The sequence below is a fragment of the Aquabacterium sp. genome (assembly GCF_049274795.1).
In the GTDB taxonomy this organism is placed as follows: Bacteria; Pseudomonadota; Gammaproteobacteria; order Burkholderiales; family Burkholderiaceae_C; genus Aquabacterium.
Genome location: NZ_JBASTH010000120.1, coordinates 56,726 through 113,882 on the forward strand (window position 1 = coordinate 56,726; position 57,157 = coordinate 113,882).

51 protein-coding genes (2 of these 51 cut by a window edge) are annotated in these 57,157 nt (G+C 66.2%); 26 read left to right on the forward strand and 25 right to left on the reverse strand.

From position 1 onward, the window contains the following. Nucleotides 1-369, forward strand: the 3' portion of a protein-coding gene (tadA, locus tag WAQ08_RS19715; RefSeq protein WP_422194300.1) for a tRNA adenosine(34) deaminase TadA. 186 nt of this gene lie to the left of the window's left edge; only the last 369 of its 555 coding nucleotides appear in the window; its start codon lies beyond the left edge, outside the window; the stop codon is at nt 367-369. A 21-nt stretch (nt 370-390) separates the two neighbouring features. Here tadA and WAQ08_RS19720 read toward each other — a convergent pair whose 3' ends face one another. Further along, nucleotides 391-534 carry a hypothetical protein gene (locus tag WAQ08_RS19720; protein WP_422194045.1) on the reverse strand — a complete coding sequence of 48 codons (144 nt, stop codon included), beginning with the start codon at nt 532-534 and terminating at the stop codon, nt 391-393. Next, nucleotides 531-659: a hypothetical protein gene (locus tag WAQ08_RS19725; RefSeq protein WP_422194047.1), complete on the reverse strand. Its 129-nt coding sequence runs from the start codon at nt 657-659 to the stop codon at nt 531-533. The genes WAQ08_RS19720 and WAQ08_RS19725 overlap by 4 nt, the downstream gene beginning before the upstream one ends. On the opposite strand from WAQ08_RS19725, the gene WAQ08_RS19730 reads away from it, so the two are divergent. The 3 genes from WAQ08_RS19730 to WAQ08_RS19740 all read left to right on the forward strand — a co-directional run bounded on the left by WAQ08_RS19730 (nt 660) and on the right by WAQ08_RS19740 (nt 2,577). Then, nucleotides 660-1,469: a hypothetical protein gene (locus WAQ08_RS19730; protein WP_422194049.1), complete on the forward strand. Its 810-nt coding sequence runs from the start codon at nt 660-662 to the stop codon at nt 1,467-1,469. A gap of 165 nt (nt 1,470-1,634) precedes the next feature. Continuing rightward, complete coding sequence (locus tag WAQ08_RS19735) at nt 1,635-1,949, forward strand: hypothetical protein (protein WP_422194051.1); 315 nt, start codon at nt 1,635-1,637, stop codon at nt 1,947-1,949. Nucleotides 1,950-2,214: 265 nt separating this feature from the next. Next, on the forward strand, nt 2,215-2,577 hold the full coding sequence (locus WAQ08_RS19740) for a hypothetical protein (protein ID WP_422194052.1): 363 nt from the start codon (nt 2,215-2,217) through the stop codon (nt 2,575-2,577). A 76-nt stretch (nt 2,578-2,653) separates the two neighbouring features. Here the strand turns inward: WAQ08_RS19740 and WAQ08_RS19745 are convergent, their stop codons facing one another. Then, a complete protein-coding gene (locus tag WAQ08_RS19745) occupies nt 2,654-4,342 on the reverse strand; it encodes an electron transfer flavoprotein-ubiquinone oxidoreductase (RefSeq protein WP_422194054.1) in 1,689 nt (562 codons plus the stop codon). Between the two features lie 323 nt (nt 4,343-4,665). On the opposite strand from WAQ08_RS19745, the gene WAQ08_RS19750 reads away from it, so the two are divergent. The 12 genes from WAQ08_RS19750 to WAQ08_RS19805 all read left to right on the forward strand — a co-directional run bounded on the left by WAQ08_RS19750 (nt 4,666) and on the right by WAQ08_RS19805 (nt 13,647). Continuing rightward, a complete protein-coding gene (locus WAQ08_RS19750; RefSeq protein WP_422194055.1) occupies nt 4,666-5,451 on the forward strand; it encodes an SDR family oxidoreductase in 786 nt (261 codons plus the stop codon). Nucleotides 5,452-5,596: 145 nt separating this feature from the next. Then, complete coding sequence (locus WAQ08_RS19755; protein ID WP_422194057.1) at nt 5,597-6,067, forward strand: acyl-CoA thioesterase; 471 nt, start codon at nt 5,597-5,599, stop codon at nt 6,065-6,067. 177 nt (nt 6,068-6,244) lie between these two features. Next, nucleotides 6,245-6,952: a CoA transferase subunit A gene (locus tag WAQ08_RS19760; RefSeq protein ID WP_422194058.1), complete on the forward strand. Its 708-nt coding sequence runs from the start codon at nt 6,245-6,247 to the stop codon at nt 6,950-6,952. A gap of 2 nt (nt 6,953-6,954) precedes the next feature. Then, nucleotides 6,955-7,593, forward strand: coding sequence for a CoA transferase subunit B (locus WAQ08_RS19765; protein ID WP_422194059.1), 639 nt, complete (start codon nt 6,955-6,957; stop codon nt 7,591-7,593). Between the two features lie 353 nt (nt 7,594-7,946). Beyond that, complete coding sequence (locus WAQ08_RS19770; protein WP_422194301.1) at nt 7,947-9,257, forward strand: DNA recombination protein RmuC; 1,311 nt, start codon at nt 7,947-7,949, stop codon at nt 9,255-9,257. Nucleotides 9,258-9,443: 186 nt separating this feature from the next. Further along, the gene (locus WAQ08_RS19775) at nt 9,444-10,796 is read left to right on the forward strand and encodes a hypothetical protein (RefSeq protein WP_422194061.1); all 1,353 of its coding nucleotides are present in this window, start codon (nt 9,444-9,446) and stop codon (nt 10,794-10,796) included. Nucleotides 10,797-10,845: 49 nt separating this feature from the next. Continuing rightward, nucleotides 10,846-11,241: a hypothetical protein gene (locus WAQ08_RS19780; protein WP_422194063.1), complete on the forward strand. Its 396-nt coding sequence runs from the start codon at nt 10,846-10,848 to the stop codon at nt 11,239-11,241. Between the two features lie 77 nt (nt 11,242-11,318). Further along, nucleotides 11,319-11,615: a DUF305 domain-containing protein gene (locus WAQ08_RS19785; RefSeq protein WP_422194065.1), complete on the forward strand. Its 297-nt coding sequence runs from the start codon at nt 11,319-11,321 to the stop codon at nt 11,613-11,615. 83 nt (nt 11,616-11,698) lie between these two features. After that, nucleotides 11,699-12,556: a hypothetical protein gene (locus WAQ08_RS19790; RefSeq protein ID WP_422194067.1), complete on the forward strand. Its 858-nt coding sequence runs from the start codon at nt 11,699-11,701 to the stop codon at nt 12,554-12,556. Further along, a complete protein-coding gene (locus tag WAQ08_RS19795; protein ID WP_422194069.1) occupies nt 12,507-12,929 on the forward strand; it encodes a hypothetical protein in 423 nt (140 codons plus the stop codon). Before WAQ08_RS19790 ends, WAQ08_RS19795 begins: the two co-directional genes overlap by 50 nt. A 25-nt stretch (nt 12,930-12,954) precedes the next feature. Further along, nucleotides 12,955-13,230 carry a CpXC domain-containing protein gene (locus WAQ08_RS19800; RefSeq protein ID WP_422194070.1) on the forward strand — a complete coding sequence of 92 codons (276 nt, stop codon included), beginning with the start codon at nt 12,955-12,957 and terminating at the stop codon, nt 13,228-13,230. Nucleotides 13,231-13,290: 60 nt separating this feature from the next. Further along, nucleotides 13,291-13,647: a hypothetical protein gene (locus WAQ08_RS19805; protein WP_422194072.1), complete on the forward strand. Its 357-nt coding sequence runs from the start codon at nt 13,291-13,293 to the stop codon at nt 13,645-13,647. A 13-nt stretch (nt 13,648-13,660) separates the two neighbouring features. On the opposite strand, the gene hemH is transcribed toward WAQ08_RS19805, so the two are convergent. From hemH to WAQ08_RS19855, 10 genes are all read right to left on the reverse strand, one after another. Beyond that, the gene (hemH, locus tag WAQ08_RS19810; protein WP_422194074.1) at nt 13,661-14,758 is read right to left on the reverse strand and encodes a ferrochelatase; all 1,098 of its coding nucleotides are present in this window, start codon (nt 14,756-14,758) and stop codon (nt 13,661-13,663) included. Then, a complete protein-coding gene (locus tag WAQ08_RS19815; RefSeq protein ID WP_422194075.1) occupies nt 14,755-17,616 on the reverse strand; it encodes an ATP-binding protein in 2,862 nt (953 codons plus the stop codon). The genes hemH and WAQ08_RS19815 overlap by 4 nt, the downstream gene beginning before the upstream one ends. Nucleotides 17,617-17,682: 66 nt before the next feature. Further along, nucleotides 17,683-18,618: an FHA domain-containing protein gene (locus tag WAQ08_RS19820; protein ID WP_422194077.1), complete on the reverse strand. Its 936-nt coding sequence runs from the start codon at nt 18,616-18,618 to the stop codon at nt 17,683-17,685. Nucleotides 18,619-18,712: 94 nt separating this feature from the next. Further along, on the reverse strand, nt 18,713-19,558 hold the full coding sequence (locus WAQ08_RS19825; protein ID WP_422194079.1) for an IclR family transcriptional regulator: 846 nt from the start codon (nt 19,556-19,558) through the stop codon (nt 18,713-18,715). Between the two features lie 73 nt (nt 19,559-19,631). Beyond that, nucleotides 19,632-20,378: an ABC transporter ATP-binding protein gene (locus tag WAQ08_RS19830; protein WP_422194081.1), complete on the reverse strand. Its 747-nt coding sequence runs from the start codon at nt 20,376-20,378 to the stop codon at nt 19,632-19,634. Further along, a complete protein-coding gene (locus WAQ08_RS19835) occupies nt 20,371-21,087 on the reverse strand; it encodes an ABC transporter ATP-binding protein (RefSeq protein WP_422194083.1) in 717 nt (238 codons plus the stop codon). Before WAQ08_RS19835 ends, WAQ08_RS19830 begins: the two co-directional genes overlap by 8 nt. Further along, nucleotides 21,074-22,042 (reverse strand): branched-chain amino acid ABC transporter permease, encoded by a 969-nt coding sequence (locus WAQ08_RS19840; RefSeq protein ID WP_422194085.1) that lies wholly within the window; start codon nt 22,040-22,042, stop codon nt 21,074-21,076. Before WAQ08_RS19840 ends, WAQ08_RS19835 begins: the two co-directional genes overlap by 14 nt. A 4-nt stretch (nt 22,043-22,046) precedes the next feature. Beyond that, nucleotides 22,047-22,919: a branched-chain amino acid ABC transporter permease gene (locus tag WAQ08_RS19845; protein ID WP_422194087.1), complete on the reverse strand. Its 873-nt coding sequence runs from the start codon at nt 22,917-22,919 to the stop codon at nt 22,047-22,049. Nucleotides 22,920-22,949: 30 nt separating this feature from the next. Next, the gene (locus tag WAQ08_RS19850; protein WP_422194088.1) at nt 22,950-24,116 is read right to left on the reverse strand and encodes an ABC transporter substrate-binding protein; all 1,167 of its coding nucleotides are present in this window, start codon (nt 24,114-24,116) and stop codon (nt 22,950-22,952) included. Between the two features lie 35 nt (nt 24,117-24,151). Next, entirely contained in the window at nt 24,152-25,690 is a 1,539-nt protein-coding gene (locus tag WAQ08_RS19855; protein WP_422194089.1) for a class I adenylate-forming enzyme family protein, read from the reverse strand. A gap of 369 nt (nt 25,691-26,059) precedes the next feature. Here WAQ08_RS19855 and WAQ08_RS19860 point away from each other — a divergent pair, with 369 nt between their 5' ends. Further along, a complete protein-coding gene (locus WAQ08_RS19860; RefSeq protein ID WP_422194302.1) occupies nt 26,060-27,562 on the forward strand; it encodes a 3-hydroxyacyl-CoA dehydrogenase in 1,503 nt (500 codons plus the stop codon). A gap of 92 nt (nt 27,563-27,654) precedes the next feature. On the opposite strand, the gene rpoD is transcribed toward WAQ08_RS19860, so the two are convergent. From rpoD to WAQ08_RS19900, 8 genes are all read right to left on the reverse strand, one after another. Continuing rightward, nucleotides 27,655-29,868: an RNA polymerase sigma factor RpoD gene (rpoD, locus tag WAQ08_RS19865; protein WP_422194090.1), complete on the reverse strand. Its 2,214-nt coding sequence runs from the start codon at nt 29,866-29,868 to the stop codon at nt 27,655-27,657. A 98-nt stretch (nt 29,869-29,966) separates the two neighbouring features. Then, nucleotides 29,967-32,078, reverse strand: a complete 2,112-nt coding sequence (dnaG, locus tag WAQ08_RS19870; protein ID WP_422194092.1) for a DNA primase — start codon at nt 32,076-32,078, stop codon at nt 29,967-29,969. A gap of 82 nt (nt 32,079-32,160) precedes the next feature. Then, a complete protein-coding gene (adk, locus tag WAQ08_RS19875) occupies nt 32,161-32,817 on the reverse strand; it encodes an adenylate kinase (protein WP_422194094.1) in 657 nt (218 codons plus the stop codon). Between the two features lie 215 nt (nt 32,818-33,032). Further along, a complete protein-coding gene (kdsB, locus tag WAQ08_RS19880) occupies nt 33,033-33,788 on the reverse strand; it encodes a 3-deoxy-manno-octulosonate cytidylyltransferase (protein ID WP_422194096.1) in 756 nt (251 codons plus the stop codon). A 19-nt stretch (nt 33,789-33,807) separates the two neighbouring features. After that, nucleotides 33,808-34,032 carry a Trm112 family protein gene (locus tag WAQ08_RS19885; RefSeq protein WP_422194097.1) on the reverse strand — a complete coding sequence of 75 codons (225 nt, stop codon included), beginning with the start codon at nt 34,030-34,032 and terminating at the stop codon, nt 33,808-33,810. 91 nt (nt 34,033-34,123) lie between these two features. Next, complete coding sequence (gene lpxK, locus WAQ08_RS19890) at nt 34,124-35,239, reverse strand: tetraacyldisaccharide 4'-kinase (protein WP_422194099.1); 1,116 nt, start codon at nt 35,237-35,239, stop codon at nt 34,124-34,126. Nucleotides 35,240-35,268: 29 nt separating this feature from the next. Then, on the reverse strand, nt 35,269-35,730 hold the full coding sequence (locus tag WAQ08_RS19895; protein ID WP_422194303.1) for an ExbD/TolR family protein: 462 nt from the start codon (nt 35,728-35,730) through the stop codon (nt 35,269-35,271). Nucleotides 35,731-35,781: 51 nt separating this feature from the next. Continuing rightward, the gene (locus tag WAQ08_RS19900) at nt 35,782-36,417 is read right to left on the reverse strand and encodes a MotA/TolQ/ExbB proton channel family protein (RefSeq protein ID WP_422194100.1); all 636 of its coding nucleotides are present in this window, start codon (nt 36,415-36,417) and stop codon (nt 35,782-35,784) included. A gap of 450 nt (nt 36,418-36,867) precedes the next feature. On the opposite strand from WAQ08_RS19900, the gene xseA reads away from it, so the two are divergent. The 7 genes from xseA to zapE all read left to right on the forward strand — a co-directional run bounded on the left by xseA (nt 36,868) and on the right by zapE (nt 46,620). After that, nucleotides 36,868-38,217 (forward strand): exodeoxyribonuclease VII large subunit, encoded by a 1,350-nt coding sequence (gene xseA, locus WAQ08_RS19905; protein WP_422194305.1) that lies wholly within the window; start codon nt 36,868-36,870, stop codon nt 38,215-38,217. Between the two features lie 106 nt (nt 38,218-38,323). Then, on the forward strand, nt 38,324-38,908 hold the full coding sequence (gene sodB / locus WAQ08_RS19910) for a superoxide dismutase [Fe] (protein WP_422194101.1): 585 nt from the start codon (nt 38,324-38,326) through the stop codon (nt 38,906-38,908). Between the two features lie 288 nt (nt 38,909-39,196). Then, entirely contained in the window at nt 39,197-42,055 is a 2,859-nt protein-coding gene (locus WAQ08_RS19915) for a 2-oxoglutarate dehydrogenase E1 component (protein ID WP_422194307.1), read from the forward strand. A 115-nt stretch (nt 42,056-42,170) separates the two neighbouring features. Then, complete coding sequence (odhB, locus tag WAQ08_RS19920; RefSeq protein WP_422194102.1) at nt 42,171-43,451, forward strand: 2-oxoglutarate dehydrogenase complex dihydrolipoyllysine-residue succinyltransferase; 1,281 nt, start codon at nt 42,171-42,173, stop codon at nt 43,449-43,451. Nucleotides 43,452-43,565: 114 nt separating this feature from the next. Then, entirely contained in the window at nt 43,566-43,913 is a 348-nt protein-coding gene (locus WAQ08_RS19925) for a PspC domain-containing protein (protein ID WP_422194103.1), read from the forward strand. A gap of 57 nt (nt 43,914-43,970) precedes the next feature. Further along, nucleotides 43,971-45,401, forward strand: coding sequence for a dihydrolipoyl dehydrogenase (gene lpdA, locus WAQ08_RS19930; protein WP_422194105.1), 1,431 nt, complete (start codon nt 43,971-43,973; stop codon nt 45,399-45,401). Between the two features lie 106 nt (nt 45,402-45,507). Continuing rightward, on the forward strand, nt 45,508-46,620 hold the full coding sequence (gene zapE, locus WAQ08_RS19935) for a cell division protein ZapE (protein ID WP_422194107.1): 1,113 nt from the start codon (nt 45,508-45,510) through the stop codon (nt 46,618-46,620). A gap of 32 nt (nt 46,621-46,652) precedes the next feature. Here zapE and WAQ08_RS19940 read toward each other — a convergent pair whose 3' ends face one another. Next, on the reverse strand, nt 46,653-47,420 hold the full coding sequence (locus tag WAQ08_RS19940) for a PP2C family protein-serine/threonine phosphatase (RefSeq protein WP_422194108.1): 768 nt from the start codon (nt 47,418-47,420) through the stop codon (nt 46,653-46,655). 119 nt (nt 47,421-47,539) lie between these two features. Here WAQ08_RS19940 and WAQ08_RS19945 point away from each other — a divergent pair, with 119 nt between their 5' ends. Then, nucleotides 47,540-47,743 carry a YdcH family protein gene (locus WAQ08_RS19945; RefSeq protein WP_422194109.1) on the forward strand — a complete coding sequence of 68 codons (204 nt, stop codon included), beginning with the start codon at nt 47,540-47,542 and terminating at the stop codon, nt 47,741-47,743. 129 nt (nt 47,744-47,872) lie between these two features. Here WAQ08_RS19945 and WAQ08_RS19950 read toward each other — a convergent pair whose 3' ends face one another. Continuing rightward, on the reverse strand, nt 47,873-50,464 hold the full coding sequence (locus WAQ08_RS19950; protein ID WP_422194110.1) for a [protein-PII] uridylyltransferase: 2,592 nt from the start codon (nt 50,462-50,464) through the stop codon (nt 47,873-47,875). A gap of 82 nt (nt 50,465-50,546) precedes the next feature. Then, on the reverse strand, nt 50,547-51,359 hold the full coding sequence (gene map / locus WAQ08_RS19955) for a type I methionyl aminopeptidase (protein ID WP_422194111.1): 813 nt from the start codon (nt 51,357-51,359) through the stop codon (nt 50,547-50,549). A gap of 253 nt (nt 51,360-51,612) precedes the next feature. On the opposite strand from map, the gene purL reads away from it, so the two are divergent. Further along, on the forward strand, nt 51,613-55,671 hold the full coding sequence (gene purL, locus WAQ08_RS19960; protein ID WP_422194113.1) for a phosphoribosylformylglycinamidine synthase: 4,059 nt from the start codon (nt 51,613-51,615) through the stop codon (nt 55,669-55,671). Nucleotides 55,672-55,717: 46 nt separating this feature from the next. Here the strand turns inward: purL and WAQ08_RS19965 are convergent, their stop codons facing one another. Then, a protein-coding gene (locus tag WAQ08_RS19965) for a hypothetical protein (RefSeq protein ID WP_422194115.1) crosses the window boundary here: on the reverse strand, nt 55,718-57,157 show its 3' portion. Its footprint extends 72 nt past the window's final position; 1,440 of the gene's 1,512 nt are visible here — the last part of the coding sequence; its start codon lies beyond the right edge, outside the window; the stop codon is at nt 55,718-55,720.

The following is a 57,157-nucleotide window of genomic DNA, read 5'->3' on the forward strand; positions in this document are numbered from 1 at the left end:
CGCCTGCCCGATTGCGAGCTCTACGTCACGCTGGAGCCCTGCGCCATGTGCGCCATGGCGTTGATGCATGCGCGCTTCAAGCGGGTGGTGTTCGCGGCTCACGATCCCAAGACCGGCGTGGCCGGCTCCGTCATCGACCTGTTCGGTCATGCCCAACTGAACCACCATACGCAGATCGTGGGCGGTGTGCTGGCTGAGGCCAGCAGCCAGTTGCTCAAGCAGTTCTTCGCGGAGCGCAGGGCGCAGATCCGTGCCGAGCGCGATGCCGCGCGTGCGGCTTCTGCGGGGCAGGCAGAACCTGCCTTGCCGAGCATGGATGCAGAACCTATTCCAGTCGGCCTGGTGATCGAAGATCCGGACCAGCGCTGAGGCCTTTGCCCGTGAGAGGCGTCAGGCGCGAGCCGGGTCGTCACTCTCGATCAGGTCACCGCACAGCACCTGCACCCGTTCGCGCCCATCCACCTTGCGCCTGAACGCCAGGGACACGGTCACGCAGATGTGGTTGCCGTGGATGGTCCGATAGGGGCGCGTCACTTGTACCTGCCGATGGTCTGCATGGCACGACGGAAATAGGGCCGGCGGGCCCAGGTGGCGCCGGTACAGTCGTTCAGCGGCTCATAGCCCAGCACATCAGGGCTGCTGTACTGCGGCGGCAGCACGTGCGTGCCGACCTGGAAGCCCTTGCCGTCCAGCAGGCAGCCCACCTCGGCCTGGGGCAGGCTCAGGAAGCTGCGGCAGGCTTCTTCCAGCGTGTGCCCCTGCGCGAGTTCGAACGCACCGTGGCCGATGGCGTTGTAGTACGCGGCGATGCGGCCTTTTGCTCCTGGCGTTGCCGCAAGGCGGGGCTGCCCACCAAGGTGGCATCTGTCAGCCCGCGCATGCTCTACAACTTCGCGCGCCGCTATGACGAGTACGACGGCGAGGACGACGATGGCTCCAGTTGCCGAGGCGCGCTCAAGGGCTGGTTCAACCACGGTGTCTGCCTGGAGGCCGACTGGCCCTACAGCGATGCCTCGCCCACGCCCAAGTACGGCTACGCCAAACGGGCGGCCGCCCACACGCTGGGTGTGTACTTTCGGGTGGATCTGGGCTTCATCACCGACCTGCAGGCGGCCATCCAGGAAGTCGGCGCCGTCTACGTGTCCGCCTTCACCCATGATGGCTGGAGCGAGATCCCCCACCAGGCCAAGTCGCCGGCCAACCACGCCGCGCTGCCTGTCATCCCCTTCGATGGGCGTCCCTCGGAAACCGATGGCCATGCCTTCGCGCTGTGGGGCTTCAATGCCCAGGGCTTCGCAATCCAGAACCCCTGGGGCACCGGCTGGGGTGTGGGGGGCTTCGCCATCCTGACCTATGGCGACTGGCTGGCCAATGCCATGGACGCCTGGGTGGTGGCCATGGGCGTGCCGGGCGTCGTGGTGGGCCGTGTGACGGCGCAAGGGCAGAGCGGCACACGGGCGCGCCGGTGACGCCAACAAGAGCCTATGGTGGAGCGAAGACCAAGCTTACCGGCACAAGCGTGGTGCTGGGCAACGATGGGCGCGTCAAGCGCTACCTCACGGAAGACGAACTCAGCCGCACATTGCTGCACCAAGTGGCCGGCCTGCCGGACCAAAGGCACGCGCAAGCGCCTGGTGCTGTATGCGCACGGCGACCTCAACCGGGAGGGTGCCGCCATCGGCCGGGCCCGCGCCATGGGGCGGCACTTCCTGGGCAATGATTGCTACCCGCTTTTCCTGGTCTGGAAGACGGGGCTGTTCGAGTCCATCGGCAACATGCTGAGCGACACCTTCCGCCCCAAGGCTGCAGGCATTGGCGAATGGTTCACCGAACGCAGCGACCTGCTGCTGGAGAAGAGCATTGGCCGCCCGGCAGCGCGCCCCATCTGGAGCGAGATGAAGGAAAACGCCGAGCTGGCATTCGGCCAGGCCGGGGCGGCGATGTGCTGATCACCGCGCTGCAGAAGCTGTCGGACACCTGGGGTGATGACTTTGAACTGCACCTGGTGGGGCATTCGGCCGGCGCCATCATCCTGGGCCATCTGATCACGGCGATGGCGGCACGCGGCCTGGCCGGGCGCATCACCTCGGCGCATCTGCATGCGCCTGCCTGCACGGTGGCTTTTGCCAACCGCCACTACGCACCGCAGACCGAGCTGATGAAGCGCCTGTACGTGCAGTTGCCGCCCGAGACCGCGCCGAGCGTGACAACCACGTGGCGGGCATCTACCGCAAGTCGCTGCTGTACTTCGTCTCCAACGCGCTGGAGGTGGATCTGCGCACGCCGATCCTGGGCATGGAAAACGTCTTCAAGGAGGACCGCGCCGGCTGGGATGGCACCTCCGCCACGGGCGATGCGCTCAAGAGCTGGCGCCAAGCTGCAGCGTCTGCCGGCTTGCTGAGCAGTGGGCGGCTCACGGTGGTTGATCGTCAGAAGATCCTGATCGCCTTGCCAGACCGCCGCGAGCGCACCTCGCACGGCGGTTTCGACAACGACATCGACGTGATGGCCCAGACCCTGTCGGCCATCCTCGGTGCTTCGTTGCTCAAGCCGGTGGACGATCTGCGCGGCTTCTAACGAGGCCGCGCCGGGCAACAAAAAAGGCAGCTTGCGCTGCCTATTTTGATGTGTCTTGTGACTCGGACAAGGCCGATCACATGCCCGAGTAGTTCGGGCCGCCGCCGCCTTCGGGCGTGACCCATACGATGTTCTGCGTCGGGTCCTTGATGTCGCAGGTCTTGCAGTGCACGCAGTTCTGCGCGTTGATCTGCAGGCGGTCGCTGTTGTCCTCGTTCTTCACGAACTCGTACACACCGGCCGGGCAGTAGCGGCTTTCAGGGCCGGCGTATTTCGACAGGTTGATGTTCACGGGCACCGACGCGTCTTTGAGCGTCAGGTGGGCCGGCTGGTGCTCTTCGTGGTTGGTGTTCGAGATGAACACCGAGCTCAGGCGGTCGAAGGTGAACTTGCCGTCTGGCTTCGGGTAGTCGATCTTGGCGCACTCGGAAGCGGGCTTCAGGCGCGTGTGGTCGGCCACCGGGTTCGGGATCTTCCAGGGCGGCGACTTGACGCCCAGGCGGGGCAGCAGCCACTGCTCGATGCCGGTCATCAGCATGCCCACGTACATGCCCTTCTTGAACCAGGGCTTGAAGTTGCCGGCGGCTTCCAGCTCGTCATACAGCCAGCTCTTCTTGAAGGCTTCGGGGTAGGCGCCCAGCTCGTCGAACTGGCGCCCAGCCGTCACTGCTTCGAAAGCGGCTTCGGCGCACAGCATGCCCGACTTGATGGCGGCGTGGCTGCCCTTGATGCGCGAGGCGTTCAGGAAGCCGGCGTCACAGCCGATCAGCGCGCCACCCGGGAACACCGTCTTGGGCATGCTGGGGATCATGCCGTTGTTGATGGCGCGGGCGCCATAGCTCAGGCGCTTGCCGCCTTCCAGGTACTGCTTGATGGAGGGGTGCAGCTTCCAGCGCTGCATTTCCTCGAACGGGCTCATCCAGGGGTTCTGGTAGTCCAGGCCGACCACGAAGCCCAAGGTGACCTTGTTGTCTTCCAGGTGGTACAGGAAGCCGCCGCCGAAGGTCTGCGTGTCCATCGGCCAGCCAGCCGTGTGCACCACCAGGCCGGGCTTGGCCTTGGCCGGGTCGATCTCCCACAGCTCCTTGATGCCGATGCCGAAGCTTTGCGGCGCCTTGCCGTCGGCCAGCTTGAACTTGTCGATCAGGCGCTTGCCCAGGTGACCGCGCGCGCCTTCGGCGAACACGGTGTACTTGGCCAGCAGTTCCATGCCCAGCTGGAAGTTGTCGGTGGGCTCGCCCTGCTTGTTGATGCCCAGATTGCCGGTGGCCACGCCCTTGACGGAACCGTCGTCGTTGTAGAGCACTTCAGCGGCGGCGAAGCCCGGGAAGATTTCCACGCCCAGGTTCTCGGCCTGCTGTGCCAGCCAGCGCACCACGTTGCCCAGGCTGATGACGTAGTTGCCTTCGTTGTGGAAGTTGTTGGGGATCAGGGCGTTGGGGGCCTTGAAACCACTGGTCTCGTTCGTCAGGAACCACACTTCGTCGGCCGTGACGGGCTGGTTCAGGGGCGCGCCCTGTTCCTTCCAGTCGGGGATCAGCTCGGTGATGGCCTTGGGGTCCATCACGGCGCCGGACAGGATGTGCGCGCCGGGCTCGGAGCCCTTTTCGAGCACGCAGACGGAGATTTCCTTGCCGGCTTTCTCAGCCAGTTGCTTCAGACGGATGGCGGTGGCCAGGCCACCAGGGCCGGCGCCGACGATCACCACGTCATATTCCATCGACTCACGGGGGCCGAACTGCTCAAGGATTTCCTGGGGCGTCATCGTGTGGTTTCCTTCGGGGAAAGGGGGGACTCATTCGCGCGCGGATCACCCGGATCGGCGCTGGGCATGCAAATGCAAAACCCGGCATTGTAATTCGCGGTTCAGTGGGGATTTGCCCGCATTCTGGCAGAAAAAAGCACGACCGTTCGAAAATGTGATCCCCCTGCGTGGGTATGGCAGCCGGCCGTGTCGCGATAACGGCATCAGACCCCGCTTGCAACCCCTTCTATGCTGGGTGGGCAAGGCCCTTCGTGCTAAGGTTTCCGGCAATGGCCGCTGATGCTTTTTCGAGGCGGCAACACCCCCCTGATGGAACGAAGAACATGAGCTACAACATCGACCTGTCCGGCCGCGTCGCCCTGATCACCGGCGCCTCCAGCGGCCTGGGCAAGCAATTCGCACTGACCCTGGCCAAGGCCGGTGCCGCCGTCGTGCTGGCGGGCCGCCGCGTCGAGAACCTCAAGACTCTGCGCGCCGAGATCGAGGCAGGCGGTGGCGATGCCCACGTCGTCGGGCTGGATGTGACCGACGTCAACAGCATCCGCGCCGCCGTGGCCCACGCCGAGACCGAGGTCGGCGCCATCGACATCCTGATCAACAACTCGGGCGTGAGCACCACGGAGCGCCTGGTGGACGTGACGGAAGAGAACTACGACTACGTGTTCGACACCAACACCCGGGGTGCCTTCTTCGTGGCACAGGCCGTGGCCAAGCGCATGTTGGCCCGCGCCAAGGGCTCCGCTCCTGGCACCTTCACCGGTGGGCGCATCGTGAACATCGCGTCGGCGGCTGGCCTGCGCACCATGCCCCAGATCGGCGTGTACTGCATGAGCAAGGCCGCCGTGGTCCACATGACCAAGGTGATGGCCGGCGAGTGGGGCCGCTTCGGCATCACCACCAATGCGCTGTGCCCGGGCTACATCGACACCGAGATCAACCACCACCACTGGAACACCGAAGGTGGCCAGAAGCTGATCGACATGCTGCCGCGCAAGCGTGTGGGCCAGCCCAAGGATCTGGACGCGCTGGTGGTGATGCTGTGCTCGGCGCAGAGCGATTTCATCAACGGCGCGATCATCTCGGCGGACGATGGGATGGCCGCGGCCTGATCTGCCGGGCCCATGCGGCCACAGGGCGGGGCGCCTGGCGGCAAGCCCCTGCCGTGAACCTTGAATTCGGCTGTGCTGCCGCCATCTGAGCGGTAGTTCATCCTTTTTCAGGCGCGTGGCGACAAGCCACCGCCTGCACGAGCCTATGCGATTCGAAATCCCTGATCACAAACTGCTGGTCCACGAGGTGCCGCTGCCCATTCTGTGGGGCGACATGGACAGCTTGGGCCACGTCAACAACACCGTGTACTTTCGCTACATGGAGCAGGCGCGGGTGTCCTGGATCGCCGCCATCAGCGGCCAGGTCAACTCGGAAGACGAAGGCCCCGTCATCGCCAACACCTTCTGCAACTTCTACCGGCCGCTGGTGTTCCCGGGGAGCCTGGTGGTCAAGCTGTACGTGGCCAACCCGGGCCGCACCAGCATCGACACCTTCGTGAGCATCGAGCGCGCGGACGAGCCGGGCGCGGCCTATGCCGAAGGCGGTGCCACGCTGGTATGGGTGAGCATAAAGGACGGCCGACCGCTGCCGCTTCCGGGGTTCATGCGGGCGCTGGAAGGGCTGCCGCCCAAGCTGCCGGGCGGGGAATCGCCGCCCGCCTTGCCTGGAAGGTGACGTGGGCTGACGCACCTGAACTGCAGGGCAGGAGCCATACAACGCCACGGAGCCTGCCATGGCGTTTTTTCGTTTCATGCGCTGGATTTTTGGCCGGCACCCGGTGTACGCTGTGATTGTTGCGGTGCAGCACCAGCAGCCCCCGCACACCTCCCCGTGACCCCAAGGAGTGATTGGATGAACAAGGTCTACCCCGATGCCGCCAGCGCGCTGGCAGGCGTCGTCAAAGACGGACAGCTGATGGCGGTGGGGGGCTTCGGCCTCTGCGGCATCCCCGAGGCCCTGATCGACGCGCTGCAGGCCAGCGGCGTGAAGGACCTGACCGTGATCTCGAACAACGCCGGCGTGGACGGCTTCGGCCTGGGCAAGCTGCTCAACACGCGCCAGATCAAGAAGATGATCTCCAGCTACGTGGGCGAGAACAAGGAGTTCGAGCGCCAGTACCTGGCCAATGAGCTGGAGCTGGAGTTCACGCCCCAGGGCACGCTGGCCGAGAAGCTGCGTGCCGGTGGCGCAGGCATCCCGGCCTTCTTCACCCGCACGGGTGTCGGCACGCTGGTGGCCGAGGGCAAGGAAACGCGCGAGTTCGACGGTGCCACCTACGTGATGGAGCGCTCGCTGAACCCCGACGTGGCCCTGGTCAAGGCCCACAAGGCGGACAAGAGCGGCAACCTGGTGTTCCGCCGCACCGCGCGCAACTTCAACCCCGCCTGCGCGATGGCCGGCAAGATCACCGTGGTCGAGGTCGAGCAGTTGGTCGAGACCGGTGAGATCGACCCGGACGACGTGCACCTGCCGGGCATCTACGTGCACCGCATCGTCGTCAATGCGAACCCCGAGAAGCGCATCGAGAAACGAACCCTGAGCGAAAAGAAGGGAGCCTGAGCATGGCCTGGACACAAGACCAAATGGCCGCCCGCGCGGCGCAGGAACTGGAAGACGGCTTCTACGTCAACCTGGGCATCGGCATCCCGACCCTGGTGGCCAACTTCGTGCCGGCCGACAAGGAGGTCTGGCTGCAGAGCGAGAACGGCATGCTGGGCATCGGCCCTTTTCCGACCGAGGACGAGGTCGACGCCGACCTGATCAACGCCGGCAAGCAGACCGTTACCACCATCAAGGGCTCGTCGATCTTCGGCAGCCACGACAGCTTCGCGATGATCCGCGGCGGCAAGATCAACCTGTCCATCCTGGGCGCGATGCAGGTGACGGCCCAGGGTGATCTGGCCAACTGGATGATCCCGGGCAAGATGGTCAAGGGCATGGGCGGCGCGATGGACCTGGTGGCCGGCGTCAAGCGCGTGATCGTGCTGATGGAGCACGTGGCCAAGAAGAAGGACGGCACCGAGGACCTGAAGATCCTGCCGGAGTGCACCTTGCCGCTGACGGGCAAGGGCGTGGTCAACCGCATCATCACCGACCTGGCCGTGATGGACGTGACGCCCGAGGGCCTGAAGCTGGTCGAGCTGGCCGACGGCGTGACGCGCGAGCAGGTGCAGGCCAAGACCGGTGTGCCGCTGCATTGAGCCTGACCGACATCACCTGAATGGGCCTCGGCATCGCCGGGGCCTTTTTCTTGGCCTGCGACAATCCACGCATGAACAACGGATTTCTTTTCAACGCGCTGCTGCTGGTGGTGGCGCTGCTCAACCTGGCCTTGCTGGTGGTGCTGTGGCGCAAGGCCTCGGCAGGTGCCAATGCAGCGGACCAGGCCGCCGATGCCGCACGCCTGGCCGAGGCCCTGCGCCCCGCGCACGAGGCCCTGCGCGCCAGCCTGCACCAGGACATCCGCCGCGACGTGACGCAGGACGTGGTGCGCGAGGTGCGCAACGACCTGACCCAGGGCCTGAGCGGCACCCGGCAGGAACTGGGCGCCTCGATGGCGCAGTTCCAGCAGGCCTTGCTGAACCAGCAGGGCGATGTGACCCGCACGCAGAACGAGCAGCTTGACAGCTTCCGCACGCAACTGGCCGCGATGCAGCAGGGCCTGGCCGATACGCTGCGCGACACCACGCACCAGCAGGGCCTGCAGAGCACGGCCTTGCGTGAGGCCCAGACCGGTGCCTTGACACGCTTCACCGAAGCGCAAGAGGCCGCCATGCGCCGTGTGAACGACAGCCTGGCCGAGAACCTGCGCCTGCTGTCCGAAGGCAATGACAAGAAGCTGACCGAAGTGCGCCAGACGGTGGAAACGCGCCTGCAGGCCCTGCAGGCCGACAACGAGAAGAAGCTGGAGCAGATGCGCCAGACGGTCGACGAGAAGCTGCACGCCACCCTGGAAGCCCGCCTGGGCGAGAGCTTCAAGCAGGTGGCCGAGCGGCTTGAGCAGGTGCACAAGGGCCTGGGCGAGATGCAGCGCCTGGCCAGCGACGTGGGTTCGCTCAACCGCGTGCTGAGCAATGTGAAGACGCGCGGCATCTTTGGTGAAGTGCAGCTGGCCGGCCTGCTGGAGCAGGTGTTCACGCCCGAGCAGTACGCCGTCAACGTGGAAACGGTGCCAGGTACGGGCGCGCGCGTGGAGTTCGCCATCCGGTTGCCGGGGCAGGGTGGGCCGGGGGCAGCGCCGCTGTGGCTGCCCATCGATGCCAAGTTCCCACGTGAGGATTACGAGCGCCTGCTGGAAGCGCAGGACCGTGCCGACGTAGCCGGCATCGAGACGGCTGCCAAGGCCATCGAGACGCGCCTGCGCCTGGAGGCTCGTACCATTCGCGACAAGTACGTGTCGCCACCGCTCACATCGGATTTCGCGATCCTGTTCGTGCCGACGGAAGGCCTGTACGCCGAGGCCCTGCGCCGCCCGGGCCTGGTCGAAGCGATGCAGCGTGAATACCGCGTGATGCTGGCCGGCCCCACGACCTTGCTGGCCACGCTCAACAGCCTGCAGATGGGTTTCCGCACCCTGGCGCTGGAAAAGCGCTCATCTGAGGTGTGGCAGGTGCTGGGTGCGGTCAAGACCGAGTTCGCCAAGTTCGGCGACGTGTTGGCTAAGACGCGCAAGAAGCTGGACGAGGCCAGCAACACCATCTCCAGCGTCGAGACGCGCACGCGGGTGATGGGCCGTGCGCTCAAGCAGGTCGAGGCGATGCCGGATAGCCAGGCGCAGGCGCTGTTGCCGGGCGAGGCCGCGGACAACATCGCCGAAGTGGAGGCGGATGCTTCCCAAGGCCCTTCGACGCAGACCTTGCTCTAGGGGCAGGCTGCGGTCACTGCCGCTGTCTATAGAATGTCCGGATACCCACGGCTTGGCCCGAAAAGAGGCAGGCCAGTATCCTGATCCAATGGCCCGCGCACAGGTAGCGTCAGATGGTCGACAAATACCTCAGCGAGAAGGACTGGAAGAACGCCAGCAAGGGCACGGCCTGGAAGGCCGTGCCCGATGGCCAAGGCGCTGGCCGCGTTCGAGAAGGCCGAGAAGGGCACGCCGATCGCCGCGCTGGAAGCGCTGGCCGAGGTCGAGAAGCAGTCGGTGGTGCTGGGCAAGTCGGCCAAGGGCGACAAGCCGCTCTCGGCCTGGCTGGCTGAACTGGAAAAAACCATCGCCCGGCGCCGCAAGGATCTCGACAAGCCCCGTGACGAGTCCGAAGCCGCGCAGAAGTCCAAGGGCAAGGGGGATGGCGCCGGTGACGACGAGGAAGAGGGCGCGGCCGGGCTGCTGCTCGATCCCAAGAGGCTGCTGGCCCAACTGACCTTGCTCAAGCGCGATCCCGAGCGGTGGGCCAACTTCGCCTTCGTCGATGCGGGTGATCGGCGCGAGGCCGTCCTGGCCCTGAGCCCGAAGCTCGCCGGCCGCAAGATGTTCACCCTCATCCAGCAGGCCACGGGCGTGAAAGTGGGGGCTTATGGCACCGCGTGGCTGGACGGCCTGGTGCTGGTGCTGCAACTGGACAAGCCCTTTTCGGGTCTGGTCAAGAAGGTTCGCGGGCCGGTCCGCGACTGTGGGTTCCGCATCACCAAGGTCGTGCTGTGGGACGCCTCTGGTGCCGTGCTCGAAGAGTCCGCCGAGGAAGCCGACGACAAGGGGGCGGATCAAGCGCCGGAGGCGTCCGCCCCGTTGCAGGGCAAGCCTTCCGCCGACGACCTGGCCACCCAGTTCGAGCAACGCCTGTGCGCCCTGGCCAAGCCTCTGCAGGCTGCCTTGGTCGGCGCGCATCCCTCCGCAACGAAACTGCGCGAGCTGGCCAGCGTTGCCAGGGAGAAGGCGCAGGCCGGGCAGCATGCGGTCGCCTTGCAGGCCCTGGAGGCACTGCACAAGCTGTTGCAGACCTCGCCCCAGCCGAAGGGCTCCGGCACCGCGAGCCCGCCGGCCCAGGCCCAGGCCCCGGGCGCGGGCAAAGCCGCACCGGTGGAGTACGCCCGCTGTGGCAAGGCCTGGGCGGCGACCCAGACCAAGGTCGCCGATGAAATCAAGAGCCTGCGGGGCGCGATTCTGGCCGAGTACCGTGCCACGCCGCTGTTCGAGGCGGTGTCCGCCAGGATCGACCGGCTCGACGCTGTGGTCCAGCGTTTCGATGAGGGCCTGGCATCGGTGCTGAAGCAGGCCGATGCAGCGGTGGACGAGCAGGAGCGTGCGCGGCTCCATCAGGCAGCGGCGGCCAGCACCCGGCGGATGCTGTCGCGGCTCGACACTGACCCGGTCCTCTCTCGCCTGAAGGACAACCCCTTCGTGCCGATCGACCCGCGTGTGGCCTTGAACACCACCTTGCAGGTCCTCGCCCGCCAGGTCGCCTGAGGCCATGATGAGCCGCCGATCGTCTGAAAGACGGCGTCTGGGAGCCCTCATGCTGTCGGCCCTGCCACGCGCCATCAAAGCCGTGGGTGTCTTCTCCATCCTGTCTGGCGCCCTGAGCGGCTGGGCTCTGTCCAAGGATGCATCCGACATGAACACCGACCGACCGCGCCCCCACAAGATTCCGCAACCGCCGCAGTCCACACTGGACTTGCAGGATCATGTGAGCAGCCTGCGCCTGAAGGCCAGCATCGGCTACACCGGTGATGCCGACAAGGACTTTGCCGCACTGCTGGCCGTGCAGCGCGGCACCCTGGTCAGCCTGGCCAGGATCGAGCTGGCCCACGGCACCGATGCCGAACTGCGCGCGGTGGCGCAACGAGTCGTGGATGCAGCACCCGCGCAAGAGGCTGCATTGAAGGCATGGCGGGCTCGCCACGTGGATTGATGCGCCATGGTCAAGCCACACATTCCCTCTCCTTTGGCGCCGTGACGGGCGCTGCTCTTTCCTAGGACGGATTCATCATGAGCATCGACAGGCTGCGTCCCAACAAGATTCCTCAACCGCCTCAGTCAACGCTGGACCTGCAGCGCCACGTGCAGCGCCTGAGTCTGAGCATGAGCATCGGCTACACCGGCGATGCCGACAAGGATTTCGCGTCCTTGCTGGCGGTGCAGCGCGAGGCCCTGGTCGAGCTGGCCCACATCGGGTTGGCGCATGCCACCGACGCTGAACTGCGTGCGATGGCCCAGCGGATCGTGGATGCGGCGCCCGCAGAGGAGGCCGCGCTGAAGGCCTGGCAGGCCCGGCACCCGGATTGAGGCATCCGGCTAAAAACCAGACAAGGAAGGTGACACATGAGTGCCGACATCAAGCGTGCATGGCTGGCCGATGTGCTGGGGGGTTGAACTCGACGGCGCCGAGTCAACGCAGAAGGGCGGCGCGCAGCGACAGAAAATCGGCTTGGACACCCTGGGGGAGGCTCTTGCAGAGCGCCACCGAGTTCGTGTCCAAGCTGTTTTCTGCCCCTGAGGTCGCGGAGGTCCAGAAGCAGCTCCGCGGCGAAGTCGACACCCTGGAGAAGCTGGGCCTGGGGACGGACCGTCTCAAGTTCGATTGGGCGGACCAGGAGCAGGCCCTCGTCGATGCGGCCAAGCTTACCGACGCCTCGGGGTGCGATGCCGCTGTCAAGCGCGCCCGCAAGCGGCTCGAGCAATTGCGCGATCATGCCCAGGCTTTGGCCCAGGCCACGAAGAAGGTCATGGGCGACGCGAAGGGCACGCCCGACGATGCACAGAAATCCACCATCTACCAGAAGGCGCTCAAGGAGCGCTATGGGTTGAAGATCGAGGTGCCCAAGGGCATGTCGAACACCCACTTCGACCGCGTCTTCGACATGATGGGCGCGGTTCCCCGTGATCAGACCAAGCACCGCAAGCTCAAGAAGCTGAGCTACACGGACGACAAGAACTGGAAAGGCAGTGGGGCGTATGGGGGCGCGGAGATCCTGATGGGGGATTTCGGCAATGCCAAGGGCACGGAAAACTACGAGGTCGATGGCAAGAAGGTGCCGGCGAATTCCTTCGATGTCACCACGCTGCACGAGATGGGGCATGCATCTGGACGATGCCAAAAAGATCATGGACAAGCATGGTGCCAAGTCCGGATGCGGCGGTTGGAAGCGCGAGAGCGTCGCCACCATCGCCGACGCCATGCTGGCCCATTTCAAGAAGGCGAACAATGTCGGCAAGGCGCTGACTGACGATATGGTGCTGGAAGCGATCCGGGAAGAGCTGGAGGGCACGGTGCCGGTCATGCCCAATGGCGTCGCCCCCTCGGACTGGAAGCTGGTCATCGACTACCTGAAGCTGGTGACGGAGCGATCGCGCGGCAGTTACAGCCCCTGGTTCGAGAACACCGCGGTCAATGTCGGAGGGCGCGCCTACGTCGAGTCCTATGACAACGAGTGGTGGAGTTACGAGCATGCCTCTCGAGCCCCGACCCGCGTCAACAACTACCAGTGGCGCTCACCCGCCGAATGGTTCGCCGAGGTCTATGCCATCACCTGGCTGAAAAAAGTGAAGCCGCCCGCCGCCGTGGATGCCTCGGTTGCAGCGTTCATGTGGCAGGGCTGAGGCCCGCCCCGACACGAGGATCGACATGTCCATCTTTCACCATGTTCAGGCCGCCTGCGGCCATTGCGGCCAGCGCAACGATGTGGCGCGCACCGCCAGCGTCAATGCCGGCCGCCGGCCGGACCTGCGCGCCGCCATCCTGGATGGTAGTTTCCAGCGCGAAACCTGCGTCAGTTGCGGCACGGTGCTGCGCCTGCCGCCTCACCTGACCTACATCGACATGGCGCGGGGGCAGTGGTTCCTGGTCGAATCGGCTGAGGCGATTACGCAGTGGCAGGCCGCCGAGCAGGCCGCACGCTAGACGCATGACCGCGCCTTCGGTAGCCGGGCTGCACCGCATGCTCGCGAGCTGGGCAAGACGTTGCGCGCGCGCCTGGTGCTGGGCTGGACTGCGCTGCGCGAGCAGCTGTGGTGCGATGAGCTCGGGCTGAACGACATCACGCTGGAGTTGCTGAAGCTGGACCTGCTCGGCGACATGGAGTCCGCACTGCTGGCCGACCAGACCGAGCTGCGCCTGGTGGCCGGTGATGCCGAGACGCTGCGCTTCGACTGGGTCGAGTTGGCCACCGAGCGGCCCCTAGAGGGCGTGGAGGTGCCGCGCAGTGCCTATGACGAGCTGATGGTGCAGGCGGATGACTGGGCTGACCTGCGGGCCCGCTTTGACGAGGCCTTGTTGGTCGACTGGCGGCGCCTGACCTTCGAGGCCACGCCGGCCTGACGCCTTGGCGCGCTCAGCGCCTGGCGCCCAGTGCCTTCGCCCGCTGCTGTGTGGCCTGCAGATCGCCCTCGGTCAACTGCTCGATGACCTTGGTCGGCCAGCCCTGCAGGTGCTGCTCGCACAGGCCTGCCAGGGCGCGCATCCACTCCGGCCTGTCGTTCAGGCAGGGGATGTAGTGGAACGCTTTGCCGCCGCTGCTCAGGAAGGCCTGCTGGCCTTCCATGGCAATTTCTTCCAGCGTCTCGATGCAGTCGGACACGAAGGCCGGGCAGATCACATCGACACGCCCCGTGCCCGCCTTGCCCAGTTCACGCAGCGTAGGTTCGGTATAGGGCTGCAGCCACTTGGCCCGACCGAACCGGCTCTGGAAGCTCACCACCACGCGCTCGGCCGGCAGGTTCAGGCGCTGCGCCAGCAGGCGGGCCGTCTTGTGGCACTCGCAGTGATACGGGTCACCCAGGTGCAGCGTGCGCTCAGGCATGCCGTGAAAGCTCATCAGGAGCTTGTCGCCCTGGCCTTCGCGCTGCCAGTAGGCGCGCACGCTGTCGGCCAGCGCGGCGATGTAGCGCTCGTCGTCATGGAAGTGGTTGATGAAGCGCAGTTCGGGGAGGTGGCGTGTGCGCCTGGCCCAGGCGAAGACATCGTCCATCGCGCTGGCGGTGGTGGCACCACTGTACTGCGGGTACAGGGGCACGACCAGCACGCGGCGAACGCCTTCGGCCTTGAAGGCATCGAGCGCGCTGGCGATGGCGGGCTGGCCATAGCGCATGGCCCACTTCACGCTGAGGCGGTGGCCTCGCTCGCCCAGGTAGCCCTGCAGCAAGGTGCCTTGCTTGGCCGTCCAGGTGCGCAGCGGCGAGCCTTCCGGTGTCCAGATGCTGGCGTACTTGGTGGCCGACTGCTTGGGGCGTGTGCGCAGGATGATCCCGTGCAAGATGGGCTTCCATACCGCCCGCGGGATTTCGACCACGCGCGGATCGCTCAGGAACTGGCCCAGGTAGCGGCGCAGTGCCGGTGCCGTCGGAGCGTCAGGCGTGCCCAGGTTCACGACCAGCACGCCGGTGCCGGGGCGCTGTCGGTGGTCGAACGTGGGCTCTGGCGCGAAGCTCATGCGGCGTCCGGGCGTCCCTGGTGGGCCAGGCGCAGCAGCTCCGCGGTCACGTGCTCGATGTCGATGGGCTTGGTCCAGTAGCCGACGAAGCCTTCCTCATGGGCGCGCTGGATGTCCTCAGGCAGGGCATCGGCGGAGCACATGTAGGCAGGCACATCGGCCAGGCCTGGCAGCGTGCGCAAGGCCTTGAGCACTTCGAAGCCGCTCATGCCGGGCAGGTGGGCATCGATCACCAGCACTTCGGGTTGGTGTTCGCGGGCCACGGTCAGGGCCATCTGCCCATCTTCGGCCACTTCAAGCCACAGCTCGGGGTAGGGGCGCAGGGCTTCCTGGAAGAGCAGGGCATTGATCCGGTTGTCTTCCACGTACACCACGCGCAAGGGCGCATCGGCTGTACAGGCATGCGTGGTGGCCGAGGCCTGGGTGGGCTCGGCCGTGGTGTTTGCGGTGATCGGGGCACCGATGGGTGCGGTGTCTTTGTTGTCGGTCATCTCTTGGCCATCGTCCGCCACAGGCAGCGTCACGTAGACGCGGGTGCCTGCACCGGTTTGACTGCGTATTTCCAGCTGTCCCCCCATCGCTTCCGTGAGGGAACGTGTGATGATAAGCCCCAGTCCCGTGCCCTCGATCTGGGATGTGTCCTGCCCCAGACGTTCGAAGGGTTGAAACAGGCGCGCCAGTTGCTCGGCCTTGAGGCCGGGGCCGGTGTCTTCCACGCACAGCGTGTGCTGGCCGGCCGCATGCGCGGGTGACAGGCTCAGCCGCACCACGCCGTGGGTTCGGTTGTACTTGATGGCATTGGACATGAGGTTGCTCAGCACCTGCTGCAGCCGCAGCTTGTCTGCCCAGACGCGCACGGACGCGTCCACCTGATCGTCGATCAGCACCTGGTAGCGGCTGGCCAGCGGGGCGAGCATGGCTGTGCATTGGCGCACTGCGTCGTCCAGCGGCACGGCCTCGCGGGAGATTCTGATGGCGCCGGCCTCGATCTGCTGCAGGTCCAGGACATCGTCCACCAACTCGCTGAGCAGTTCGGTGCTCAGCTGGATCTGGTGCAGGTATTCGGCGCTGTCGCTGGAGGCCTCGCCCGCGGGCTGGCGTTGCACCAGCAGTTGCGTGAAGCCGCGGATGGCATTGAGCGGGGTGCGGACCTCATGGCTCATGCGCGATAGGAACTCGCTCTTGGCGCGGTTGGCGGCCTCGGCGATCTGCTTGTCGCGCAGGGCTCGCTCGGCCTGCTTGAGCACGGTGATGTCGGAGTGGGTGCCCACGATGCGCTGGGGGCGGCCGTCCGGCGCGTGCTGCACGACCTTGCCGCGCGACAGGATCCACACGTAGTGGCCATCCTTGTGGCGCATGCGGAACTCGGCGTGGAAGATGCCGCGGCCCGTGTGGCAGTAGTCGATGAAGCTGGAGAACACCTGCTGGCGGTCGTCCGGATGCACTCGGCTGACCCATTCGTTGGGCAGATTGCCGATCTCGTCGTTCGCAAAGCCGATCATCGACTTCCAGCGGGGAGCCAGGAACACCTCGGCGCGGCCGATTTCCCAATCCCAGACGCCATCGCCATTGCCCTCCAGCGCGAACTTCCAGCGCTCCTCGCTCTGGGCCAGGGCTTCTTTCTGGGCGTGCAGGTTCTTGCGGTCGTTGTAGGCGTGGGTGATGTCGGTCGAGAAGTAGGCGATGGAGCCATCAGGCAGGCGCACATCCCGGCACAGCGCCACCAGATCGCCCATGTGCAGCACGACGGGTTCGGTGCCGTTGACCACGTTCAGGCGCCATTGGTAGAAGTCGTCCTCGCGCCCGACGGCATCGCGGTAGTGGCCTCGCGCGATGCGCTGGCGCAGCAACTCGGGCCAGGGGGGCAGGGTGCTGATGTCCTGGATGCCGGTTCTGGTGCGCCAGTGCTTGTTGGCATAGATCACGCGCCCTTGCGGATTGGCGATCATGACGCCGGCGTGGAAGCTGTCGAAGGCCTGGCGCAGCAGTTGTTCGTCCTGGCGCACCTGGTTGTCGATCGCCAATTGGCGCGTGACATTGCGGCTGGCGCCCCGGTAGCCCATGAACTGGCCGCGGCTGTCGAACACCGGCGTACCGCTGATGCTCACGGCAATGCGGCCGCGGGGCGTGTCGCGCTCGGCGATGGCATCGCTGAAGGGTTCGCGGCGCTTGCAGGCCTGCAGGTAGCGCTCCCAGGATGCCTGGGTGGCATCGGTGCGCGGGCTGTAGAAGTCGCTTGCCTGCATGCCCAGTTCGGCCATCGGGTCGATGCCGGTGTGGCGCAGCAGGCCTGATGACACCCACTGGATGCACCCGTCCTTGTCGGTTTCCCACAGCCAGTCGCTGCCGGCCATGCTGGCGGTGCGCACACGGGCTTCCTGGCGGCGAAACCGAAGGGCCGTGAGTTCCGCCTGGATCAGCGAGGCTGCTGCCAGCGCGGTGTCACGCAGGGCCGCACGGGCATCGGTGTCGAACGCTCGGGGCTCGCGGTCCATCACGTACACGGTGCCCAGCGGCATGCCTTCGACCACGATGGCCATGCCGGCATAGAAGCGCCAGACGATCTCTGCGCTGTCTTGGGGGGGCAGGGTGGCGATGTATACATCGGTGCTGGCCAGCGCGCGGTCGCAGAAGGAGCCTTCACGACCGAGGTGGCGCTGGCTGAGCCCATGGCGGGCCAGGGCGAACAGGCGGTGGGCATCGACCAGGTTGATCGCGGCGACGGGGCAGCCGGTCTGGCGGGCCGCCATGCGGGCCAGCGCGTCGAAGGCGGCAGAGCCTTCGCTGTCGAGCAGGCGCGTCGATTGCAGCAGCGCCAGGCGATCAGCTTCCGTGTAGAGGCGCGCGGCGGTCGTCATGATGCTGGCTTCGTCGCGTCTGAATGGCTCACTCTAGCGCACAGAAGTCGGAGCCTGTCGCGGGGTTTACCACTGTGGCATGGTGTCCGAGAAACTCAGAACCTCGAAGTGGATGCTCGTGGCGCTGGGGTCGTGCGGCGGCGAGCCCAGGGTGATGATGCCGCTGCCATGCAGGGTGCAGGTGCTGCGCCGCAGGGACAGGGCGTCTTGGTCGTGATCGAACTTCACGTAGGAGCCGTTGTAGCTCAGGTCGGTCAGGTAGAAGTGGCCGCTGTGGCCTTCGATGCGGGCGTGCGAACGCGACACGCGTGAATCGCCCACGCAGAAAGAGGCCTGGGGGCTGCGCCCCAGCACCACCGGCATGTTGGCGGAGGCGAACACGCGCTCCTGCTGCTGCCAGGTCAGGCGAATGCCGTCGGGTAGGTCGGTGCCGGGGGCGGACATCTCCAGCGTGGAGACGGTGTCGCCGAAGCGCACGCTTTCCATGCGCAGCACGGCCACCGGATCGGCGCGGCCGCGCAGGTGCATGCGGTCCAGGCTGCGAAAGCGCTCCTGGTGATCAGGGGTTAGGCGGTTGGTGAGCGGGCCGGTGGCCAGGGTCTCGTTGTCGCCGGCCAGGTCGAGCACGCGGGCGGCCACGTTGACGGCGTCGCCGAAGCAGTCGCCATCGACCTCGACGATCTCGCCGAAGGCCATCGCGACCTTGAGTTTGAGCGCGGGCGCCTTGGAAGGCAGGCCATCGGGCACGGGGGCGATGCGTTCAAGCGAATCGTGCAGGCCGGCGGCGGCCTCGACGGCGCGCTCGGGGTCGTCGAACACGGCCATCAGGCCATCGCCCAGGCTCTTGACCACGGTGCCGCCCCCACGCGCGATGATCTGACCGAGCATGGTCAGACTGTGGGTCACCACGGTGGCGGCTTCCGTGTTGCCCAGACGCAGGTAGAGCGCCGTGCTGCCGCGCAAGTCCGCGAACAGGACGACACGTTCTTTGGTGGTGCCCATTCGCCTATCTTCGCCTCAGGCAGGGTCATTCGGCGTGAAAAAATACACGCCTTTCAGGGCTTAATGCGGTGCTTGATGGGGCTCAAGCCCCGGCTCAGGCTGCCGACAGGCGTTCGGCGATGCGGATCATCTGCGGGCGAACGGTGTCCATCAAATGCTCCCTGGAGACGATGAAAGCCGGGCCGCCGCAGTTCAGCGACATCAGCATGCGGGATTCGCGGGCATAGAAGGCCACTGCGATCGCATTGACATCGGGCTGCCAGTCGCCGAAGGAGCAGCACACGCCCAGGGTGCGGTGCTCTTCCGTGGAGCGTTCGATGCCGCGGCGCACATTGGGCCAGGCGTACTCGTCGTACTCGCGGGCGCGCTCCATGATCTCGTGGCGCTCGGCCTCGCCGCAGCGGGCCAGGTAGGCCCTGCCCATGGCGGTGGTGGCCAGCGGGATGCGCGATCCGACATCCAGGCTCAGGGTGAGCGCGGCATCGCTGCGGCAGTTCTCGACGTAGATCATGCTCAGGCGATCACGCGTGCCCAGGGACACCATGGTCTGCGTGCTGTCGGCCAACTGCTGCATCAGCGGGCGGGCGATCTGGCGCACGTCCATGCGCGAGAGCATCACGCTGCCGAGCGACAGGGTGGCCGAACCCAGGCGGTAGCGGCCCAGTTCCGGATCGTGCTCCAGGTAACCCAGCTTGGTCAGCGTGTAGGTCAGGCGCGAGATGGTGGATTTGGGCAGGCCGCAGCGGCGGGCCAGCTCCTGGTTGCCCAACAGCTTGTCGCGCGAGCGGAAACAGCTCAGCACTTCCAGGCCGCGGGCCAGGGCGGTCACGAAGTGGCGGTCTTCCTTGGTGTTGCCGGAGGACGCGGCGGTGTCGTCGTCCAGCACCTCTGCCTCGGCGGTGGATTCGGGCACGGGGTCGATCATCGTGATGTCGTTCATTATTGGATGCTCCCTGTATGGTGCCACGCCAGGCGGCACCGACAGGCCGTCACGAGGGGGGGTAGGCCCCTGTTCAGGCGGGTTGGCCGCTGGATTCGGGCTCGCTGGCCTCGCGTGTGTCGCGTGCGAAGTACAGGTCGTGCAGCTTGGCCAGGTCCACCTGGTCGGCCGCCTGGTCGAAGATGACCTTGCCGCCGCGCATCAGGTACACACGGTCGGCCACCGACAGGGCCATGCGTGTGTTCTGTTCGACCAGCAGCATGGTCACGCCTTCCTTCTTGAGCGCACGGATGATGGCGAAGATATCCTGCGTCATCACCGGCGACAGACCCAGCGAGGGCTCGTCGATCAGCAGCACGCGGGGTTCGGCCATCAGGCCGCGGCCCATGGCCAGCATCTGCGCCTCGCCGCCGGAGAGGGCGCCGGCCATCTGGCGGCGGCGCTCTTTCAGGCGCGGAAACAGGCCATAGATGCGCTCCATGTTGCTGTCCAGGCGCGGGCGGCGCGAGCCGGGGAAGGCGCCCATGGCCAGGTTCTCTTCCACCGTCATGTCCTTGAAGATCATGCGGCCCTCGGGGATCATGGCCAGGCCCTGCTCGGGCAGGGACCAGGTGGGCTGGCGCGCGATCGATTGGCCCGAGAGGCGGATGTCGCCGCCCGTCACGGGCACCAGACCCATGATGGCGCGCAGCAGCGTGGTCTTGCCCGCGCCGTTGGGGCCGACCACCACGGTCAGGCTGCCGGTCTGCGCCTTGAGCGACAGATCCCACAGCACGTTGATGGCGCCATAGCCGGCGCGCAGTTGGTCGACTTCAAGCATGGGTGGCTTCTCCGGTGTAGCTGGCGATCACGTCGGGGTGGTCGAAGACTTCGCGTGGCGTGCCGTCGGCCAGCAGGGCGCCGAAGTTCAGCACCACCACGCGCTGACACAGCGAGGAGATGGTCTCGATGTCGTGCTCCACGATCACGATGCCGATCTTGAACTGCTGGTGCAGCTCGCGCAGCTTGGTCATGAACAGGCGCTTGCCGCTGGTCTCCAGGCCGGCCAGCACTTCGTCGAGCAGCAGCATCTTGGGCTCGGTGGCCAAGGCCTTGGCCACTTCCAGGCGCTTGAGCTCCTGCAGGGCCAGGTCGGTGGCGGCGTGGCGCTCGGCCGCGTGATCGAGCTCCAGCAAGTTCAGGATCTCGTCGATGCGGCGCTCATCGACCTTGCCGGCGCCGAAGCGCTGGGCCACCACCAGGTTCTCGCGCACCGTCAGCTCGTGCATGGGCTGCGGGATCTGGAAGGTGCGGCCCAGGCCGATGCGGGCGCGGCGGTACAGGGGCTGGCGAACGATGTCTTCGCCGTTGAACAACACGCGGCCGGTGGTCGGGCGCACCAGGCCCGAGATCACGTTGAACAGCGTGGTCTTGCCGGCGCCGTTGGGGCCGACCAGGCCCACGATCTGCTGGCCCTCGATCTTCAGGCTCACATCATTGACGGCGGTGAGGCCGCCAAAGCGCACGGTGACGTTGTCAAGCTGCAGCATGGGCGCCTCCCTTGTTGTCTGCCTTGTGCTTACGGCGCAACGCGGGCAGCAGACCATCCGGTGCGAACAGGATCATGGCGCCGAGCAGCACGCCCAGCACGATGTGGTGGCCGGTGGGCAGCCAGTTCTTGAACAGCAGCTGGTCAACCAGGTAGATGGCGATCGCGCCCAGAGCCGGGCCCCACACGGTACGGTAGCCGCCGAAGATGGCCGCCACGATGGGCAGCACGCTCCACGAACCGCTGAAGGCGTAATCCGGCTCCAGGAAGTTGATGGTGTGCGCGTTGAAGGCGCCCATCACCCCGGTCATGAAGGCCGACACCAGCAGCATCATCGACTTCAGCCCCGTGCTGTTGACGCCGACCACGCGGGTGGCATCTTCGCTGTCGTGCATGGCGCGCAGGGCCGTGCCGTAGTGGCTGCGGCGGATGGCAGCGTACACGGCCACGAAGGCCAGCACCAGCAGCACGACCACGGTGTACTGCCCGACGCGGACGGACAGGTCCAGCCCGAAGATCGTGGGAAGCACCGGGATGGACGAGACGCCGCCGGCGCCGCCGGTGAAGTCCTTCCACTCCGTCACGATGATCTTGAAGATGTGCGCGTAGGCCAGGATCGCCAAGGCGAAGTACGGGCCCGACAGGCGCAGCGCCGGCATCATCAGGACGGCCGAGAACATGCTGACCAGGCCGGCGATCGGCATGGCCACCAGCACGGGCAGGCCGGCCTTCATTGTCAGCAGCGCCGAGGCATAGGCCCCCACGCCGAAGAAGGCCGCGTGCCCGAAGCTCACCATGCCGCCCAGGTTGCCCAGCAGGGCCCAGGCCACGGCGATGCCCGACACGACCAGGCCGGCCACGAACAGGCTCATCACATAGTTGTTGCCGCCCCAGAGCAGGGGCACGGCCACCAGCACGGCGGCCAGCGCCGCCATCCATACTTGGTTCTTCTTCATGGGGTCAACCTCTGCGCTTGCTCGCGCCGAACAGCCCGTTGGGCATCACGAACAGCACCAGCAGGAACAGCACCATGCCGGCCAGTTCCTGCAGGGCCGAGCTCAGCAGCGTCACGGTCAGTGCTTCGGTCAGACCCAGCAGCAGGGCCGCGACCAGCACGCCGGGCACCGAGCCCACGCCGGCCAGCACCGTGATGATGAAAGCCTTCACCGTGAGCGTGTGGCCCAGCGAGGGCTGGATCACGCTGCTGCAGTAGATGGCCACGCCCGCGAAGGCAGCCAGCGCGGCCGCCACCAGGAAAGACGTCAGCTCGGTGCGGGTGGGCGAGATGCCCATCAGCTTGGCCGCATCGCGGTTGGACGACACCGCACGCACGGCGCGGCCATACCAGCTGCGCGACAGCCACAGGCCCAGCACGATCACCAGCCCCAGGCTGATGACGAAGGCGCCCGTTTCGCTGACCATGCTGAACACCGGGCCGATCTGCACGGCATCCTGCAGGGTGGCGTTGGCGGTGGAGCGCACGTCGCTGGACCAGATCAGCAGCACTGCGTTCGTGAGGATGGTGCCGATGGCGAAGGTGAGCATCAGCGAGTTGAGTTCCCGGTTGCGCTTGATGCGCCCAACCAGGAAGTACACCGCCGTGGCCACCGCGCCCACCACCACCAAAGCGATGGGGATGGACCACAGCGGGTTGAGCTCGGTCCGGCTCTCGAAGGCGTACGCCACATAGGCACCGAGCAGCACCAACTCGCCGTGGGCGAGGTTGATGATGCGCATCGTGCCGAAGGTGAGCGCCAGCCCGAGGCCGATCAGGGCGTACACCCCGCCGACCAGCAGGCCCGAATAGAGCGCTTGCAGAATCAGTTCCAGCATGGAGGCTCCTAACTGCTTGAGGGCCAGTGCTTACCAGGGCACGCCGGGGTAGACGACGGGGCCGGTGGCCTGAGCCTTGGGCGACACGATCACGACCTTGCCACCTTGGTGCTGGCCCATGCGGTGCGTGAAGTTCAGGTTGTCGCCGTTGGCATCGAAGGTGACGCGGCCGATCAAGGTGTCGCGGCTGGTCTTGCGCACTTCATCGGCGATACCGCCCTTCTTGATCGTGCCGGCATCGGCCGAGCGGGCGATGGCCTCGAACAGGATCTGGGCCTTCACAAAGCCGAACTGGGCCAGGTAGTCCACTTCCTTGTTGTACTTCTTCTGGTAGGTCTCGGCGAATGCCTTGCCCTCGGCCGAGGTGTAGGCCACCGGGAAGGGCAGCATCGAAGTGCCGATCACGTTGGGCATCAGGTCCGGGAAGTCCTTCCACATCTTGGAGGTGGCCAGCGACCACACACCCACCACGGCCTTGACCTGAGGCTTGAGCACCTTGGCCGCACGCAGGATGCCGACGTAGTCGTTCTCGTAGCCGGACATGAACAGGATCTCGGGCTTGTCGCGCAGCTTGATCTTGTTGATGATGGGCTTGAAGTCGGTGATGGCCGGATCGAAGGCGTGCTCGTTGACCTTCACACCCTTGGCGGACAGGGCCTTGTTGAGGTTGTGCGCCAGGTCGGTCGTGGCTTCCTTGGTGGAGTACACGATCGAGATCGACTTGACCTTGAGCTCGTCGGCCAGGGCCAGCACGGCCTTCTCGTAGCCGGCGGTGTTGTTGATGCGGAAGAAGGTCTTCAGGCCGCGGCGCGACAGGCCGTCATCCACCCCACCGGCGGTGATGTAGACCAGGTTCTGCTTGGCGGCGGCTTCGGAAGCCGGGCCGATCAGGTTGGAGCCAAAGCCGCCCACGATGGCGACAGCGCCGTCCGAAGCCAGCTTTTCAACGGCCGACACGGCCTTGGCGGGGTTGGATTCGTCATCCACCGTGACCAGCTTGACCTTGTGCTTGCCGTTGGTCTTGTTGAAGATCTCGGCGGCCGTCTGGATGCCTTCGGTGAAGGCCGTGCCGGAGCGGGCCATCGCGCCAGTCATGGGCATCTGCAGGCCCACGGTGAACTCTTCGGCGCGGGCGCTCGTGGCGGCAGCGGAGCAGAAAGCCAGCGCGGCCAGGGCGCGCAGTGTCAACGTCTTCATGTGCATCGTCTCCAGGGGGGTAGGAGTGAAGGGAGTCAGCGGGAGTGGTTCAGCCGCTCGGCGGCCAGATCACGCATCGTCTTCTTGGCCAGCTTGCCGGTGGGCAGCGCTGGCAAGGGGGTCATGACCACTATCTCGCTGGGCAGCTTGTACGGCGAGAGGTGTTCACGCAGGTAGGCGGCGATCGTGTCCACATCAAGCGTGCGGCCGGGCACGGGCTCGATGAAGGCGACCACCTCCTCATTGCCGGGCACGGTGCGGCCGACCACGGCGGAGTGGGTGATGTCGGGGTGGGCGTTGAGCACCTGCTCGACCTCGACGGGGTAAACGTTGAAGCCCGAGCGGATGATCAGCTCCTTGGAGCGGCCCACGATGAACAGGCCACCGTCATCGGCCAGGCGGGCCATGTCGCCGGTGTTGAGCCAGCCATCGGGCGTGAGCACCTCGGCTGTCTGGGCGCCGGCCTTGTAATAGCCCTTCATCACGTTGGGCCCCTTGATCCACAGTTCGCCGACTACACCGGCGGGCACGGGCTCGCGCGTGGCGGTGTCCAGCAGCTTGACCTCGATGCCCGGGATGGGCGGGCCAGCGGAGCAATCCTTGCGCGGTGCATCCAGGCGCGTCTGCGCGATGGACGGCGACGCCTCGGTCATGCCGTAGCCGTTGTTCAAGATCAGGTTGAAGGTGGCTTCGAAGCGGTCCTTCAGGGCCTGGTCCAGCGGGGCGCCGCCCGATTGGGCCACGCGCAGGGTGGGGGCCTTGGGCGTGCGGCCGGGCTCTGCGCTCCAGTCCAGCAGCTTAGCGTACATGGCGGGCACGCCGTGCATCACGGTGATGCCGCCTTCGGCCAGGGCGCGTGCCAGGTGCTCCACGTCGAAACGGGGCGTGAGCACCAGCGATGCGCCGGAGCGCAAGGTGGCCAGTAGCACGGCGGTCAGGCCATACACGTGCGACAGCGGCAGCACCCCATAGACCTTGTCGCTGGCGCGCAGGTGGCGCATCTGGCAGCTGTTGCGGGCGATGAAGAGCAGGTTGGCGTGCGTGAGCATCACGCCCTTGGGCGCCCCCGAGGTGCCCGAGGTGTAGATCAGCGCGGCCACCTGATCGGCCGAGCCAGGCTCGGTGCGCTCGGGCAGGGCCTGGATGTTCACCGGCGTCACGGCCACGGCACCCAGGCGACCCATGGACACAGGCTGGGCCGTGAGCCGCTCGGCGTGCTGCGCGGCGCCGCTGGACGAGGCCGGGAAGAACACCACCAGGCGGGCGCCGGCGTGCTCGGTCATGCTGTCGATCTCGCGGGCCGACAGGCGGGCGTTGACCATGCAGAACCAAGCGTCCAGTGCGCTGCAGGCCAGGGCGAACACGGCCGTGGCGGCGTGGTTCTCGGCCACCAGCAGCACCCTGTCGCCGCTGCGCACGCCGATGTCGGCCAGCTTGAGGCGCACGCGTTCGATCTCTTGCTCGAGTTCGGCGTAGCTCAGGCGGATGTGCTCATCGGCCAGGGCGGGTGCCTGGGGGGTGAGGGCCGCCCAGTGGCTGACCAGTTGGTGGACACGCGCCGGATTGGGCTGCATGTCGAGTTCGGCGGGCGCTTGTGGCGCTGTGCCTTTTCGATCCAGTAATTCCATTTAGCAGAACTTGATATCAATCAGCAGAACAACTGGGCGGCATCATGGCATGTGAACCAAGGCTGTTCAAGGCTAAAACGCTAGGTGAAAACACTAGGAACTTGTGAATGAAAACGCAGTTGTTTTCAGGTGCAATGGCATGCTCGGGTCAATTACAGAATAAGGTTCTGCTAATTGGAATGAAAAGCCGAGGCGCCATAAATCCTTTATATTTAAAGTATTTCCAGATCACTCCCGGAGCCCTTGATGTCTTCTGATTCCTCTGCCGCTTCCCCGCTTTCCGCTGCCACGGCCGCTCCGTCTGGCTTTGCCTGCATGGGGGTGGTGGGTACCGGCGTGATGGGCAAGGGCATTGCCCAGATCGCGGCCCAGGCGGGCCTGCAGGTGCTGCTGTTCGATGCCCGCCCGCAGGCTGCGCAAGATGCGGTGGACGACCTGGGCCGTACCTTGGCGCGCCTGGCCGAGAAGGGCAAGCTGAGCGCTGAAGCCCTGGCCAAGGCACAGGCCAACCTGCGTGCCGTCAGCACCGTGGACGGCCTGGCGCCATGCGATCTGGTGGTCGAGGCTATTGCCGAGAACATTGATGCCAAGCGGCAGCTCTTCAGCCAGCTCGAAGGCCTGCTGTCGGACCAGGCCGTGCTGGCCACGAACACCTCGTCGCTGTCGGTCACGTCCATCGCGGCGGGCCTGAGCCTGCCGCAGCGCGTGGCGGGCTTCCACTTCTTCAACCCGGTGCCCTTGATGAAGATCGTCGAGGTGATCGATGGCTTGCTGACCGACCGCAACGTGTCCGAGCGCCTGCTGGCCCTGGGCCGCGAGATGGGCCACACCGCCGTGCGCGCGCAGGACACCCCGGGCTTCATCGTCAACCACGCGGGCCGCGGCTATGGCACCGAATCCCTGCGCCTGCTGGCCGAAGGTGTCGGCAGCATCGAGGACATCGACCGCGTGCTGCGCGACACTGCGGGCTTCCGCCTCGGCCCCTTTGAGCTGATGGACCTGACCGGCCTGGACGTGTCGCACCCGGTGATGGAGTCGATCTACCACCAGTACTACGAAGAGCCACGCTTCCGCCCGCAGCCGCTAACGCGCCAGATGCTGGGCGCCGGCGTGCTGGGCCGCAAGACCAGCCGAGGCTTCTACCGCTACAACGATGGCCAGCAGGAGCGGTCTGCCGAGGCGCCCACGGGCGATGCCCGCCCGGCCCGCGTGTGGGTGAGCCGCAAGCACCCCGAAGGACATGCGCGCACGGTGGCCCTGCTGGAGCAGTTGGGCGCCACCATCGATGCCGCCGAGAGCCCCTGTGCCGACAGCCTGTGCATCGTCACCCCGCTGGGTGAAGACGCGACCAGCCTGGCCGTGGCCGAAGGCCTGGACCCGACGCGCACGATCGCGCTGGACACCTTGTTCGACACCAGCCGCCGCCGTGTGCTGGCTGCCACGCCCGTGACGACATTGGAAGCTCGTGCGCAGGCCCGAGGCCTGTTCGGTGCCGACGGCGTGCCCGTGACCTTGCTGCTGGACAGCGCCGGCCTGGTGGCTGCGCGCGTGGTGGCCACCATCGTCAACATCGCCAGCGAGATGGCGCAGCACGGCGTGGCCGCGCCGGCCGACATTGACCGTGCGGTGCAACTGGGTCTGGGCTACCCGTGGGGCCCGCTGGCCTGGGGTGATCGCCTCGGCGCGGGCACCGTGCTGACCGTGCTGGAGAATCTGCAAGCCTCGACCGGCGACCCCCGCTATCGCCCCAGCCCCTGGCTGCGTCGCTGCGCCCAACTGGGCCTGAGCCTGCTCACGCAGGATCTGTCGCGGGGTTGATCCTTCGCACTGCACCGGGCCTGTCGAAGGCGGGCTTGCGAAAACAAAAACGCCCGGCATGACCGGGCGTTTTCTTTGGGAGGATCAACCGATCACAGGTTGTCCAGGTAGGTGCGCAGCTTGTCGCTCCGGCTGGGGTGCTTGAGCTTGCGAATCGCCTTGGCCTCGATCTGACGGATCCGCTCACGCGTCACGTCGAACTGCTTGCCCACTTCTTCCAGCGTGTGGTCGGTGGACATCTCGATACCGAAGCGCATGCGCAGCACCTTGGCCTCACGCGGCGTCAGCGAATCGAGGATGTCCTTCACGACGTCGCGCAGGCCAGCCTGCATCGCGGCCTCGATGGGCGCGGTGTTGTTCGTGTCCTCGATGAAGTCGCCCAGGTGGCTGTCGTCGTCGTCCCCGATGGGCGTTTCCATCGAGATCGGCTCCTTGGCGATCTTCATGATCTTGCGGATCTTGTCCTCCGGCATCTCCATCTTGGCGGCCAGCGTGGGGGCATCGGGCTCGAAGCCGAACTCCTGCAAGTGCTGACGCGAGATGCGGTTCATCTTGTTGATCGTTTCGATCATGTGAACCGGGATGCGGATGGTGCGGGCCTGGTCCGCGATCGAGCGCGTGATGGCCTGGCGGATCCACCACGTGGCGTAGGTCGAGAACTTGTAGCCGCGGCGGTATTCGAACTTGTCCACCGCCTTCATCAGGCCGATGTTGCCTTCCTGGATCAGGTCCAGGAACTGCAGGCCGCGGTTGGTGTACTTCTTCGCGATCGAGATCACCAGGCGCAGGTTGGCCTCGATCATTTCCTTCTTGGCATCGCGCGAGGCCTTCTCGCCCTCGTTCATGCGCTTGTTGATCTGCTTGAGATCTTCAATGGGCACGACGGCCTTGGCCTGCAGGTCGATCAGCTTCTGCTGGAGTTCCTGGATGGCGGGCAGGCTGCGGCCCATCACGGCGCTGTAAGGCTTGCCGGCGGCGGCTTCCTTCTCGGACCACTTCAGGTTCAGCACGTTGGGCGGGAAGGTTTTGATGAACTGGTCTTGCGGCATGCCGCACTTGTCCACCACGATCTTGCGCAGCTCGCGCTCATAGCGGCGCACGTCATCGACCTGCGAGCGCAGCACGTCGCACAGGCGCTCAATGGTCTTGACCGTGAAGCGGATGGTCATCAGGTCATCGCTGATGGCTTCCTGGGCCTTGTTGTACGAGCCGGACTTGTAGCCGTCCTTCTCGAAGGACTTGGCCATCTTCTCGAAGTGCGTGCGCAGCGTGTCGAACTTCTCCAGCGCCACGTTCTTGAGCTCTTCGAGCTTCTTGGTCAGGGCCTTGGAGCCGCCCTGGCCGTCGTCGTCGTCCTCTTCGTCGAACTCGTCGAAGTCTTCCTCGGCCACGTAGTCGTCGGCCTCGCTTTCGGACACGAAGCCATCGACCACTTCGGAGATGGTCATCTCACCGGCGCGGATCTTGTCGGACAGCGACAGGATCTCGGCGATGGTGGTGGGCGAGGCCGAGATGGCCAGCATCATGGCCTGCAGGCCACCTTCGATGCGCTTGGCGATTTCGATTTCGCCTTCGCGGGTCAGCAACTCGACCGAGCCCATTTCGCGCATGTACATGCGGACGGGGTCGGTGGTGCGGCCGAACTCGGAGTCCACCGTCGAGAGGGCCGCTTCGGCTTCTTCTTCGGCTTCTTCTTCCGTCGCGGTGCTGGTGGCCTGGTTGGTCAGCAGCAGCGTGGCGGCGTCGGGGGCCTGCTCGTACACGGCCACGCCCATGTCGTTCAACATGGAGATGATGGCCTCGAGGATTTCGGCCTCGACGAGCTTTTCGGGCAAGTGGTCGTTGATTTCCTGATGGGTCAGGAAACCACGGGTCTTGCCCATCTTGATCAGGGTCTTGAGCTCCTGGCGGCGCTTGTTGACCTCCTCTTCGGACAGGGCGGTGTCATCAATGCCGAACTCGCGCATCAGTGCGCGCTCCTTGGCGCGCGAGACCTTCATGCGCAAGGGCTTGGCCTTGGGCTTGTCTTCGATGCTGTTGCTGCCTTCGTCGGCATCGGCCTCGCCAGATTCGACGTCACCTTCGAGGTCGGCCTCGACGTCGCCAATGTCCTCGTCCTCGAACTTGGACTTCTTGGTGTCTTTGGCCGCGACGGCGGTGGTTTCCTTGGGCTTGCGTCCGCGCTTCTTGGGCTCGGTGTCCGCGGCCTTGTCAGTGGCTTTTTTGGCGGCGGCGCTCTTCTTGGTTTTTTCTGCGCTCACGTCGGCATCGGCCAGGGCAGTCTTCGCGGTCTTCTTCGCGGTCATGCGGATCCTTCGAAAGGGGTGGCAGTCTCTATGGGAACCCTCCATTATCCGTCAAGCGGGGGAAGGCGTCAAAAAAATGGCGTGAAGACACGCCGAAGCTAGCCGGAGATTGGGCGTAACCGGCTGATCTCAAGTTTCAGGGCATTGGCTTGGCGGATCAGATCCACCTTGCGGGCCTCAGCGGTGTCGGACAACTCGCCCGACTGCAGCAGCAGTTCAAGCTCATCGTTGAGCGCCTGGAGTTGCAGGGGGCGGATCAGGGCGATCAGCTCCTCGGCGGTTTCCTGTCCGTTTGCTACATCATGAAAATTTTCCAGGCGTTGCGCCAGGGCTGACAGGGCTTCATCGGCGGGAGGGCCGCTCCAGGGCACATCGGGCGTTGTGTCGCCCGGCACAGGGCCTTGTGCTTGGATCCGCAGTTGCGCCAGAAGTTCCGTGGCGTTGACAGGGCCTTGATCGGCCACCAGGCGGTCCAGCCAGCCGAAGAAGGCGCCCAGCGGCACAGGCTGGTCGCACATCAGGTCGTGCATGTCGGCGGGCAGTTGCTCCCACAGGTCACTGCGGTGGGCGAGCAGCCAGGCGGCGCGCTCCAGGGGGCGGGCCGCCTGAGGGGGCGGGCGCATGGCCGTGCGGCCCTGGCGCTCCCAGCCGTTGCCATCACGGCGCCAGCGGCCCTTGCCGCCTTTGCCACCCTGCCAGTCGCCACCGCCGCGCTGCTTGCGCGGGCGGCTGTCGTAGGGCGGCTGGTAGTCGTCGTAGGCGGGCTGGGCTTCGTACGAGGCGAAGTCGGCGTCGTCATACACAGGCGGGCCACCGTCCGAAGGGCTGTCGCCGACTTGGGTGGATCCAGATGCGGGGCGACGCGCTCGCCCGCGTCCGTCAGCACCGTCCTGGCCATGCTGGGCCAGCCGGCGGCGCAGGTCGTCCACATTGGCTTTAGCCTGGGCGGCCAACTCATCGACGATCTGGTCGCGCAGGCCGCCTTCCGGCAGTTGTGCCAGCAGCGGCACGGCCTGGGCCAGCAGGCGCACGCGGCCTTCGGCGCTGTCCAGGTCGCAATCCTGTGCGGCATGCTGGATCAGCTGTCGAGACAGCGGCACGGCCTGTTTCACGCAGGCCTCGAAAGCCTCGGCGCCGTTCTCGCGGATGTAGCTGTCCGGATCGTGCTCGGCGGGCAGGAACAGGAAGGTGATGCGGCGCGTGTCGGTGGCGTGGGGCAGGGCGGCCTCCAGCGCGCGCCCGGCGGCACGGCGGCCTGCCGCATCGCCGTCGAAGCTGAAGACCACCTGCTCGGTGAACCGGAACAGCTTGTGCACGTGCTCGGCCGTGCAGGCCGTGCCCAGCGTGGCCACGGCGTTGGCATAGCCCCATTGCGCCAGGGCCACCACGTCCATGTAGCCCTCGGTCACGATTACATAGCCCTTGTTGCGCAGGGCGGTGCGAGCCTCGTACAGGCCGTAGAGCTCGCGGCCCTTGCTGAACACCGGCGTCTCGGGCGAGTTCAGGTACTTGGGCTCGCCCTTGTCCAGCACGCGCCCGCCGAAGCCGATCACCTCGCCCTGCACCGAGCGGATCGGGAACATGATGCGATCACGGAAGCGGTCGTAGCGGCGCACCTCGGCCGGGTCGGCGTTGTTCTGGTCTTGCGGCACGATGACCAGGCCGGATTCAACCAGCAGCGGGTCGTCATAACGCGGAAAGACGCTGGCCAGGCCGCGCCAGCCATCTGGCGCATAGCCCAGGGCGAAGCGGGCGGCGATCTCGCCAGTCAGGCCGCGGCCCTTGAGATAGCTCACGGCGCGCGGGCTGGTCTTGAGTTGCTGGCGCCAGTTCTGCGTGGCCTTGCCCATCACGTCGGTGAGCGACTGCTGTTTCTCTTTTTGCTGCTTGGCCTTTTCGCGGTCTTCGGGCCGGGCGTCGTCTTCCGGCACCTGCATGCCCTGCATCTGGGCCAGTTCCTTCACGGCCTCGACGAAGCCCAGGCCGGCGTGTTCCATCAGGAAGCCGACCGCATTGCCGTGCACGCCGCAGCCGAAACAGTGGTATGTCTGCCGGCTGGGGCTGACGATGAAGCTGGGGGATTTCTCGCCGTGGAAGGGGCACAGGCCCTTGTAGTTGATCCCGGCCTTTTTGAGCGTGACATGGCGGCCGACGATGTCGGCGATGTCGGTGCGGGCCAGCAGGTCCTGTATGAACGACGAGGGGATCACGGGTGCAGCATACAAACAAAACAGCCCCGGCGGGCCGGGGCTGCTGAATCGGCGGCGCAGGGCCGGCCGATGGTGCCTGGTCTTACTTCGACAGGGCTTCGAGCGCGCGCGTGGTGATTTCGTCCACGGTGCCGATGCCGCTGATCTTGGCGCAGCGAGGGGCGCCGGCCTCGCCGGAGGTGGCCCAGTCGCTGTAGTACTTCACGAGGGGGCGCGTCTGCTGGTGGTAGATGTCCAGGCGCTTGCGCACGGTCTCTTCCTTGTCGTCCTCACGCTGGATCAGGTCTTCGCCGGTGGCGTCGTCCTTGCCTGCCACCTTGGGCGGGTTGTACTTGACGTGGTAGGTGCGGCCCGAGGCCACGTGCACGCGGCGACCGCTCATGCGCTCGATGATGGCTTCATCGGGCACGTCGATCTCGAGCACCACGTCGAGGTTCACGCCGGCGGCCTTCATGGCGTCGGCCTGAGGGAGGGTGCGGGGAAAGCCGTCGAACAGGAAACCGTTGGTGCAATCGGGCTGGGTGATGCGCTCCTTGACCAGGCCGATGATGATGTCGTCGCTGACCAGTTGGCCTGCGTCCATCACCTTCTTGGCGGCCAGGCCCAGTTCGGTGCCAGCCTTGACGGCCGCGCGCAGCATGTCACCCGTCGAGATCTGGGGAATGCCGTACTTCTGGCAGAGGAACGCTGCTTGCGTGCCTTTGCCGGCGCCAGGTGCGCCCAACAGGATCAGTTTCATGTAGCTCCTCGGTAACCTATGGTGCCGGTCAGGCTTTTGACCATGACCCCGACCATGATAAGCGCGTGAGGATATCACGCGCACCCCCGTGTTCAGCCAGGGTTGCTCCCGGTTGGTGCATCCGGACGCCCCTTTCTCGTCCGGGTAGGACGTTTGCACGAACCGCGCCAGTGACCATGGCTCGCGCGCATCTTAGGCGAGGCCTCTGATGCAACTCAGCGCTTGAACAGGCGGCGCACGCGTTCCAGGTCGGCGGGGGTGTCGACCCCGGTACCGGGCGCCGTGGGCGTGATGTGCACGGCGATGCGGTGGCCATGCCACAGCACCCGCAGTTGTTCCAGCGATTCGACCTGCTCCAGCGGGCTGGCACTCAGTTGCGGGAAGCTGCGCAGATAGCCTGCGCGGTAGCCGTACAAGCCGATGTGGCGCAGCGGCTGGGCGGCGCCCGTGGCTGGCGTGGCCGGCGCGGGGGCATCGCGCCACCAGGGGATGGGCGCGCGCGAAAAATACAGCGCCCGCTGTTGCGCATCGAGCACGACCTTGACCACGTTGGGGCTGGCGAAATCCGCCGCATCGTCAATGGGGTGGGCCGCAGTGCTCATCACGCAATCGGTCTGGGCAGCCAGCAGGCTGGCGCAGGCATCCACCAGCGTGGGATCGATCAAGGGCTCGTCACCCTGCACGTTGACGACGATGGTGTCGTCAGGCAATTGCAGCAGGGCGCAGGCCTCGGCCAGGCGGTCGGAGCCGGTGGCATGGTCCTGGCGTGTCATCACGGCGCGCACGCCATGCCGCTCGCAGGCTTCCACGATGGAGGGGGCATCGGCTGCCACCACCACGGCACTGGCCTGGCTCTGCGCCGCGCGGCGCGCCACGCGCACCACCATGGGCAGCCCGCCGATGTCGGCCAGGGGTTTGTCAGGCAGGCGGCTGGAGGCCAGCCGCGCAGGGATCAGCACGGTGTAGGACATGGCAGGACAGGCCTGAGGGTCAGCCGGGCTGGCCGGGCAAGGCGGACGGCGTGCCGGCAGGGGCAGGCGAGGGTGCGCCCTGGTCGAGCGACACGGCCTCGTTTTCCAGCATCACGGGGATGCCATCGCGGATGGGAAAGGCCAGACGATCCGCGGGGCAGACCAGGGCCTGGCCGTCGTCGCCGCGTTGCAGGGGGCCTTTGCACACGGGGCAGACCAGCAGTTCAATGAGTCGGGTGTCCATGGGGTGAGGGTAACAGGGAGATGGTGGCTTGGCGCAGTGGTCGGCCAAATTGCCAGGGCACTGGTGCAGACGGGTGGATCAGTCGGGTGGCTCAGGCCGGCGAGGCGTCTGGCGCCACACTGGCGCCGCCAGCCTTGGCGTGCAGTTCAGCGAGGCGCTGGTCCAGGGCCTGCCAGAAGCCCTTTTCGGGCTGGAAGTCCAGCGAGGCAACCCACACCTGCGTGTCGGGGCGTTGCTGTGCCAGCTGTTGTGGGCTGAGCTTGACGGCGTCCTTCTCGGTCAGCACGACGTGGCGAACGTGCGCTGGCCAGGGCAGGGGATCGAGCTGGTCGTGATCGGGGCGGGGGCAGGCGGTGAAGTCCAGCCCCAGGCGCTTGAGCGGCTTGAAGAAGCGCTGGGGCTGTGCGATGCCGGCGATGGCCCACAACTGGTTCGGCGGTGTCTGCTTGAGCACCTCAGGTACCCGCGGCCCCTGGGCGGGGGGAGGGCTGCCGTTCCACCAGTCTTCCCAGCGTTGCAGCGGGGCCAGGGCCTTGAGCGCCAGGTGGCCGCTCAGGCGTGTGCTGGGTTTGGCCGCGTTGTACAGCACGAGCGCGGGGCGGTCGCAACCCGGGCCTGGTGGCACGTCGATCGGTTCGCGGAGCAGGCCCGCAGGCAGCAGCCAGCCATTGCCCTGGCCGCGTTCATCGAACACCACGATCTCGATCTGGCGTGCCAGCGCCCAGTGCTGCAGGCCGTCATCGCACACCAGCACATCGATCTCGGGGTGGGCCTTGAGCAGCACCTGGCCGGCGTCATGGCGCCGCGCGGCAATGCCCATCGGGGCCGCGGTGTGCCGCCAGATCAGCCAGCATTCATCACCCACCTGGCGCGCATTGAGGCCGTCTTCCGTGCTGGCATCGAGCACGACGGGCTGCGCGCCGCCTTCACGACCATAGCCGCGGGAGAGCACGCCGGGCTGCCAGCCCTGGGCCCGAAGGTGCCGCACCAGGGCCAGCACGGTCGGGGTCTTGCCGGCACCACCCACCACGCGGTTGCCCACCACGATGACCGGCACAGGCAGGCCGCGGGTGATCTTCCAGCCTCGTTGATAGGCCAGGCGCCGCAGGTTCAGCAGGCCCTGCATCAGCGCATGAAGCGGCCACAGCAGGCGCGCGGCCCATCCCCGCCGCAGCCATTGTCGTGTGAGCCAGGCGGAGGCAGACATGGGTGAGGTGCAGGCCTGGGGCGTGAGCCTCAGGGCTCGTTGGCCGCTGCGGCAGCACCTGCGCTGCCGGTGCCGCCGGTTTGCTGGCCTTGCGTGGCGAAGGTCAACTGGTGCAGGCCCACGCGCCGGGCCGCGTCCATCACGTTGATCACGCTCTGGTGCGTGGCGGCCGCATCGGCGTTGATGACCACGATGGTGTCTTTGGCAGAGCCGGCCTGCCGCGAGAGGGCAGCGGCCAGCAGTTCGACGCTGCGGCCCTCTACCTGCTGCTGGTTGACCATGTAGCGCCCATCGGCGCTCACCAGGATGCTGAGTTCCTTGGGGCGCGCCTTGGTCGATTGCGCATCGGCCGTGGGCAGGTTGATCTTCAGCTCGGTCAGGCGCGAATAGGTCGTGGTGAGCATCAGGAAGATGAGCACGACCAGCAGCACGTCGATGAACGGGATCAGGTTGATCTCCGGCTCCTCGGTGCGGCGGTGGCGGAAGTTCATCGGCATCGCGGGATCCTTGGGGGCTGGCGTCCGGGTGCGGTCAGTGCTGGCTCAGCGGCGCGGCGCGTTGAGCCGGATAAGGTGCGACACCAGACGGTCGGCGGCCAGTTCCATCTGCAGCGCGAAGCCATCCACACGGCCACGGAAGTGCCGGTAGGCGATCAGCGAGGGGATGGCCACGATCAGGCCGAAGGCGGTGTTGTACAGCGCGATGGAGATGCCGTGGGCCAGCTCCTGCGGGTTGCCGCCGCTGCCCGAGGGACCGGCACCGCTGGCGCCGAAGATCTCGATCATGCCGATGACGGTGCCCAGCAGCCCCAGCAGCGGTGCGGCTGCCGCGATGGTGCCCAGCGCGTTGAGGTTGCGCTCGAGCTGGTACATGGCCTGGCGCCCGGCGGCTTCGAGCGCGCCGCGAAGGTGCTCTTCGCTGGGGCGCGGGTCGGTGGCGGCCTGCAGGCCATGGGCCAGCACGTTGCCCAGCGTGGAGTTTTCCGACAGCTTGGTGATGGTGTCCGTGGACGGCAGATTGGCGCGCGTCACCGAGATCACCTCGTCGACCAGCCGGGGTGGCGCCACGCGGGCGGTGCGCAGGCTCAGCGCCCGCTCGATGATCAGGGCCAGGGCCACGACGGAGCACAACAGCAGTGGAATGATCGGCCAGCCAGCGGCCTGTAAGATCGACAGCAACGGTGTCTCCCGGGGTCGGGGCGGGGCGTGAAACACCATCCGCCGGAGCTTGGAAAAGGCGCATTATCGCGTTGAAATCTCACAAACTCCGAGGGTCGGCACCCGTGTTGCAAGCCCCGAGGTTTCCCGCGGTCGTTCAGGTGTGCACCGCACAAGTCATCCACCGTTCTTGTGGATAACTTTGTGGGAAACCGGGTGGATGGCGGCCCAGCCCCTGGGAAAATCGCGGCCTTTGTTAATTTGCTTAAAAATTAGGCGGCGATTTGTTCAATGAAATCAATTACTTATGACATTGTTAAGCGTCTGTGACAGTGAAAAGGGCCTGCGGAGCCCTGTCCAGGGGCTCTGTGGACACCACGGCCCAGCATTGGCGCGGCCCGCAGCCCGATCAACGCGGCGCATGACGAAGCCGGGGCGCGCGTGAGTGCCGGCACGGACGATTGGGGCTTGCTGTCCCACCACGCCCAGCCTTCTGGGGCATCCGCCGGGGCCAGGGTCTGGGGTGTGGCCGCCCTGGTGCAGGCCGTGGGCGACACGCTGGCAGTCCGCTATGGCGGCGTCGTGGTCAAGGGCGAGATCAGCGGTTTCACGCGCGCGGCCAGCGGCCATGGCTATTTCACGCTCAAGGACGAATGGGGACAGGCCAGCTTGCGCTGCGCGATGTTCCGCCGTGCGCTGTCCCAGGTCGACTTCAGCCCGCGCGAGGGGCAGCTTGTCGAGGCCCGTGGGCGCCTGTCGGTCTACGAGGCACGGGGCGAGCTGCAGATGGTGGTCGAGGGCCTGACGCAGGCCGGCGCCGGTGCGCTCTACGAGCAGTTTCTGCGCCTCAAGGCGCGCCTGGAGGCCGAAGGCCTGTTCGACGAGGCCCGCAAGCGGCCCATTCCGTCGTTTCCCCGCCGCATCGCGGTGGTCACCTCCCTGGCGGCGGCGGCCCTGCGCGATGTGGTCACGGCCTTGCGCCGGCGTGTGCCGCACATCGAAGCCATCATCGTGCCCTGCGCGGTGCAGGGCGCGGAGGCACCGGCCCAGATCGTCGATGCGCTGGCTAAGGTGGTCTGGCTGGACCGCGATGCCCGTGCCCGTGACGCGTTGGGGCAGGGCATCGACACGGTCATTCTGTGCCGTGGCGGTGGCTCGCTCGAAGACCTGTGGTCCTTCAACGACGAGCGGGTGGTGCGTGCCGTGGCGGCCTGCCCGGTGCCTGTGATCTGCGGCGTCGGCCATGAAACCGATGTGACGCTGGCCGATCTGGCCGCCGACCTGCGTGCGCCCACGCCCACCGCGGCAGCCGAGCTGGTGGCCAGCCCGCAGGCCCAGTCCCTGTACGAGCTGGGCGCCCTGGCCGGCCGCATGCAATGGCGCGTGCGGCAGCAACTGGACCGCCAGGCCCAGTCGCTGGACAACCTGGCCTTGCGCCTGTCGCGGCCCGCGCAGATGGTGGGTCGCTACCAGCAGCAATTGGCGCAACTGGAGTCCCGGCTCAAGGGCAGCGTGCGTGAGTCCGTAGCATCGGCGCGACATCGCCTGGCCCCGGTGCCGGCCCAACTGACGCGTGCCGTGGCGCACCGTGTGGCGTGGACACGTCAGCACCAGGAGCACCTGGGCTTGCGCCTGGCCGCGCTGGACCCTCAGCGCGTGCTGGAGCGCGGCTATGCCTGGCTGGGCACAGTGGATGGTGAGCCCGTCACCACCGTGGACGTTGTGCAGGCCGGGCAAAGCCTCCAGGTGCGCATGGCCGATGGTCGCCTCGATGTGGATGTACGACAGGTGCTGGCAAGTGGGGCCGACAAGTCGCCTTAAGCCCGGATCCTCGTGTGAGGAATTTGCTCATGCGCGCATCTTCCAAGCCCTCGTGCCTACAATCGATGCCGATCCGTTTTCATCCCCAACCATCGGAACAAGCACCATGGCACAACACACGCTTCCCCCCCTGCCGTTCGCGCAGGACGCGCTGGCCCCCCACATCTCGAAGGAGACCTTCGAGTACCACTACGCCAAGCACCACCAGGCCTATGTCACGAACCTCAACAACCTGATCCCTGGTACCGAGTTCGAGAACCTGCCCCTGGAAGAGATCATCAAGAAGTCCAGCGGCGGCATCTACAACAACGCCGCCCAGGTGTGGAACCACACCTTCTTCTGGAACTCGCTCAAGCCCAACGGCGGTGGCGAGCCCACTGGCGCCTTGGCCGATGCCATCAACGCCAAGTTCGGCAGCTTCGCGGCCTTCAAGGAAGCCTTCACCAAGTCGGCCGTCGGTAACTTCGGTTCCGGCTGGACCTGGCTGGTCAAGAAGCCCGATGGCACCGTGGACATTGTCAACACGGGCGCCGCCGGCACCCCGCTGACCACCGCCGACACGGCCCTGCTGACCATCGACGTGTGGGAGCATGCCTACTACATCGACTACCGCAACGCCCGTCCCAAGTTCGTGGAGACCTTCCTGAACAGCCTGGCGAACTGGGACTTCGCTGCCAAGAACTTCGGTTGATCCGAAACAACGAAAGCCGGGCAGTGCCCGGCTTTTTTCATGACTGCGGTCTGAACACATCCCCTCCAATGTCGCCTGGCTTTCATAAATTCGAGCCCATGCGCATGGCAGCCTTGGAGGATCGGTGATACAGTTGCAGCGGTTTTTACGACCCTTCCCGTCGCCCTTGCTGGAGATTCCTTCAGAAGTCAGCAAGGCGGGTCGCAATCCGCCAACCGGTCAAGCCGTGTCGCGGAAGGTTTCTCAACCAGCCAATGTCCTGGGATACCCAGGAGTGAGGTGAGCGAAATGATGCAGCAGTTCAGGTCGAACTCGTACCTGTTCGGGGGCAACGCCCCTTATGTCGAAGAGTTGTACGAGGCCTACCTCGACAACCCCGGTTCGGTGCCAGACAACTGGCGCGCCTACTTCGACGCCCTCCAGAACGTTCCTGCCGCCGATGGCACCGATCACCGCGATGTGGCCCATGCGCCCGTGGTTGAATCGTTCGCCCAGCGTGCCAAGGCCAACGCCTTCATGGTCAAGACCAGCAGCGCTGATCTGGCCGTGGCGCGCAAGCAGGTCCACGTTCAATCGCTTATCGCCGCTTACCGCTTCCTCGGCTCCCGCTGGGCGGACCTCGATCCGCTCAAGCGCCAGGAACGCCCCAAGATCCCTCAGCTCGAGCCTGCGTTCTACGACCTGACCGAGTCCGACATGGACATCACGTTCAGCGCGACGAACACGTACTTCACGAAGGCCGAGCAGATGACCCTGCGCGAGATTGTGCAGGCCCTGCGTGAAACGTACTGCGGCAGCATCGGCGCCGAGTACATGCACATCACCGATCCGGACGAGAAGAAGTGGTGGCAGGAGAAGCTCGAAAGCATCCGCTCCAAGCCCACCTTCAGTGCCGAGAAGAAGAAGAACATCCTGGAACGCCTGACGGCCGCCGAAGGCCTCGAGCGTTTCCTGCACACCAAGTACGTCGGCCAGAAGCGCTTCTCGCTCGAAGGCGGCGAAAGCTTCATCGCCTCGATGGATGAACTCATCCAGCGCGGCGGCGAAAAGGGCGTTCAAGAGATCGTGATCGGCATGGCCCACCGCGGCCGCCTGAACGTGCTGGTCAACACCCTGGGCAAGGAACCGAAAGACCTGTTCCAGGAGTTCGAGCACACCGCCCCCGAGAACCTGCCGTCCGGCGACGTGAAGTACCACCAGGGCTTCTCGAGCGACGTGACGACCGACGGCGGCCCTGTCCACTTGTCGCTGTCGTTCAACCCCTCGCACCTTGAGATCGTCAACCCGGTGATCGAAGGCTCGGTGAAGGCCCGCCTGGATCGCCGTGGCGACAAGGAAGGCGACCAGGTCCTGCCCGTGCAGGTGCACGGCGACGCCGCCTTCGCAGGCCAGGGCGTCGTGATGGAGACGCTGGCACTGGCCCAGACCCGTGGTTACTACACGGGCGGCACGGTCCACATCGTCATCAACAACCAGATCGGCTTCACCACCTCCGACCCGCGTGACAGCCGCTCGACGCTGTACTGCACGGACGTGGTCAAGATGATCGAAGCGCCGGTGCTGCACGTCAACGGCGATGATGCCGAAGCCGTGGTGCTGTCCACGCAACTCGCGCTGGACTACCGCCAGGAGTTCAACAAGGACGTCGTCGTCGACATCGTCTGTTTCCGCAAGCTGGGCCACAACGAGCAGGACACGCCGTCCATGACCCAGCCGCTGATGTACAAGAAGATCGCGGCCCACCCCGGCACCCGCAAGGTGTACGCCGATCGTCTGGTGGCCGGTGGCACGCTGGCACCGGAAGTGCCTGACCAGATGGTCAAGGACTACCGTGCCGCGATGGAAGCCGGCAAGCACACGGTCGATCCGGTGCTGACCAACTACAAGAGCAAGTACGCGGTGGACTGGACGCCCTACCTGGGCAAGAAGTGGACCGACAGCGCCGACACCGCGCTGCCCCTGGCCGAGTTCCGCCGTCTGGCCGAGCGCATCACCACCATCCCGGCTGATTTCAAGCCGCACCCACTGGTGCAGAAGGTGGTCGATGACCGCGCTGCCATGGGCCGCGGCGACATCAACGTCGACTGGGGCATGGGCGAGCACATGGCATTTGCCTCGCTGGTGGCCTCGGGCTACCCGGTGCGCCTGTCCGGTGAGGATTGCGGCCGTGGCACCTTTACCCACCGCCACTCGGTGCTGCACGATCAGAACCGCGAGAAGTGGGACACCGGTACCTACATCCCGCTGCAGCACGTGGCCGACAACCAGGCTCCGTACGTCGTCATCGACTCCATCCTGTCTGAAGAGGCGGTGCTGGGCTTCGAATACGGCTATGCCAGCGCCGACCCGAACACCCTGGTGATTTGGGAAGCCCAGTTCGGCGACTTCGCCAACGGCGCCCAGGTGGTGATCGACCAGTTCATCGCCTCCGGCGAAGTGAAGTGGGGCCGCTCCAACGGCCTGACCTTGATGCTGCCGCACGGCTACGAAGGCCAGGGCCCCGAGCACAGCTCGGCCCGCTTGGAGCGCTTCATGCAGCTGGCCGCCGACAACAACATGCAGATCGTGCAGCCGACCTCGGCCAGCCAGATCTTCCATGTGCTGCGTCGCCAGATGGTGCGCATGTTCCGCAAGCCGCTGGTCATCATGACCCCCAAGTCGCTGCTGCGCAACAAGGACGCCACCTCGCCGCTGACCGAGTTCACGCGCGGCGAGTTCCGCACCGTGATCCCCGAGGTCGACGAGACCATCGACGCCAGCAAGGTCAAGCGCGTGGTGTGCTGCTCGGGCAAGGTCTATTACGACCTGGTCAAGAAGCGTGCCGAGAAGAAGGCGCTTGATACGGCCATCATCCGTGTCGAGCAGCTGTACCCCTTCCCGCACAAGGCGTTCTCCACCGAGACTAAGAAGTACCCGAACCTGAGCGAGCTGGTGTGGTGCCAAGACGAACCTCAGAACCAGGGCGCATGGTTCTTCGTGCAGCACTACATCCACGAGAACATGGCCGATGGCCAGAAGCTGGGCTACGCGGGCCGTCCCGCCTCCGCCTCGCCGGCCGTGGGTTATTCGCACTTGCACCAGGAACAGCAAAAAGCCCTGCTGGACCAGGCGTTCGCCAAGCTCAAGGGCTTCGTCCTCACCAAATAACAGGTTTATGGCGATCACCGTGTGACGCCATCACCTGTCGGCCTGTGCACGGCTCCATGACGAGCGGCCAGGCCGGGTGAGGCGAGCCACGCGGAGATCCCGCGGAGAACACATCATGGCAATCATCGAAGTCAAAGTCCCCCAGCTGTCCGAGTCCGTGGCCGAAGCCACCCTGCTGCAGTGGAAGAAGCGTCCCGGCGAAGCCGTGGCCGCCGATGAAATCATCATCGAAATCGAAACCGACAAGGTCGTGCTGGAAGTACCCGCACCGGCCGCCGGCGTGATGGCCCAGCTCGTCAAGAACGACGGCGACACGGTCACCAGCGACGAAGTCATCGCCCGCATCGACACCGAAGGCCAGGAGGCCATCAGCCCGCTGCCGGTCAAGGCCATCGAGGCGCCCGCCGCAGCGCCGGCACCTGCTGCTGCAGCCCCGGCCGCTGGCGGCAGCAAGAGCGATGTGGCCATGCCCGCCGCTGCCAAGCTGCTGGCCGACAACAACCTGACCGCTGCCCAAGTGAGCGGCACGGGCAAGGATGGCCGCGTCACCAAGGGCGACGTGCTGGCCACGCTGGCCTCGGGTGCGCCCGCTGCCAAGCCTGCCGCTGCTGCACCGGCAGCCGTCATCCCCACCGGCGTGCCGACCACTTCGCTGCCGTCCGTGCAGGCGCCTGCCGGCACCGCCAACCTGGCTGATCGCCCCGAGCAGCGCGTGCCGATGAGCCGCCTGCGTGCCCGCGTGGCCGAGCGTCTGCTGCAGTCGCAGGCCACCAACGCCATCCTGACCACGTTCAACGAAGTGAACATGGCCCCGGTGATGGAGATGCGCAAGAAGTTCCAGGAGAAGTTCGAGAAGGAACACGGCGTCAAGCTGGGCTTCATGAGCTTCTTCGTGAAGGCCGCGGTGCATGCGCTCAAGAAGTACCCGGTCATCAACGCCTCGGTCGATGGCAACGACATCGTCTACCACGGCTACTTCGACATCGGCGTGGCCGTGGGCTCGCCGCGTGGCCTGGTGGTGCCGGTGCTGCGCAACGTCGACCAGATGACCTTCGCCGAGATCGAGAAAAAGATCGCCGAGTTCGGCGTGAAGGCCCGCGACGGCAAGCTCGGTTTGGAAGAGCTGACCGGCGGCACCTTCTCCATCTCCAACGGCGGCGTGTTCGGCTCGATGCTGTCCACCCCGATCATCAACCCGCCTCAATCGGCCATCCTGGGCGTGCACGCCACCAAGGACCGCGCCGTGGTCGAGAACGGTCAGATCGTGATCCGCCCGATCAACTACCTGGCCATGTCCTACGACCACCGCATCATCGACGGCCGCGAAGCCGTACTGGGCCTGGTCGCCATGAAAGAAGCCCTGGAAGATCCGGCCCGCCTGCTGTTCGACATCTGATCGAACGGCCGACCCAGTTGACCCCCGTTTGCACTGTTTTGCGGCCGGGCGGGCCTCACAAGGGCTCGCTCGGACCTGCAAAACGGCTGCAAGCCTCCCTACAAGGAGCACGCCATGTCACTTGCCGATGAACTCGAACGCCTGGCCGCGCTGCAAGAGCGCGGCGTGCTGAGCGCGGAAGAGTTCCAGCAAGCCAAGGCGCGCCTGATCGCTTCCAGCCATGCGCCTCAGGGCGCGGCCCCTGGCGCCGGCGTTCCCGAGCATGTCGGGGCCGCCGTGCAGCGCCTGCGCCGCTCGACCGAGGATCGCTGGCTGGGCGGCATCTGCGGGGGCATCGCGCGGCTCACGGGGATCGAGTCCTGGGTCTGGCGGCTGGCCTTCACGCTGCTGTTCCTGTTCTGGGGCGCGGGCCTCCTGATTTACGTTCTGCTGTGGATCTTCGTGCCTGAAGACGGCCAGTGACAACATCACTGAGCACGCCTGCCGAAGCCACGCAACCAACCTGACGCACACCACACCATGTCCGACAATCAATTCGACGTCATCGTCATCGGCGCGGGCCCCGGCGGCTACATCGCCGCCATCCGCGCAGCCCAACTGGGCTTCAAGGTTGCCTGTATCGACGAATGGAAGAACAGCAAGGGCGGCCCGGCGCCCGGCGGCACCTGCACCAACGTCGGCTGTATCCCCTCGAAGGCGCTGCTGCAGTCGTCCGAGTACTACGACCACGCCAGCCACCACTTCGCCGAGCACGGCATCGGTGTGCAGAGCCTGAGCCTGGACATCGCCAAGATGATCGGCCGCAAGGACACGGTGGTCAAACAGAACAACGACGGCATCCTGTTCCTGTTCAAGAAGAACAAGGTGAGCTTCTTCCACGGCCGTGGTGCCTTCACGAAGGCGGCTGATGGCGGCTACCAGATCGACGTGACCGGCGACAAGCCCGCCACGCTGACCGGCAAGCACATCATCATCGCCACGGGCTCGAACGCCCGCGCATTGCCCGGTGCACCTTTCGACGAGAAGCAGATCCTGTCCAACGACGGCGCGCTGGCCATCGGCGAAGTGCCCAAGAAGCTGGGCGTGATCGGCTCTGGCGTGATCGGCCTGGAGATGGGTTCGGTGTGGCGCCGCCTGGGTGCTGAAGTGACCATCCTCGAAGCGCTGCCGACCTTCCTGGCCGCTGTCGATGAACAGGTCGCCAAGGAAGCTCAGAAGGTGCTGACCAAGCAGGGCCTCAAGCTCCAGCTGGGCGTGAAGATCAGCGAGGTCAAGGCCGCCAAGAAGGGCGTGACCGTGACTTATGCGGATGCCGCCGGCGCCGAGCAGAAGCTCGAAGTGGACAAGCTGATCATCTCGATCGGCCGCACCGCCAACACCAACGGCCTGGGCGCCGAGGCCGTAGGGCTGAAGCTCGACGAACGCGGTGCCATCGTGGTGGACGACGACTGCAAGACCAACCTGCCCAATGTGTGGGCGGTGGGCGATGTGGTGCGCGGCCCCATGCTGGCACACAAGGCAGAAGAAGAGGGCGTGGCGGTGGCCGAGCGCATCGCGGGCCAGCACGGCCACGTCAACTTCAACACGATTCCCTGGGTGATCTACACCAGCCCGGAGATCGCCTGGGTCGGCAAAACCGAACAGGCGCTGAAAGCGGAAGGGCGGCCCTACAAGGCTGGCTCCTTCCCCTTCATTGCCAACGGGCGCGCACGTGCTCTTGGCGATACCACCGGCTTCGTGAAGTTCATTGCAGACGCCAAGACGGACGAGATCCTGGGTGTGCACATCATCGGCCCGATGGCCAGCGAACTGATCTCCGAGGCCGTGGTGGCCATGGAGTTCAAGGCCAGCGCCGAGGACATCGCCCGCATCTGCCACGCCCACCCCAGCCTGAGCGAGGCGACCAAGGAAGCCGCGCTCGCGGTGGACAAGCGCACCTTAAACTTCTGATCTTTCGCCCCGCGCTGGGCGAGCATCGGCAAGGGGCGGCCTGGCTGCCCCTTTTCTTTGTGCCCCGCCTTCTGCGACTGTTGCGGCGACCGCTGTCCGAACCTTCATGCCTGATTACACCATCTCCGTCACCGAGCTCTACAAGAAAAGCCTCGCGGAGCGTGGCTACAAGGCGGACGAGGCCCAGTTGCTCGGCATCGCGGCGCTGCAGCGCTGCCAGGATGAATGGGCCGGCTACAAGGCCCAGCGCTCCAACGCGCTGACCAAGATGCTGCGCTACCCGCCCTTGCCCAAGGGCGTGTACATGTACGGCGGGGTGGGGCGCGGCAAGAGCTTCATCATGGACTGCTTCTTCCAGGCGGTGCCGCTGGAGCGCAAGACGCGCCTGCACTTCCACGAGTTCATGCGCGAGGTGCACCGCCAACTGCATGAACTCAAGGGCGTGACCGACCCGCTGGAGGTGCTGGCCAAGCGCATGTCGCGCAAGCACCGCCTGATCTGCTTCGATGAGTTCCACGTGGCCGACGTGACGGACGCGATGATCCTGCACCGCCTGCTGGACGCGATGTTCCGCCACCGCATGAGCATTGTCACGACCTCGAACTTCCACCCGGACGGGCTCTATCCGAACGGTCTGCACCGTGACCGCATCCTGCCGGCCATTGAGCTGCTCAAGAGCCACCTTGAGGTGATCAACGTGGACAGCGGCAACGACTACCGCCGCCGCACGCTCGAGCTGGCCAACCTGTACCTGACGCCGCTGGACGAGCACGCCCATGCGCGCATGACCGAGGTGTTCGACAAGCTGGCTGAGACCGCCGACCAGGATCCCTCTCTGAGCATCGAGCACCGCGTGCTCAAGGCCAAGCGCCGCGCTGGGGGGGTGGTCTGGTTCGATTTCAACACGCTATGCGGTGGCCCGCGCTCACAGAACGACTACCTCGAACTGGCCACGCAGTTCCACACCATCTTGCTGAGCGACGTGCCGCAGATGCCGATCCGCCTGGCCTCGGAGGCGCGGCGCTTCACCTGGCTGGTGGATGTGCTGTACGACCGGCGCTGCAAGCTGGTGATCTCGGCGGCGGTGCCGCCCGAGCAGCTCTACATGGAAGGCCCGCTGGCGCACGAGTTCCCACGCACGGTCTCGCGCCTGAACGAAATGCAGTCCAAGGAATACCTGAGCGAAGAGCGCCGGGTTGTGGACACCTCGCTGACCTGAGCCGCGAGGCCTGGGGCTTGAGGCCTGAGTAATCAGGCCCCGGCTTCGACGCGCACCAGCGCAACCGACAGGTTATCGCCACCGCCACGGGCGCGGTGACGTGCCTTGCTCACCAGCATCTCGGCCGCCTCGCGCGGAGGCAGCGTCTGCACGATGGCGCCCAGTTCGCGCGGGCTGAAGTAATGCCACATGCCGTCGCTGCAGGCCATCAGCGTGTCGCCGACCTGCAGTTGGTCGATCTGGTGCGTGGCCAGTGGCGGATCGGCCTGGGTGCCCAGGCAGCCCGTCAGCAGGTTGGACTGCGGGTGGGTATTGGCTTCTTCTTCGGTGATCTGGCCTTCGTTGATCAGGCGCTGCACGAAGGAGTGGTCCTGCGTGCGGAACAGCAACTCGGATTCACGGAAGTGGTAGATGCGCGAATCACCGGCGTGCACGGTGGTGGCGCTGCGGTCGGGGTTCACGATGAAGGCGGCCAGCGTGCTGTGCGGCTCTTCCTCGAAGGCGATGGCCGTCAGCTTGATCATCAGGTGGGCCTCCTGGACCATCTGCTGCAGCGAGGCCCCCGAATCATCCTTGGCGGGGATGTAGCGCTCGAAGATCTGGCGCGCGGTCAGGATCACCTGGTCCGCCGCCTTTCGGCCGCCGCTCTTGCCGCCCATGCCATCGGCTACCACCGCCATCAGGCATCCGGAGACGCGGGGGTGGGGGAGGATCTCGACCTGGTCTTGTTGATACAGCCGATCGCCACGGTGCAGGCCGGTGGCCGCCACAAGACGATAGCTGGAAGCTGGGGTGCTCATGGGGAAAACTATAATGCCGTTTGGTCCCCTCTTGGCCAGTGAGAGGGGGCGGTATCCCCCTAGAGTGGGACCCTCCGGCAGCCTTTTGGTGGCCATCCGGTGGTCTTTTGGCACCTCTGATGCAAGAAAACCTGCATTCTCCCCAGCGTCTACTGATCGAATTGCGCATCGAGCACGCCGATCTCAACAGCCTGATCGACCGTGCCGGCCAGCAGCAGCCGATCGATGAATTGGCCTTGCGCCGCCTCAAAAAGCGGCGTTTGATGCTGCGCGACCAGATCGCTCAGCTCGAGGCCCTGCTGGATCCCAAAGAGCCGGCCTGAGCCTTTCATGGTCTGCCCAGGCTTGCCCATGCCGTGCAGGCAGGGCGCTGACAAATCTTTACCGACTGCTGGAAACCCTGTGTCGTTGTAATGACGCGTCAGCCTTGGGCTGTAAGGTTGCCTGGGGGATCAGGCGGCCAGGGCTTCGAGCAGTTCGGTTTCCACCGCCAGTTGGACCTTGTCCTGGCGCAGGGTGGGGCCGGTGAGCAGGAAGGTGTCTTCCACACGCTCGCCCAGCGTGTCGATCTTGGCCAGTTGCAGGTTGATCTGATGACGGGCTAGCACGCGCGCGATGGCGTAGAGCAGGCCGGAGCGGTCGCTGGCCGAGATGGACAGCAGCCAGCGCTGGCCGCGTTCGTCCGGGCGCAGGCTGATGCGCGGGCGGATCGGGAAGGATTTGACCCGGCGCGACAGGCGGCCCTTGAGCGGATCGTGCAGTGGTGCGTCGGAGGACAGGGCCTCGGCCAGTTGCGTCTCCACCAATGCGATCAGGTCGCGGTAGTGCACGCCTTCATGGCGCGCGTTGGGACCGGCAATGATCTGGAAGGTATCCAGCGCGTAGCCCGTGTTGGTGGTGTGCACGCGCGCATCCTGGATGTTGAAGCCGGCGCGGTCGAAGTAGCCGCAGATGCGTGCGAACAGGTCGGGCTGGTCGGGCGAGTACACCAGCACTTGCAAGCCTTCGCCCACGGGTGACAGGCGGGCACGCACCAGTGGCTGCGGCGTGTTTTCGTAGCGGGAAATGGAGCGTGCGTGCCAGGCGATGTCGGCCGGGTCGTGGCGCGCGAAGTAGCCCACGTCCAGCGTTTTCCACAGCGCCACTTCGATGTCGGCGGGCAGCGAGCGCAGCGCCAGCGACTTGCGGGCCTGCTGCTTGCGCGATTCGATCTCGGCATCCATGTGAGGGCGCGAGCCGCCCAGGGCGCGCAGGGTGAGCTTGAAGAGGTCTTCGAGCAGCTTGCCCTTCCAGGCGTTCCAGACCTTGGGGCTGGTGCCGCGGATGTCGGCCACGGTGAGCAGGTACAGCGCGGTGAGCGTGCGCTCGTTGCCAACGCGGCGGGCGAAGGACTGGATCACGTCGGGGTCGGACAGGTCTTCCTTCTGGGCCACGCGGGACATGGTCAGGTGCTCGGACACCAGGTACTCGATCAGCTTGGCGTCGTCGCCGGTGATGCCGTGGTTCTTGCAGAAGCGGCGCACCTCGACGGCACCCAGCTCGGAGTGATCTCCCCCCCGGCCCTTGGCCACGTCGTGGAACAGTGCAGCGACATACAGCACCCAAGGCTTGTCCCATTGCGAGGCCAGTTGCGTGCAGAAGGGGTACTCGTGCGCATGCTCGGGGATGAAGTAGCGGCGCACGTTGCGCACCACCATCAGAATGTGCTGGTCGACCGTGTAGACATGGAACAGGTCGTGTTGCATCTGGCCGACGATGCGGCGGAACACCCACAGGTAGCGGCCCAGCACGCTGGTCTGGTTCATCAGGCGCAGGATGCGCGTCTGGCCGTGGCGCTCCTGGAGGATGTCCATGAACGCGGCGTGATTGACTGGGTCGTTGCGGAAGGACGCGTCCATCAGGCCGCGAGCGTTGTAGAGCGCGCGCAGGGTGCGGGCCGACAGGCCCTTGACGGTGTCCTCGCGCTGCAGGACCAGGAAGGTGCGCAGGATGGCGTGGCGGTCCTTCTGGTAGAGGTCGTCGCTGGCGACTTCGAGCAGGCCGCCGCGGTCGAGGAACTGCTCGTCGATCACGTGCATGGGCGCGTCCTGCGAGCCGGTGATGCGCTCCTCGATGTTGAGGATCAGGATCTGGCTGAGCTGCGTGACGGCCTTGGCCGCCCAGTAGTAGCGGCGCATCAGCACTTCGCTGGCGCGCAGGGCCGTGGTGTTCTTGTAGCCGAAGCTTTCGGCGACCGAGCTCTGCAGGTCGAAGACCAGGCGGTCTTCACGGCGGCTGGCGATCACGTGCAGGCGGGCGCGGATCAGCTTGAGCAGGCCTTCGTTGGCCTGCAACTGGCGGGCTTCGAAGGGGGTGAGCAGGCCGTTGCGGGCAAGCTCCTGCCAGGTGCGGCCCAGACCGGCGGCGCGGGCCAGCCAGATCACCACCTGCAGGTCACGCAGGCCACCTGGGCTTTCCTTGCAGTTGGGCTCCAGGGCGTAGGGCGTGTCTTCGTGTTTGGTGTGCCGCTGGCGCATCTCCAGCATCTTGGCGCGCACGAATGTGGCCACGTCCATCTGGGCCGTTGTGGCCTTGACCAGGGCATTGAAGCAGGGGCGCGCACCACACAGCAGGCGCGATTCGAGCAGGGCGGTCTGCACGGTGATGTCGCGGCCGGCTTCTTCCACGCATTCCTCGACGGTGCGCACGGAGGAGCCGATCTCCAGGCCGATGTCCCAGCAGGCGCTGATGAAGGCCTCGATCGCCGGGGCGATGTCGTCGGCACCCGTTTCCGAGGGCGAGGTGGGCATCAGCAGCAGCACGTCGATGTCGGAGTGCGGGAACAACTCGCCGCGCCCGTAGCCGCCCACGGCCACCAGCGCCGCGCCCTTGGGCATGCCGCATCCATCCCACAGCTGGCCCAGGGTGCTGTCCACCAGGCGGGCCATGTGGGAGAGCAGGGCCCGCGCCGATGCGGCGGTGGGCCGGCTGTCGGCGAACTGCTTGAGCAACTCGGCCTTGTCCGCTTTGAATTGCGATCGGATGGCGGCGATGTCCAGGGGCATGGCGTGTGCGCTGTACTGCGGGCGGGCGCGGGGCCTCGGGCCAAAACGAAGGCCCCGGGCGGTGTGCCTCGGGGCCGGTGGATCAGGTCTTGGTGGCGGTGACGAAGTCGGGCAGCGGCGGGCTGCCATCGGACAGGGTCAGCACCTCGTAGCCGGTCTCGGTGACCAGCACGGTGTGCTCCCATTGGGCGGACAGGGAGCGGTCTTTCGTGACGATGGTCCAGCCGTCGCCCAGGGCCTTGATGTCCTTCTTGCCGGCGTTGACCATGGGCTCGATGGTGAAGATCATGCCGGGCTTGAGCTCTTCCATGGTGCCGGGGCGGCCGTAGTGCAGCACCTGGGGCTCTTCATGGAATTTCTGGCCGATGCCGTGGCCGCAGAACTCGCGCACCACCGAAAAGCCCTGGTTCTCGACGAAGGTCTGGATGGCGTGGCCGATGTCGCCCAGACGGATGCCGGGCTTGACCTTGACGATGCCTTTCCACATGGCGTCGTAGGTGAGGGTGCACAGGCGCTTGGCGGCGATGGAGCCTTCGCCCACCACGAACATGCGGCTGGTGTCGCCGTGCCAGCCATCCTTGATGACAGTGATGTCCAGGTTGACGATGTCACCCGTTTTGAGGGCGCGGTCGTTCGGGATGCCGTGGCAGATCTGGTGGTTGACCGACGCACAGATCGACTTTGGGTAGGGCGTGTGGCCGCCCGGCGCGTAGTTCAGCGGGGCGGGGATGGTGCCTTGCATCTGCACCATGTAGTCGTGGGCCAGCTTGTCCAGGGCCTCGGTGGTGATGCCGGGCTTCACGTGGGGGGTGAGGTAGTCCAGCACCTCTGACGCCAGGCGTCCGGCGATGCGCATGGCGTCGAGTTCGGCGCCTGTTTTGATCGTGATGCTCATGGGGGCATGATTATCCGGGTTTCAGGGGGTGATGGCGCTCCCTGAGGGGCTGTTTCCGGTCGGATTTCCAGGGCATGAACGCCAACGGGTGTCCCGTGATGAGGCACCGCCCGCACACGCGGGGGCACGATGGGACACTTTCGGCGGCCGGGGCCCGGTAAAATCCCGGTTTCCCCCAAAACGCTCCCCGGTATGCCCTGGCCAGCCCGTCATCGTCGGCGTGGCGGCGCTTTTCGTCCCGGGGGGCAGCCCCATGTCCGCACAAGGCCTACTTGCCGTGACCGACCGCACCTCCACACTGATGCACTTCGAGGGCGGCAACGCCCTGGCCCCTCACCAGGCGCAGGCGCTGCTGCCCCGGCTGCAGGCCATCAACCCCAAGATCGTCGGCGTGCATGCGCGCCACGTGCACTGGGTGGCGGCGGACCAGGCCCTGGGCCAGGCCGAGGTGGACAAGCTGGCCGCGCTGCTGACCTACGGTGATCCGTACGAAGGCGCGACCGAAGGTGACCTGATCGTGGTGGCGCCGCGGCTGGGTACCGTGTCGCCCTGGGCCTCCAAGGCCACCGACATCGCCCACAACTGCGGCCTGCCGATCCGCCGCGTCGAGCGCGTGACCGAGTTTCGCCTGACGCTCAAGGCCGGCCTGATCGGCACATTGACCGGCGGCGCCAAGCCCTTGACCGAGCAGGAACTGCAGGCCGCAGCCGCCTTGCTGCACGACCGCATGACCGAAAGCGTGCTGCCTGGTCGCGACGAAGCCCGCCGCCTGTTCGACGACAAGCAGGGCGTGGCCATGGAGCGGGTGGACGTCCTGGGCCGTGGCCGTGCAGCGCTGGACGAGGCCAACGTGACCTTCGGTCTGGCCTTGTCGGACGACGAGATCGAGTACCTGGTCAACGCCTTCACCGGCCTCGAGCGCAACCCGACTGACGTCGAACTGACCATGTTCGCGCAGGCCAACAGCGAACACTGCCGCCACAAAATCTTCAACGCCCAGTTCACCATCGACGGGCAGGCGCAGGATCTGTCGATGTTCGGCATGATCCGCAACACCGAGAAGCTCAGCCCCCAGCACACCGTGGTGGCCTACAGCGACAACGCCTCGGTGATGGAAGGCCACGCCATCGAGCGCTGGGCGCCCACGGGCTTCACCAACGCGCCGGCCTATGGCCCGCGTGATGAGACCGCCCATGTGCTGATGAAGGTGGAGACGCACAACCACCCGACGGCGATCTCGCCCTTCCCTGGGGCCTCCACCGGTTCGGGCGGCGAGATTCGCGACGAAGGCGCCACGGGCCGTGGCTCGCGCCCCAAGTCGGGCCTGACGGGCTTCTCGGTGTCCAACCTGCACCTGCCGGGCACCGATGAGCCCTGGGAGGCCGCACCGGTCGGCAAGCCCGAGCACATCGCCAGCGCGCTGCAGATCATGATCGAAGGCCCGCTGGGCGGCGCCGCGTTCAACAACGAGTTCGGCCGTTCGAACCTGACGGGCTACTTCCGCGTGTTCGAGCAGACGGTGGGCAAGGGCGCAGGCGCCATCCGCCGTGGCTACCACAAGCCCATCATGATCGCCGGTGGCATCGGCACCATCAGCGATGCGCAAACCAAGAAGATCCAGTTCGACGCCGGCACCTTGCTGATCCAACTGGGCGGCCCGGGCATGCGCATCGGCATGGCCGGCGCGGCGGCCTCGTCGATGGCGGCGGGCACCAACTCGGCCGCGCTGGATTTCGACTCCGTGCAGCGCGGCAACCCCGAGATCCAGCGCCGTGCGCAAGAGGTGATTAACCACTGCTGGCTGCTGGGTGCGAACAACCCCATCCTGGCCATCCACGATGTGGGCGCGGGCGGCATCTCCAACGCATTCCCCGAGTTGGTCGATGGCGCTGGCAAGGGCGCGCGTTTTGACCTGAGCAAGGTGCCGCTGGAGGAGTCCGGCATGGCGGCCAAGGAAATCTGGTGCAACGAGAGCCAGGAGCGCTATGTGCTGGCCATCGCGCCCGAGAGCCTGCCCATCTTCCAGGCTATGTGCGAGCGTGAGCGCTGCCCGTTTGGCGTGATCGGCGTGGCCACCGAGGCCGCTGAGCTGATCCTGGCGGATGAAAGCAAGCCGGGCAGCGACAAGCCCGTGGACATGCCCATGGACGTGCTGCTGGGCAAGCCGCCCAAGATGCACCGCGTGGTCGAGCGCGTGCGGTGGGATGGCGGCCAAATCGACCTGACCGGCGTGCTGCTGGACAAGGTCGCCTTCGATGTGCTGCGCCACCCGACCGTGGCCAGCAAGCGCTTCCTGATCACCATCGGCGACCGCACCGTGGGCGGCCTGAACCACCGCGACCAGATGGTCGGCCCGTGGCAGGTGCCCGTGGCCGACGTGGCCGTGACCCTGGCGGACTACAAAGGCTTCGCTGGCGAGGCGATGTCCATGGGCGAGCGCACGCCGCTGGCCTCGGTCAACGCGCCCGCCTCCGGCCGCATGGCCGTGGGCGAGGCCATCACCAACCTGCTGGCCGCACCGATCGAGCTGCCGCGCGTGAAGCTGTCGGCCAACTGGATGGCGGCCTGCGGCGAGAAGGGCGAAGACGCGGCGCTGTACGACACGGTCAAGGCCGTGGGCATGGACCTGTGCCCGGCGCTGGGCATCTCCATCCCCGTGGGCAAGGATTCGCTGTCCATGCGCACCAAGTGGGCCGATGAAGGGGCCACCAAGCAGGTCACGGCGCCCGTGTCGTTGATCGTGACGGCGTTTGCCTCGATCGACGACGTGCGCGGCACGCTGACGCCCCAACTGATCACTGGCGAGAACGGCCAGGTGCTGGACAGCACGCTGATCCTCGTCGACCTGGGCGAAGGCCGCAACCGCATGGGCGGCTCGATGCTGGCCCAGGTGCTGAACCAGTTCGGCAATGAGGTGCCTGATGTCGACAACCCCGAGGCGCTGAAGTCGGCGGTGAACGCCGTGAACGCCCTGCGCGCGCAAGGCAAGCTGCTGGCCTACCACGACCGTGGGGACGGCGGCCTGTGGGCCACCGTGGCTGAGATGGCCTTCGCGGGCCACACTGGTGTCAGCCTGAACGTGGACATGCTGGTCACCGAAGGCGACGGTATAAGCGACAGCCGCGCCGAGATGGGCGATTCGAAGAACTGGGCCAGCCAGGTCAGCGAGCGCCGCAATGAGCTGACACTCAAGGCGCTGTTCAGCGAAGAGCTGGGCCTGGTGCTGCAGGTGCGCACCGCCGAGCGCGACGACGTGCTGCGCACGCTGCGCGAGCACGGCCTGTCCCGCCACAGCCACGTGATCGGCAAGCCCAACACCAAGGGCGTGGTCGAGGTGTGGCGCGACACCAAGGCGGTGTTCAGCGCCCCGCTGGAGCAGTTGCACAAGACCTGGGACGACGTGAGCTGGCGCATCGCCCAACTGCGCGACAACCCGGCCTGCGCCGACAGCGAGCACGCGCAGATCGGCGTCGAGAACGACCCTGGCATGCACGTGCACCTGACCTTCGATCCGAAGGAGGACGTGTCCGCGCCCTTCATCGGCAAGGCACGCCCGAAGGTGGCCATCCTGCGTGAGCAGGGCGTGAACTCGCACGTCGAGATGTCCTACGCCATGCACCTGGGTGGCTTCGAGACGTACGACGTGCACATGAGCGATCTGCTGGGTGGTCGTGCTCGCCTGGAGCAGTTCCAGGGTTTCATCGCCTGCGGTGGCTTCAGCTACGGCGACACGCTGGGTGCTGGCGAAGGCTGGGCCCGCTCGATCATGTTCAACCCTCAATTGGCCGAGCAGTTCGCCGCTTTCTTCGGGCGCACGGACACCTTCGCCCTGGGCATCTGCAACGGCTGCCAGATGCTGGCGGCGCTGAGCCCGATCATCCCGGGCGCGCAGGACTGGCCCAAGTTCACGCACAACCAGAGCACGCGTTTCGAGGCCCGCCTGAGCCAGGTCGAGGTGCTGGACAGCCCTTCAATCTTCTTCCAGGGCATGGCCGGCAGCCGTTTGCCGATCGCGGTGGCGCATGGCGAAGGTTTCGCCGACTTCTCGCAGCGCGGCAACGAGGCTGCGGTGAAGCGCGCGCTGCGCTTCGTGGACAACCACGGTGCCGTGACCGAGACCTACCCGTTCAACCCCAACGGCAGCCCGGACGGGCTGACGGCAGTGACCACGGCCGACGGCCGCTTCACGGCCATGATGCCGCACCCGGAGCGCGTGTTCCGCAACTTGCAGATGAGTTGGACCAGTGGCGACAAGGGCGATCACAGCCCCTGGCTGCGCCTGTTCCGCAACGCCCGCAAGTGGGTGGGGTGATCGATCCGCTGCTGGATGGGCAAGGGCGCCTCAACGGCGCCCTTTTTCATGCTGTCGCAGCAGGCGGATGAGTCGAAGGAGGCGCAGGCGGCATCCCCAGCCTGAGCACGGTCGCCATGCGTTCGGCCGTGTCCTGCGATTGGGCACCCCCTTGCAGTACGGTGCCATCGTTCAGACGAAGCCGCAGCCCGCAGGCAGGCTTGCGTCGATGGCCAAGCCGCCAGCGCCAGGGGGTCTTGCCGGGCGGGGTGAGTTCTACTTCGACCACATCGGTGCGGTGCCAGGCGCCGCGTGGCAAGGTGTGCTGACCGTCCACATGGAAGGCCACCAGCCGGCGGTTGCTCAGGATCAGCCACAGATCGCCCTCGGGGGCTGACAGCTCGATGGTGTCGCGCACGCTCTCCTGCTCCAGCTGTACGGCCTGCCAGGCGGGGTTCTCGTCCAGCCAGCGCAGTGCGCGCTCGTTGGTGTGTTCTTCCGGTGCGTTGGCCGCGGGGCGGCGAAGCAGGGTGCCGGCCAGGCCCAGCATCAGCAGCAAAGACAGCGCGGCCCCGCCGGCCCAGGCCCACTGGGCACGGCGCAGGCGCTCCCGGGCCTGGAAGGCCTGCTCCAGCCAGCGCTGTACCGTCATGTCGCCGAAATCGCCCAGGCCGCGGCGGTCCACGTCGAAACGCAGCAGGCGCAGTTCGAGGTTCTCCAGCACCAGCAGGGTCTCGCCGACCCAGGCCAGGTCGCGGGGCTGCCCCTTGGGGCCGATGTCCTGGCCGATCTCCATGCCGTCGGGCCATTCGTAGGTGACAAGGCCGGTCGGGCCGTCGGGCTCCAGGCGGATCAGGGTGGCCACGGGTGCGTGAACGTCGATGCCGGCGCGCGGGTGCTCCACGCCATGCACGGTGTGGCGTGTGGCGACCTTGGTCGAGAGCTGCACGGCCTGCTTGACCGCCAGGGTGTTGCCGCTCAGGCGCAGCAACTGGTGCTGGCCGGCGTCCGTGACCCACAGCTCGCCATCGTCCCACCACAGGCTGGTGGGCAGGGCCAGGGCCCGGGGATCGGTGCGTGCCAGCAGGGCGCCTTGCGCATCGAACAGCAGCACGCCGCGCGCTGCGCCTTGCGCGATGGCGATGCGGCCATCAGGGGCGACAGCCAGATCCGCTGTTCGGGTGTCGAAAGAAGTCTTCAGGTCGGCGGGCCACTGCAGGGCGATGCGGCGCTGCAGACGCCCGGTGTTCGTGTCCAGCACGGCCACCTCGGGCAGGCCGGGGGTCAGGGCGTAGAGGGATTGTGAAGCGACGGTGGCCAGCCGGTGGGGCGCGGAGGGCAGCCCCGTGTCGCGGGCAGACACACGGGTCTGCGGGTGCCCGCGGGCATCCAGGTGCCATAGCTCCTGGTTGACCGACAGCCAGACGGAGCGATCAGGCAGCACCGCCAGCGCCGTGAAGCCTGGTGTGGCGGCGCGTTGCTGGTGGGTTTGCCAAGCCATCCAGGC

Bases quoted from the DNA above. Each gene is read 5' to 3' on its own strand.
- WAQ08_RS19765 (WP_422194059.1), top strand. From the start codon at position 6,955: ATGGCCTGGACACAAGACCAAATGGCCGCCCGCGCGGCGCAGGAACTG.
- WAQ08_RS19950 (WP_422194110.1), bottom strand. From the start codon at position 50,464: ATGCCCCTGGACATCGCCGCCATCCGATCGCAATTCAAAGCGGACAAG.
- WAQ08_RS19835 (WP_422194083.1), bottom strand. From the start codon at position 21,087: ATGCTGCAGCTTGACAACGTCACCGTGCGCTTTGGCGGCCTCACCGCC.
- kdsB (WP_422194096.1), bottom strand. From the start codon at position 33,788: ATGTCCTACACCGTGCTGATCCCTGCGCGGCTGGCCTCCAGCCGCCTG.
- rpoD (WP_422194090.1), bottom strand. From the start codon at position 29,868: ATGACCGCGAAGAAGACCGCGAAGACTGCCCTGGCCGATGCCGACGTG.
- WAQ08_RS19785 (WP_422194065.1), top strand. From the start codon at position 11,319: ATGAGCATCGACAGGCTGCGTCCCAACAAGATTCCTCAACCGCCTCAG.
- hemH (WP_422194074.1), bottom strand. From the start codon at position 14,758: ATGAGCTTCGCGCCAGAGCCCACGTTCGACCACCGACAGCGCCCCGGC.
- WAQ08_RS19915 (WP_422194307.1), top strand. From the start codon at position 39,197: ATGATGCAGCAGTTCAGGTCGAACTCGTACCTGTTCGGGGGCAACGCC.
- WAQ08_RS19770 (WP_422194301.1), top strand. From the start codon at position 7,947: ATGGCGCAGTTCCAGCAGGCCTTGCTGAACCAGCAGGGCGATGTGACC.
- WAQ08_RS19825 (WP_422194079.1), bottom strand. From the start codon at position 19,558: ATGAACGACATCACGATGATCGACCCCGTGCCCGAATCCACCGCCGAG.
- zapE (WP_422194107.1), top strand. From the start codon at position 45,508: ATGCCTGATTACACCATCTCCGTCACCGAGCTCTACAAGAAAAGCCTC.
- WAQ08_RS19750 (WP_422194055.1), top strand. From the start codon at position 4,666: ATGAGCTACAACATCGACCTGTCCGGCCGCGTCGCCCTGATCACCGGC.
- purL (WP_422194113.1), top strand. From the start codon at position 51,613: ATGTCCGCACAAGGCCTACTTGCCGTGACCGACCGCACCTCCACACTG.
- WAQ08_RS19815 (WP_422194075.1), bottom strand. From the start codon at position 17,616: ATGACGACCGCCGCGCGCCTCTACACGGAAGCTGATCGCCTGGCGCTG.
- WAQ08_RS19840 (WP_422194085.1), bottom strand. From the start codon at position 22,042: ATGAAGAAGAACCAAGTATGGATGGCGGCGCTGGCCGCCGTGCTGGTG.
- WAQ08_RS19860 (WP_422194302.1), top strand. From the start codon at position 26,060: ATGGGGGTGGTGGGTACCGGCGTGATGGGCAAGGGCATTGCCCAGATC.
- lpdA (WP_422194105.1), top strand. From the start codon at position 43,971: ATGTCCGACAATCAATTCGACGTCATCGTCATCGGCGCGGGCCCCGGC.
- odhB (WP_422194102.1), top strand. From the start codon at position 42,171: ATGGCAATCATCGAAGTCAAAGTCCCCCAGCTGTCCGAGTCCGTGGCC.
- WAQ08_RS19945 (WP_422194109.1), top strand. From the start codon at position 47,540: ATGCAAGAAAACCTGCATTCTCCCCAGCGTCTACTGATCGAATTGCGC.
- WAQ08_RS19775 (WP_422194061.1), top strand. From the start codon at position 9,444: ATGGCCAAGGCGCTGGCCGCGTTCGAGAAGGCCGAGAAGGGCACGCCG.
- WAQ08_RS19795 (WP_422194069.1), top strand. From the start codon at position 12,507: ATGCTGGCCCATTTCAAGAAGGCGAACAATGTCGGCAAGGCGCTGACT.
- WAQ08_RS19845 (WP_422194087.1), bottom strand. From the start codon at position 22,919: ATGCTGGAACTGATTCTGCAAGCGCTCTATTCGGGCCTGCTGGTCGGC.
- WAQ08_RS19850 (WP_422194088.1), bottom strand. From the start codon at position 24,116: ATGAAGACGTTGACACTGCGCGCCCTGGCCGCGCTGGCTTTCTGCTCC.
- WAQ08_RS19830 (WP_422194081.1), bottom strand. From the start codon at position 20,378: ATGCTTGAAGTCGACCAACTGCGCGCCGGCTATGGCGCCATCAACGTG.
- WAQ08_RS19895 (WP_422194303.1), bottom strand. From the start codon at position 35,730: ATGAACTTCCGCCACCGCCGCACCGAGGAGCCGGAGATCAACCTGATC.
- adk (WP_422194094.1), bottom strand. From the start codon at position 32,817: ATGAAACTGATCCTGTTGGGCGCACCTGGCGCCGGCAAAGGCACGCAA.
- WAQ08_RS19940 (WP_422194108.1), bottom strand. From the start codon at position 47,420: ATGAGCACCCCAGCTTCCAGCTATCGTCTTGTGGCGGCCACCGGCCTG.
- map (WP_422194111.1), bottom strand. From the start codon at position 51,359: ATGAGCATCACGATCAAAACAGGCGCCGAACTCGACGCCATGCGCATC.
- WAQ08_RS19800 (WP_422194070.1), top strand. From the start codon at position 12,955: ATGTCCATCTTTCACCATGTTCAGGCCGCCTGCGGCCATTGCGGCCAG.
- sodB (WP_422194101.1), top strand. From the start codon at position 38,324: ATGGCACAACACACGCTTCCCCCCCTGCCGTTCGCGCAGGACGCGCTG.
- WAQ08_RS19925 (WP_422194103.1), top strand. From the start codon at position 43,566: ATGTCACTTGCCGATGAACTCGAACGCCTGGCCGCGCTGCAAGAGCGC.
- WAQ08_RS19755 (WP_422194057.1), top strand. From the start codon at position 5,597: ATGCGATTCGAAATCCCTGATCACAAACTGCTGGTCCACGAGGTGCCG.
- lpxK (WP_422194099.1), bottom strand. From the start codon at position 35,239: ATGTCTGCCTCCGCCTGGCTCACACGACAATGGCTGCGGCGGGGATGG.
- WAQ08_RS19855 (WP_422194089.1), bottom strand. From the start codon at position 25,690: ATGCAGCCCAATCCGGCGCGTGTCCACCAACTGGTCAGCCACTGGGCG.
- WAQ08_RS19885 (WP_422194097.1), bottom strand. From the start codon at position 34,032: ATGGACACCCGACTCATTGAACTGCTGGTCTGCCCCGTGTGCAAAGGC.
- WAQ08_RS19760 (WP_422194058.1), top strand. From the start codon at position 6,245: ATGAACAAGGTCTACCCCGATGCCGCCAGCGCGCTGGCAGGCGTCGTC.
- WAQ08_RS19820 (WP_422194077.1), bottom strand. From the start codon at position 18,618: ATGGGCACCACCAAAGAACGTGTCGTCCTGTTCGCGGACTTGCGCGGC.
- WAQ08_RS19780 (WP_422194063.1), top strand. From the start codon at position 10,846: ATGCTGTCGGCCCTGCCACGCGCCATCAAAGCCGTGGGTGTCTTCTCC.
- WAQ08_RS19745 (WP_422194054.1), bottom strand. From the start codon at position 4,342: ATGACGCCCCAGGAAATCCTTGAGCAGTTCGGCCCCCGTGAGTCGATG.